This window comes from Acinetobacter seohaensis (assembly GCF_056431365.1).
Genome location: NZ_JBWKMK010000022.1, coordinates 1 through 57671, shown reverse-complemented (window position 1 = coordinate 57671; position 57671 = coordinate 1). Strand labels below are relative to the sequence as shown.

The 57671-nt window shown below is 42.3% G+C and carries 55 protein-coding genes, 2 pseudogenes and 1 other annotated feature (1 of these 58 running past the window's edge); of the genes and pseudogenes, 21 read left to right on the top strand and 36 right to left on the bottom strand.

From position 1 onward, the window contains the following. A protein-coding gene (locus AC07E5_RS03735; protein ID WP_180112444.1) for a sigma-54-dependent transcriptional regulator family protein crosses the window boundary here: on the bottom strand, positions 1–174 show its beginning. It extends 1008 nt beyond the left edge of the window; 174 of the gene's 1182 nt are visible here — the first part of the coding sequence; its start codon is at positions 172–174; its stop codon lies off the left edge, out of view. A 245-nt stretch (positions 175–419) separates the two neighbouring features. On the opposite strand from AC07E5_RS03735, the gene exaC reads away from it, so the two are divergent. Then, a complete protein-coding gene (exaC, locus tag AC07E5_RS03730) occupies positions 420–1931 on the top strand; it encodes an acetaldehyde dehydrogenase ExaC (RefSeq protein ID WP_498624622.1) in 1512 nt (503 codons plus the stop codon). 227 nt (positions 1932–2158) lie between these two features. On the opposite strand, the gene AC07E5_RS03725 is transcribed toward exaC, so the two are convergent. From AC07E5_RS03725 to tkt, 4 genes are all read right to left on the bottom strand, one after another. Further along, on the bottom strand, positions 2159–2743 hold the full coding sequence (locus AC07E5_RS03725) for a YceI family protein (RefSeq protein ID WP_004976875.1): 585 nt from the start codon (positions 2741–2743) through the stop codon (positions 2159–2161). Between the two features lie 136 nt (positions 2744–2879). Then, positions 2880–3365 carry a GNAT family N-acetyltransferase gene (locus AC07E5_RS03720; protein WP_218947074.1) on the bottom strand — a complete coding sequence of 162 codons (486 nt, stop codon included), beginning with the start codon at positions 3363–3365 and terminating at the stop codon, positions 2880–2882. Between the two features lie 179 nt (positions 3366–3544). Beyond that, entirely contained in the window at positions 3545–3760 is a 216-nt protein-coding gene (locus tag AC07E5_RS03715; RefSeq protein WP_004976879.1) for a hypothetical protein, read from the bottom strand. Positions 3761–3912: 152 nt separating this feature from the next. Further along, complete coding sequence (tkt, locus tag AC07E5_RS03710; protein WP_004976881.1) at positions 3913–5901, bottom strand: transketolase; 1989 nt, start codon at positions 5899–5901, stop codon at positions 3913–3915. Between the two features lie 749 nt (positions 5902–6650). Between tkt and metK the strand changes: the two genes are divergently transcribed. Both metK and AC07E5_RS03700 read left to right on the top strand, forming a co-directional pair. Then, a complete protein-coding gene (gene metK, locus AC07E5_RS03705; protein ID WP_004976883.1) occupies positions 6651–7817 on the top strand; it encodes a methionine adenosyltransferase in 1167 nt (388 codons plus the stop codon). A gap of 158 nt (positions 7818–7975) precedes the next feature. Beyond that, complete coding sequence (locus tag AC07E5_RS03700; RefSeq protein WP_290443092.1) at positions 7976–8287, top strand: monooxygenase; 312 nt, start codon at positions 7976–7978, stop codon at positions 8285–8287. Positions 8288–8439: 152 nt separating this feature from the next. On the opposite strand, the gene AC07E5_RS03695 is transcribed toward AC07E5_RS03700, so the two are convergent. Next, complete coding sequence (locus AC07E5_RS03695) at positions 8440–8670, bottom strand: hypothetical protein (RefSeq protein ID WP_372238839.1); 231 nt, start codon at positions 8668–8670, stop codon at positions 8440–8442. A gap of 315 nt (positions 8671–8985) precedes the next feature. Here AC07E5_RS03695 and AC07E5_RS03690 point away from each other — a divergent pair, with 315 nt between their 5' ends. Then, a complete protein-coding gene (locus AC07E5_RS03690) occupies positions 8986–9195 on the top strand; it encodes a hypothetical protein (protein WP_154320816.1) in 210 nt (69 codons plus the stop codon). 20 nt (positions 9196–9215) lie between these two features. Here the strand turns inward: AC07E5_RS03690 and AC07E5_RS03685 are convergent, their stop codons facing one another. The 3 genes from AC07E5_RS03685 to AC07E5_RS03675 all read right to left on the bottom strand — a co-directional run bounded on the left by AC07E5_RS03685 (position 9216) and on the right by AC07E5_RS03675 (position 11151). Beyond that, positions 9216–9851 (bottom strand): LysE family transporter, encoded by a 636-nt coding sequence (locus tag AC07E5_RS03685; protein ID WP_096901197.1) that lies wholly within the window; start codon positions 9849–9851, stop codon positions 9216–9218. A gap of 169 nt (positions 9852–10020) precedes the next feature. Next, positions 10021–10596, bottom strand: a complete 576-nt coding sequence (locus AC07E5_RS03680; RefSeq protein ID WP_004976892.1) for an FxsA family protein — start codon at positions 10594–10596, stop codon at positions 10021–10023. A gap of 168 nt (positions 10597–10764) precedes the next feature. After that, on the bottom strand, positions 10765–11151 hold the full coding sequence (locus AC07E5_RS03675) for a YkvA family protein (RefSeq protein WP_498624618.1): 387 nt from the start codon (positions 11149–11151) through the stop codon (positions 10765–10767). Between the two features lie 200 nt (positions 11152–11351). Between AC07E5_RS03675 and ruvC the strand changes: the two genes are divergently transcribed. Then, positions 11352–11897: a crossover junction endodeoxyribonuclease RuvC gene (gene ruvC / locus AC07E5_RS03670; protein ID WP_004976895.1), complete on the top strand. Its 546-nt coding sequence runs from the start codon at positions 11352–11354 to the stop codon at positions 11895–11897. Positions 11898–11921: 24 nt separating this feature from the next. Here the strand turns inward: ruvC and AC07E5_RS03665 are convergent, their stop codons facing one another. Continuing rightward, complete coding sequence (locus tag AC07E5_RS03665; protein WP_104851865.1) at positions 11922–13442, bottom strand: NAD(P)H-hydrate dehydratase; 1521 nt, start codon at positions 13440–13442, stop codon at positions 11922–11924. Positions 13443–13463: 21 nt separating this feature from the next. Here AC07E5_RS03665 and queG point away from each other — a divergent pair, with 21 nt between their 5' ends. Both queG and bioB read left to right on the top strand, forming a co-directional pair. Next, positions 13464–14573, top strand: a complete 1110-nt coding sequence (gene queG, locus AC07E5_RS03660) for a tRNA epoxyqueuosine(34) reductase QueG (RefSeq protein WP_498624617.1) — start codon at positions 13464–13466, stop codon at positions 14571–14573. 279 nt (positions 14574–14852) lie between these two features. After that, entirely contained in the window at positions 14853–15845 is a 993-nt protein-coding gene (gene bioB, locus AC07E5_RS03655) for a biotin synthase BioB (RefSeq protein ID WP_104851863.1), read from the top strand. A gap of 85 nt (positions 15846–15930) precedes the next feature. On the opposite strand, the gene AC07E5_RS03650 is transcribed toward bioB, so the two are convergent. From AC07E5_RS03650 to AC07E5_RS03625, 6 genes are all read right to left on the bottom strand, one after another. Further along, complete coding sequence (locus AC07E5_RS03650; protein ID WP_004976903.1) at positions 15931–16140, bottom strand: hypothetical protein; 210 nt, start codon at positions 16138–16140, stop codon at positions 15931–15933. A 665-nt stretch (positions 16141–16805) separates the two neighbouring features. Then, the gene (locus AC07E5_RS03645) at positions 16806–17549 is read right to left on the bottom strand and encodes an adenosylcobinamide-GDP ribazoletransferase (RefSeq protein ID WP_004976907.1); all 744 of its coding nucleotides are present in this window, start codon (positions 17547–17549) and stop codon (positions 16806–16808) included. Then, positions 17546–18151 carry a histidine phosphatase family protein gene (locus AC07E5_RS03640; RefSeq protein WP_498624615.1) on the bottom strand — a complete coding sequence of 202 codons (606 nt, stop codon included), beginning with the start codon at positions 18149–18151 and terminating at the stop codon, positions 17546–17548. Before AC07E5_RS03640 ends, AC07E5_RS03645 begins: the two co-directional genes overlap by 4 nt. Next, positions 18148–19206 (bottom strand): nicotinate-nucleotide--dimethylbenzimidazole phosphoribosyltransferase, encoded by a 1059-nt coding sequence (cobT, locus tag AC07E5_RS03635; RefSeq protein ID WP_498624614.1) that lies wholly within the window; start codon positions 19204–19206, stop codon positions 18148–18150. Before cobT ends, AC07E5_RS03640 begins: the two co-directional genes overlap by 4 nt. Further along, complete coding sequence (gene cobU, locus AC07E5_RS03630; RefSeq protein ID WP_096901203.1) at positions 19203–19724, bottom strand: bifunctional adenosylcobinamide kinase/adenosylcobinamide-phosphate guanylyltransferase; 522 nt, start codon at positions 19722–19724, stop codon at positions 19203–19205. The genes cobT and cobU overlap by 4 nt, the downstream gene beginning before the upstream one ends. Then, positions 19721–20347 carry a 2'-5' RNA ligase family protein gene (locus AC07E5_RS03625; protein ID WP_179995338.1) on the bottom strand — a complete coding sequence of 209 codons (627 nt, stop codon included), beginning with the start codon at positions 20345–20347 and terminating at the stop codon, positions 19721–19723. Before AC07E5_RS03625 ends, cobU begins: the two co-directional genes overlap by 4 nt. A gap of 279 nt (positions 20348–20626) precedes the next feature. On the opposite strand from AC07E5_RS03625, the gene tehB reads away from it, so the two are divergent. Together tehB and AC07E5_RS03615 are read left to right on the top strand one after the other, a co-directional pair. Next, positions 20627–21493, top strand: a complete 867-nt coding sequence (gene tehB, locus AC07E5_RS03620) for an SAM-dependent methyltransferase TehB (protein WP_179995339.1) — start codon at positions 20627–20629, stop codon at positions 21491–21493. Between the two features lie 135 nt (positions 21494–21628). Next, on the top strand, positions 21629–22060 hold the full coding sequence (locus AC07E5_RS03615) for a PPC domain-containing protein (protein WP_004976922.1): 432 nt from the start codon (positions 21629–21631) through the stop codon (positions 22058–22060). 238 nt (positions 22061–22298) lie between these two features. Here the strand turns inward: AC07E5_RS03615 and AC07E5_RS03610 are convergent, their stop codons facing one another. Further along, complete coding sequence (locus AC07E5_RS03610; RefSeq protein WP_498624611.1) at positions 22299–22913, bottom strand: MarC family protein; 615 nt, start codon at positions 22911–22913, stop codon at positions 22299–22301. 12 nt (positions 22914–22925) lie between these two features. Next, the gene (locus tag AC07E5_RS03605; protein ID WP_498624609.1) at positions 22926–24986 is read right to left on the bottom strand and encodes a choline transporter; all 2061 of its coding nucleotides are present in this window, start codon (positions 24984–24986) and stop codon (positions 22926–22928) included. 554 nt (positions 24987–25540) lie between these two features. Here AC07E5_RS03605 and betI point away from each other — a divergent pair. From betI to betA, 3 genes are all read left to right on the top strand, one after another. Then, positions 25541–26167, top strand: a complete 627-nt coding sequence (gene betI / locus AC07E5_RS03600) for a transcriptional regulator BetI (RefSeq protein WP_004976938.1) — start codon at positions 25541–25543, stop codon at positions 26165–26167. Continuing rightward, positions 26160–27632: a betaine-aldehyde dehydrogenase gene (betB, locus tag AC07E5_RS03595; RefSeq protein WP_253116601.1), complete on the top strand. Its 1473-nt coding sequence runs from the start codon at positions 26160–26162 to the stop codon at positions 27630–27632. The genes betI and betB overlap by 8 nt, the downstream gene beginning before the upstream one ends. Before the next feature lie 107 nt (positions 27633–27739). Continuing rightward, positions 27740–29407 carry a choline dehydrogenase gene (betA, locus tag AC07E5_RS03590; protein ID WP_498624608.1) on the top strand — a complete coding sequence of 556 codons (1668 nt, stop codon included), beginning with the start codon at positions 27740–27742 and terminating at the stop codon, positions 29405–29407. Positions 29408–29469: 62 nt separating this feature from the next. Here betA and AC07E5_RS03585 read toward each other — a convergent pair whose 3' ends face one another. From AC07E5_RS03585 to AC07E5_RS03565, 5 genes are all read right to left on the bottom strand, one after another. Then, positions 29470–32616, bottom strand: coding sequence for an efflux RND transporter permease subunit (locus tag AC07E5_RS03585; RefSeq protein ID WP_498624607.1), 3147 nt, complete (start codon positions 32614–32616; stop codon positions 29470–29472). Then, positions 32606–33841: an efflux RND transporter periplasmic adaptor subunit gene (locus AC07E5_RS03580; RefSeq protein ID WP_498624606.1), complete on the bottom strand. Its 1236-nt coding sequence runs from the start codon at positions 33839–33841 to the stop codon at positions 32606–32608. The genes AC07E5_RS03585 and AC07E5_RS03580 overlap by 11 nt, the downstream gene beginning before the upstream one ends. Position 33842: 1 nt before the next feature. Next, positions 33843–35165: a TolC family protein gene (locus AC07E5_RS03575; protein WP_498624605.1), complete on the bottom strand. Its 1323-nt coding sequence runs from the start codon at positions 35163–35165 to the stop codon at positions 33843–33845. Between the two features lie 47 nt (positions 35166–35212). Beyond that, positions 35213–35632, bottom strand: coding sequence for a cation efflux protein, CzcI-like (locus tag AC07E5_RS03570; RefSeq protein ID WP_498624604.1), 420 nt, complete (start codon positions 35630–35632; stop codon positions 35213–35215). Between the two features lie 64 nt (positions 35633–35696). Continuing rightward, on the bottom strand, positions 35697–36605 hold the full coding sequence (locus AC07E5_RS03565; protein WP_498624603.1) for a cation diffusion facilitator family transporter: 909 nt from the start codon (positions 36603–36605) through the stop codon (positions 35697–35699). A 535-nt stretch (positions 36606–37140) separates the two neighbouring features. On the opposite strand from AC07E5_RS03565, the gene ribA reads away from it, so the two are divergent. Then, positions 37141–37743, top strand: a complete 603-nt coding sequence (gene ribA, locus AC07E5_RS03560; protein ID WP_019837879.1) for a GTP cyclohydrolase II — start codon at positions 37141–37143, stop codon at positions 37741–37743. A 125-nt stretch (positions 37744–37868) separates the two neighbouring features. Here ribA and trpA read toward each other — a convergent pair whose 3' ends face one another. Together trpA and trpB are read right to left on the bottom strand one after the other, a co-directional pair. Beyond that, positions 37869–38657 (bottom strand): tryptophan synthase subunit alpha, encoded by a 789-nt coding sequence (trpA, locus tag AC07E5_RS03555; protein ID WP_498624602.1) that lies wholly within the window; start codon positions 38655–38657, stop codon positions 37869–37871. Then, entirely contained in the window at positions 38654–39865 is a 1212-nt protein-coding gene (gene trpB / locus AC07E5_RS03550; RefSeq protein ID WP_498624601.1) for a tryptophan synthase subunit beta, read from the bottom strand. Before trpB ends, trpA begins: the two co-directional genes overlap by 4 nt. A 102-nt stretch (positions 39866–39967) precedes the next feature. On the opposite strand from trpB, the gene AC07E5_RS03545 reads away from it, so the two are divergent. The 4 genes from AC07E5_RS03545 (at position 39968) to AC07E5_RS03530 (ending at position 42842) form a co-directional block, all read left to right on the top strand. Further along, entirely contained in the window at positions 39968–40849 is an 882-nt protein-coding gene (locus AC07E5_RS03545) for a LysR family transcriptional regulator (RefSeq protein WP_498624600.1), read from the top strand. Between the two features lie 240 nt (positions 40850–41089). Next, positions 41090–41662 (top strand): nuclear transport factor 2 family protein, encoded by a 573-nt coding sequence (locus tag AC07E5_RS03540; protein ID WP_498624599.1) that lies wholly within the window; start codon positions 41090–41092, stop codon positions 41660–41662. Next, the gene (locus AC07E5_RS03535; protein ID WP_498624598.1) at positions 41638–42138 is read left to right on the top strand and encodes a chalcone isomerase family protein; all 501 of its coding nucleotides are present in this window, start codon (positions 41638–41640) and stop codon (positions 42136–42138) included. The genes AC07E5_RS03540 and AC07E5_RS03535 overlap by 25 nt, the downstream gene beginning before the upstream one ends. Before the next feature lie 11 nt (positions 42139–42149). Beyond that, positions 42150–42842, top strand: a complete 693-nt coding sequence (locus AC07E5_RS03530) for a response regulator transcription factor (protein WP_179995326.1) — start codon at positions 42150–42152, stop codon at positions 42840–42842. Here the strand turns inward: AC07E5_RS03530 and AC07E5_RS03525 are convergent. The 9 genes from AC07E5_RS03525 to nudC form a co-directional block, all read right to left on the bottom strand. Beyond that, positions 42839–44161: a sensor histidine kinase gene (locus AC07E5_RS03525; RefSeq protein ID WP_498624597.1), complete on the bottom strand. Its 1323-nt coding sequence runs from the start codon at positions 44159–44161 to the stop codon at positions 42839–42841. The two genes, AC07E5_RS03530 and AC07E5_RS03525, sit on opposite strands and share 4 nt — an antisense overlap. Positions 44162–44200: 39 nt before the next feature. Beyond that, a complete protein-coding gene (locus AC07E5_RS03520) occupies positions 44201–45250 on the bottom strand; it encodes an SAM-dependent methyltransferase (protein ID WP_498624596.1) in 1050 nt (349 codons plus the stop codon). Between the two features lie 8 nt (positions 45251–45258). Beyond that, positions 45259–46038, bottom strand: a complete 780-nt coding sequence (locus AC07E5_RS03515) for a DUF1295 domain-containing protein (protein WP_498624595.1) — start codon at positions 46036–46038, stop codon at positions 45259–45261. Between the two features lie 25 nt (positions 46039–46063). Further along, positions 46064–47260 carry a class I SAM-dependent methyltransferase gene (locus AC07E5_RS03510; RefSeq protein WP_498624594.1) on the bottom strand — a complete coding sequence of 399 codons (1197 nt, stop codon included), beginning with the start codon at positions 47258–47260 and terminating at the stop codon, positions 46064–46066. Next, positions 47257–48051, bottom strand: a complete 795-nt coding sequence (locus AC07E5_RS03505) for a DUF1365 domain-containing protein (protein ID WP_498624656.1) — start codon at positions 48049–48051, stop codon at positions 47257–47259. Before AC07E5_RS03505 ends, AC07E5_RS03510 begins: the two co-directional genes overlap by 4 nt. Before the next feature lie 9 nt (positions 48052–48060). Next, positions 48061–49344 (bottom strand): NAD(P)/FAD-dependent oxidoreductase, encoded by a 1284-nt coding sequence (locus tag AC07E5_RS03500; RefSeq protein WP_498624593.1) that lies wholly within the window; start codon positions 49342–49344, stop codon positions 48061–48063. Then, entirely contained in the window at positions 49341–50327 is a 987-nt protein-coding gene (locus AC07E5_RS03495; RefSeq protein ID WP_179995332.1) for an acyl-CoA desaturase, read from the bottom strand. Before AC07E5_RS03495 ends, AC07E5_RS03500 begins: the two co-directional genes overlap by 4 nt. 137 nt (positions 50328–50464) lie before the next feature. Further along, the gene (locus AC07E5_RS03490; protein ID WP_179995333.1) at positions 50465–51013 is read right to left on the bottom strand and encodes a lipocalin family protein; all 549 of its coding nucleotides are present in this window, start codon (positions 51011–51013) and stop codon (positions 50465–50467) included. A gap of 227 nt (positions 51014–51240) precedes the next feature. Continuing rightward, positions 51241–52014 (bottom strand): NAD(+) diphosphatase, encoded by a 774-nt coding sequence (nudC, locus tag AC07E5_RS03485; RefSeq protein WP_498624592.1) that lies wholly within the window; start codon positions 52012–52014, stop codon positions 51241–51243. Between the two features lie 379 nt (positions 52015–52393). Here nudC and AC07E5_RS03480 point away from each other — a divergent pair, with 379 nt between their 5' ends. Both AC07E5_RS03480 and AC07E5_RS03475 read left to right on the top strand, forming a co-directional pair. After that, on the top strand, positions 52394–53917 hold the full coding sequence (locus AC07E5_RS03480; protein ID WP_498624591.1) for a cryptochrome/photolyase family protein: 1524 nt from the start codon (positions 52394–52396) through the stop codon (positions 53915–53917). A 3-nt stretch (positions 53918–53920) separates the two neighbouring features. After that, positions 53921–54073: a DUF2256 domain-containing protein gene (locus AC07E5_RS03475; RefSeq protein ID WP_136143616.1), complete on the top strand. Its 153-nt coding sequence runs from the start codon at positions 53921–53923 to the stop codon at positions 54071–54073. Here the strand turns inward: AC07E5_RS03475 and AC07E5_RS03470 are convergent. Continuing rightward, positions 54070–54324 (bottom strand): TIGR03643 family protein, encoded by a 255-nt coding sequence (locus AC07E5_RS03470; RefSeq protein ID WP_120367959.1) that lies wholly within the window; start codon positions 54322–54324, stop codon positions 54070–54072. The genes AC07E5_RS03475 and AC07E5_RS03470 overlap by 4 nt on opposite strands. Positions 54325–54859: 535 nt before the next feature. Between AC07E5_RS03470 and AC07E5_RS03465 the strand changes: the two genes are divergently transcribed. Beyond that, the gene (locus tag AC07E5_RS03465) at positions 54860–56827 is read left to right on the top strand and encodes a glycine betaine transporter (RefSeq protein ID WP_180073164.1); all 1968 of its coding nucleotides are present in this window, start codon (positions 54860–54862) and stop codon (positions 56825–56827) included. 268 nt (positions 56828–57095) lie between these two features. Here AC07E5_RS03465 and AC07E5_RS03460 read toward each other — a convergent pair. After that, a pseudogene (locus tag AC07E5_RS03460) lies at positions 57096–57236 on the bottom strand (transposase domain-containing protein); the annotation flags it as partial. Positions 57237–57239: 3 nt separating this feature from the next. Between AC07E5_RS03460 and AC07E5_RS03455 the strand changes: the two are divergent. Next, positions 57240–57671: pseudogene (locus AC07E5_RS03455) on the top strand (IS3 family transposase); the annotation flags it as partial. Beyond that, positions 57392–57508 (top strand) — a sequence feature (AL1L pseudoknot). (Overlaps the previous pseudogene by 117 nt.)

The following is a 57671-nucleotide window of genomic DNA, read 5'->3' as shown; positions in this document are numbered from 1 at the left end:
GGAATTTAACGGAGCAGCCTGCCGATCTACAGGAATTTCTGCAATTTCAGAGCGTTGCCAAGAATTTAAAATACTCTGCTGAATTTGCTGCGCATGCAGCGGCGATAAACTACTGCTTTGTCTAAACCGTTCAATATGCAGTTTTTTTTCCAATAGATCTTGTTTTTTCATCATGACTGATTCTCACAATCCTGTGGGCATTACATCCATTGTACTGCTTACTTTTGTAAGGATTTGTTCGCTGCTTGTAAACCTGCAACTTTCCAACCTTTTTCCAACCTTATATTGGTATGCTAATCAAATAACGTACTAAAGTACCTTATACCTTAGCCGTAAATTTAACCTGATTTTAGACACAGGATTGTGATAAAAGGTAAAGATGACGGCAGATTATAAAAAACCATCAAAGGAAGAGAATTATGCGTTACGTAGATCCCAATCAACCTGGTTCAAAAGTTCAATTTAAAGCACAATACGAAAACTTTATTGGTGGCGAGTGGGTCGCCCCTGTAAAAGGCGAATACTTTGAAAATATCTCTCCTGTAGATGGCAAAGTATTTACCAAAGTCCCACGCTCATCGGCAGAAGACATTGAACTGGCTTTAGATGCAGCCCATAAAGCCAAAGCACAATGGAACAGCTCATCTCCAACCACACGCTCCAACATTCTGCTTAAAATTGCAGATCGTTTAGAACAAAATCTAGAATTATTGGCAGTGGCAGAAACATGGGATAATGGTAAGCCTGTTCGGGAAACATTGGCTGCCGACATTCCATTGGCGATTGACCATTTCCGTTATTTTGCGGGCTGTATTCGTGCCCAAGAAGGCGGAATTTCTGAAATTGATGAAGATACCATTGCCTATCATTTCCATGAGCCATTGGGCGTTGTAGGGCAAATTATTCCATGGAACTTCCCTATTTTAATGGCAATATGGAAACTTGCACCTGCTTTGGCTGCGGGTAACTGTATTGTACTTAAACCTGCAGAACAAACCCCTGCTAGTATTTTAGTTTTGGTCGAACTGATTCAAGATTTATTGCCAGCAGGCGTATTAAACGTAGTCAATGGTTACGGTGTAGAAGTGGGTCGCCCATTGGCAACCAATCCACGTATTGCCAAAATTGCATTCACAGGTTCAACCCAGGTCGGTCAATTGATCATGCAATACGCCACTGAAAACATCATTCCAGTGACTTTAGAGCTTGGTGGTAAATCTCCAAATATTTTCTTTGAAGATATTATGGCGCAAGATGACGACTACTTAGACAAAGCACTCGAAGGCTTTGCCATGTTCGCGCTGAATCAGGGTGAAATTTGTACTTGTCCATCACGTGCGCTCGTACAGGAAAGTATTGCTGACCGTTTCCTTGAAAAAGCCATCGAACGTGTTAAACGTATTAAAACAGGTCACCCGCTTGATACTGAAACTATGATTGGTGCGCAGGCATCGCAAGAACAACAAAACAAAATCTTGGGTTGTATTGCGACAGGTCGTGCCGAAGGTGCGCAAGTTTTAACAGGTGGCGGTGAACGTCATGAAGTTGGCAGTGGTTTCTATATTGAGCCGACAATTTTCAAAGGCACCAATGACATGAAAATTTTCCAAGAAGAAATTTTCGGCCCAGTGCTTTCTGTGACTACATTTAAAGACTTTGATGAAGCCATTAAAATTGCCAATGACACCATTTACGGTTTAGGTGCAGGTGTTTGGTCACGTTCTGCGCACACTTCTTACCGTGCAGGTCGTGCTATTCAGGCGGGTCGCGTTTGGACGAACTGTTACCACATCTACCCTGCGCATGCCGCTTTCGGTGGTTATAAAAAATCAGGTATTGGCCGTGAAAACCACAAGATGATGTTAGAACATTATCAACAAACCAAGAACTTGTTGGTGAGCTACTCAACTAAACCTGCTGGCTTCTTCTAAGTTGGTTAATTCAACCTTAACATGATGAATGAAAATGCGAACTTCGGTTCGCATTTTTTATGTTTTGGATATACGAATGGACAAAAAGTAAAATAAAAAAGCCATTCATCCAAACAGATTTTAAAGCCATAGACCTCAAGTTGCTGACATTAAAATCATGGATAAAAATCACAGACATAAAAAAGCACCATTTTTAAAATGATGCTTTTTGATCAAATCATTACTACTTATTTTTTAGCAGCTACAGACGCTTCTGTAGTGATGTTGACAGTAATTTTATCACCTACGTTTGGTACATAGCTTGCGATACCAAATGCAGAACGGTTGAATGATGTTGTTGCATTAAAACCAACAGTCGCTGCCTGAGTCATTGGGTGTGGACCTTGTTTGTTCAATACTGCGTCAAGAACAACTGGCTTAGTTACACCTTTAACCGTTAAATCACCTGTGATTTTAAAGTTTTTCTTGTCTTGAGTTTCAACTTTGGTACTTTTAAAAGTAATGGTTGGATATTTTGCTGCATCAAACCAATCTGCTGCCATTAAGTGTTCATCTAAAGCTTTTACGTTGGTGTTGATGCTGCTTAATGGAATCGTGACATTCACAGATGAGTTAGCAGGTTTTTTCTCATCAATGTTGATAGTACCTTGAATGTCTGAGAAGTTACCTGATGGCGTAGAAAAACCGAAGTGATCCCAAGTAAATACAGTAGCAGTATGCGTTGGGTCAATTTGATAAGCCACTGGTTTAGCCATTGTCATTGTTGCTGCAGACGCGATAGCCAAACCTAAAGCAATTGATTTCATGTTCATATTGTTCATCTCTAAAAGTGTTGATACGTTTCAATGAGGTTTAGTTTATAGATTTTTGCTGCAAATACAGGATTAAAGATAAAACAGTATGTTGCATGACTGAAACGATAAATTTGTAAAAATATGCATGCGCGTTTTACATCGCTGTTGCAGGGCTGCGATATTGAATAAAACCTGTTCTTTTTGCGACACGATCATACAACTGCCGTGCCTGTAAATTATCTTCATGAGTCAGCCAATATACCCGATCACATTCACGCTGTTGCGCTGTTTGATTCACCTGCTGAATAAGCTGCTGAGCAATTCCCATCCCTCTGTACTCAGGCAAGGTATATAAATCTTGCAAATAGGCATAAGGTTTAAGCGTCCAACAACTGTCATGTTCAATTACATGCACAATTGCCACAACTTGAGTTTGATATACGGCAGCAAAACCATAAATATGCGTACTGTGTGGATTAATTAGTTTTGACCACGTATTTTGCGTAACCTCATCACTTAATTGCACCTGATAAAATTGCTGATAACCCTGCCAAAGTGGTTGCCATTGCTCAAATTGGATTTCACTTAACGCTACAATGTCGATGTGCTTAAATTGACGATCTAATATAGTTGTCTGCAAGCTTTGATGTTGCCTGATTATTTTTGCATCGAATCATTTTACTAATTATGCACAATTCATATTATGCTTAGGCTATTTTATAAACTATTTTTCAGCAATAAAAAAAGCTTTACCCTACGCATAGAATAAAGCTATTTTTGACGATACACCATTTAATGCACCGCATTCATCGCAATAGATTAAAGCTTCTCAATCAAAATACGATCAACTTGCTTTAAGCCTGATTGCTTTTCATGGTTCTTACGGCGAATTTTGATTTGCTGATCTTCAGCCAAATCCTGTAACAACAACTCTACCGCCACCATAGCTTCAAGTGGTAAATCTTGTCCAATCCACTTTTGCTCACCCGCATCCATTAAAGTGACTTCATCATTAATTTGCTCGTACAAACTCATTTCTCATCTCACTCAATTACACAGAGGTTTATTCACAAACCTGACTTACACTGACAAAATTTGTTGGATCATCACATCGAATACCAAACAAATATGCAAAAATAAAAGACGTCCCTTTGCAGGAACGCCTTTAAAAACACTGGATTAAAAAATTAAGCTGTTAATTCTTTTACTGCAGCAACAACCGCTTCAGTGGTAATGCCAAAGTACTGATACAAGTCTTTTGCAGGTGCAGATTCACCATAAGTTGTCATACCAATAACTTTACCGTCTAAGCCGACAAACTTCCACCAGTAGTCTACATGCGCTGCTTCAACCGCAACACGTGCGCGAATATGTGATGGCAATACCGCTTCACGATATGCTGCATCTTGCTTCACAAATTCTTCTGCACACGGCATAGACACAACACGTACACCTTCAAGCTGCGCGTATGCTTCCATTGCCAAGCCCACTTCTGAACCTGTTGCAATAATAATGGCTTTCAATTCACCTTTTTCTTCAGCCAAGACATAACCACCTTTTGCCACGTTCTCAATTTGCGCTTGAGTACGAGTTTGGAATGGCAAGTTTTGACGTGAGAAAATTAAAGCAGTTGGACCTTCGCTGCGTACTAATGCAGATTTCCAAGAAATAGCCGCTTCAACGGTATCTGCAGGACGCCATGTATTTAAGTTTGGCGTACCACGTAAAGATGCAATTTGTTCAATCGGTTGGTGTGTTGGACCATCTTCACCCAAACCAATCGAGTCGTGGGTATACACATGAATCACACGTTGCTTCATTAATGCAGACATACGCACGGCATTACGCGCATATTCCATAAACATTAAGAATGTTGCAACGTAAGGAATGAAACCACCGTGAAGTGCTACACCATTTGCAATAGCAGTCATACCAAACTCACGTACGCCATAATGCACGTAGTTCCCTGCTGCATTGTCCTGAACGCCTTGGCAACCCTTCCAAAGGGTTAAGTTTGAACCTGCCAAGTCTGCAGAACCACCCAATAATTCAGGCAATAATGGGCCAAATGCTTGCAAAGTATTTTGGCTGGCTTTACGCGTTGCAATAGTTTCAGCTTTAGCATTGGTTTCAGCAATAAACGCATCTGCCTGCGCGATGAATTCTGCAGGTAGTTCACCGCTTAAACGGCGTTTAAGTTCAGCAGCTTCCGTTGGATATTTTGCTGCATAGGCATCAAAAGTTGTATTCCATGCTGCTTCTGCTTCTGCACCTTTCGCTTTAGCATCCCAAGCGGCATATACATCTTCAGGAATAACAAATGCTTCATCTGTCCAGCCTAATGCTTGACGCGTCAAAGCGATTTCATCATGGCCTAATGGCGCACCGTGACAGTCTTCTTTACCTTGTTTGTTTGGCGAACCTAAACCAATAACAGTTTTACAAATAATAATAGTCGGTTTTTGCGTTTCAGCTTTTGCTTCAACTGTTGCCGCACGAATTGCATCTGCATCGTGACCATCAACTTTTAGTACTTGCCAGCCATAAGATAAGAAACGTTGTTCTGTATCATCAGAGAACCAGCCTTCTACCTCACCATCAATAGAAATGCCGTTGTCATCATAATAAACAACCAGTTTGCCTAAACCTAAAGTACCTGCCAATGAACATGCTTCGTGTGAAACACCTTCCATTAAGCAACCATCACCCAAGAAACAGTAAGTGAAATGGTCTACAACCTGAATATCTTCTTTATTAAATTGTGCAGCCAATGTTTTTTCTGCTAAAGCAAAACCAACGGCATTGGCAATCCCCTGACCGAGTGGACCAGTGGTGGTTTCAATCCCTGGTGCATAACCTAATTCTGGGTGGCCAGGTGTTTTAGAGTGTAACTGACGGAACGCTTTTAAATCTTCGATTGAAAGATCATAACCTGTTAAATGTAACAACGCATATTGCAACATTGAACCATGACCATTAGACAGTACAAAACGGTCGCGGTTTGCCCATTGTGGATTGGTTGGGTTGTGATTCAAAAATTCACGCCACACCACATCGGCAATATCTGCCATCCCCATCGGTGCACCTGGATGTCCTGAATTTGCTTTTTGCACAGCATCCATTGCCAATACACGAATTGCGTTTGCAATACGACGTTCGTTAAGCGGGGTCGTCATAGGTCAGAGTCCACAAAAAATCGTTAAATAGAAGAAGATGAATAGAATTCAAAACAGCCGCTATTCTCTCAAAAAAACGCCTGAGGGGTAAAGCCTATGCAACAATATTTCCGCATTAATTCCCATTCAGGGTATTTTTCGTGCAAATTCAAAGACGTTTTCACGTTTATAACAACAAGAAAATAGCTAATTGCCGTGTTAAGCTCTATTCTTGGCAAAATTCTAAAGTATAGATATTTCAATTTATAGACGCAGGATGGAATTGTGATGTCGCTCTTGCAGCAACTCCAATCAAATGCCTAGCAACAAGTTAAAACACAACAGTATTCTGTAGAAATAATAGACAGATTTTAACACATCTTGAATTTTATTCACTTTTCACACAATAAATTGAATCACAGCCATCGTCCAAAATTTTAAAACAGCTTTTGAAAATGCAGCTTGATGCAGATAAAGTCAATTCAAAGTCTTTAAATTACCCATCTACAATATTGTTTTTAAAAATGATTCACCACTTAAAAACAAGGTGCTCCTTAGTTTAAAATTATGACAGCATACTTTAGCCAACATGAATATTTTTGAGTCACAATATAGTCATACCGATACTTTATCTATTTTTTAGCTAAAGATATGCGATAAAAAGTCATTGAATTGAAATAAATTCAGCCAATTTAGTCGTAATGCGCTAGTCCTAAAGTCTAACTCGATGTAACATATTGCGTCTTTTGAATTTAACTGTGATAGGACTTATGCGCGAGTACGCTGTATTTACCTCGGAATCTGTAAGCGAAGGCCATCCAGATAAAATGGCTGACCAAATCAGTGATGCCATTTTGGATGCAATCTTAAAAGAAGACCCTTATGCGCGGGTTGCTTGTGAAACGCTTGTAAAAACGGGTGCGGTTGTACTGGCAGGTGAAATCACAACAACTGCAAATGTCGATTTTGAAGCCGTTGTTCGTCAAACCGTAAATGGCATTGGTTACCATCATTCTGACTTAGGTTTTGATGGTTCAACCTGTGCGGTCATTAACATGATTGGTAAACAATCACCTGAAATTGCACAAGGTGTAGACCGTCAAAAGCCTGAAGATCAAGGCGCAGGTGACCAAGGTTTGATGTTTGGTTACGCCAGCCGTGAAACTGATGTATTAATGCCTGCCCCAATTTCTTACGCACACCGCTTAATGGAAAAGCAAGCTGAATTACGTCGCAGTGGTGCTTTGCCGTGGTTACGCCCAGATGCAAAAAGTCAGGTGACTTTTGCTTATGAAAATGGTGTGCCTGTACGTTTGGACGCGGTGGTGTTATCTACTCAGCACGATCCTGAAATTTCGCAAATTCAGCTTAAAGAAGCGGTAATTGAAGAAATTGTGAAAAAAGTGATTCCTGCAGAAATGTTCCATGCAGACACCAAATTCCACATCAACCCAACAGGTATGTTTGTGATTGGCGGCCCTGTCGGTGACTGCGGTTTAACTGGTCGCAAAATCATTGTCGATACTTACGGCGGCATGGCACGTCATGGTGGCGGTGCATTCTCTGGTAAAGACCCATCTAAAGTTGACCGTTCTGCTGCTTACGCAGGTCGTTATGTTGCAAAGAATATTGTGGCAGCTGGCTTGGCAGACAAATGTGAAATTCAGGTGTCTTATGCTATTGGTGTTGCAGAGCCAACGTCAATTTCAATCAACACCTTCAACACTGCAAAAGTGGCAGATGAGTTGATTATTGCTTTAGTACGTGAACACTTCGATTTACGTCCATACGGCATTACCAACATGTTGAACCTGTTACAACCAATGTATAAACAGACTGCAGCTTATGGCCACTTTGGTCGTCAAGGTTCTGACACTGCATTTACATGGGAAAAAACCGACAAAGTTGAGGCGTTAAAAGCTTCTGCAGGTCTGTAATGTAAAACTTTTCAGTTTTATCAAGCTCACTTCGGTGGGCTTTTTTATGCCTAAAATTTAGCTGTCAAACCACAATATACAAAATACGAATATGTTATAGTGAATCATTCCTGAGATTTTTTAAATACTCATCTAAGATAATGATGTAGGAGTTTATTATGGCGGTTATTCTTCAAGTCGATTTCCCTTCTGAAGGCCCATTTGGCGAAAGCATGAGCCAAGCGTACCGTGAACTTGCAGAAAGCATTAACCTAGAAACTGGCATGCTTTGGAAAATTTGGACTGAGAACAGTCAAACACAGGAAGCAGGTGGAATCTATCTGTTTGATCATGCGGCCAATGCTGAACGCTATTTAAAAATGCACACTGCACGTTTAGAAAGTTTTGGCGTGAAGGATATTCGTGGCAAGATTTTTGAGGTGAATGCTGCACTGTCTGCAATCAACCAAGCTGACTTCTTAAGTCGCTAATCTTTTTAAATTGCTCATCCATATTGAAGAATAAAATGGTGAGTCTCTTCAATATTGAAAAAACAGTTGAATAAAATCCTGAGCCATTTAATGATTCAGGATTTTTTGAAATCTTGTATAGACGAAATAAGCGTTAAGCTTGGATGCAGCACTTATTGCGTACGAATCACCTCAAGCACCGATTGTTGCACGGGCACTTCTTGATGATCTTGCAAATAAACATGCACGACTTTAAACACAACGGCTGCTGCCAAGCATGCCAAAATACAGAATAACCAGAAACCATAAGGACTACGAATATTGTGTGAACCACAAGTACCACATTCTTTTTCTGATGATTCCACCACCCGATTGCAACATGCGCAACGATACTGATGATACAGCATAGGTATTCTCCTACTTCACTGTAATTCTTGTTTTTATTGTTACACCATCTACCCTGATGCAGTGTAATTTTGTTTAAGCAACTGTGACACTTTGTAGCCTGCATCCTTTGGATGATTTAACTGACACAATCGCTTGTGAATTAGAATGTCAAAGTTCTGCTATTCGCGCAAATCGTATTTTTGAATAAACAGTCACTTTATCCATCTAAAATAGGTATGTCGTGGTAAAATTCTACATGTTCGATCATCTAAAACTTAGGTTCAAACTTAGCTTTCAGTACATATTTTTTTATTACACGGAGTAAAGTTAAAGTGGTGCAACTCATTAAAAAAGGTGGCTTGCGAGAACGTGCCAACCGTAGTCGTAAATACCAAGGTTCGGAAAATACCGAAGCAACTTTGCAATCAAACCGTACTTATCAACCCAATCATTTAGATAAAACTGAAAACACGACTGCAACCGAAATACTGAATGAAAAATCGTCAAACTTGGCTTTGGACAACATCAAATCATCTAACTAATTGGCATCAAAACCTATGTTTTAAAACATACGCAGTGCATCTAACCACAACCACACAGCAAATAATAAAAATAATCCGCCCGAGACCATATCAATATAACTGCCTGAACGCTGATATAACTTTTTCATTTTTGGTGTCGAAAGTAGCAACATAAATAGTGTAAATGTCACAAAAGTTTGGATTGGAATAATCACTGCCAATTGGGCTTTTAAAGATGCACTTGCCGATGAACTCAACGCCAAAGCAAATACACTACTAAAATAAATTAAGGTTTTCGGATTAGATAAATTGGTGAATAGCCCCAATAAAAAGTAGTTTTTTGCGGCTGGAATTTGCACTTGAGTATCATCAAACTGTTTGCGCTGCTGCCAACTATGCCAACCGCCCGACAACATGCCCCATCCCATTTTGGCAAGAAATAAACCGCCAATCAGCATTAAGACTTGCTGAATCCAAGGAAATTGCTGCACCAAAACCGTAAAACCTAATAAGGTCAGCACCACCCACACCACAATCCCTGATGAAATACCCGCAATAATCTGCAAGGTATTACGGCGGGTATTGCTGGCTGCACTTTTGGCAATTAATAAAACATCTGGTCCTGGACTAAGCTGTGCCACAAAATGCAGCGCACAAATGGTGAATAACAAAGACATAAATACATCAGGAGAATTGAAAATCCGATTATACCTTGTGCGGTAGGAGAATAAATAAGGCTTTAAATGCACACCTCAATGTTTAAACACTCACGTGCATATTCACCAAAAAATACCCATAAAAAAACCGAATCAGCACGATTCGGTTTGATCTCAAGCATCACCCATATTATTTAGGTGGATTGACATCTTTCATTTCAATTTTTTTCGCATCGGGGGTAATTTCACGTGCTTCACCATCAATAATACTGGAATCACGACCACCGCCCTGCTGATTTTGCATGTCTTGCATTTGGCGCATTAAATCTGCAAACGGGTTTTGACCTGCTCCGCCCATGCCATTCATATCGCCCATCATGCCACCCATCATTTGATCCATCATGGCTTGCTGACGTTTCATCATGGCTTTCATCATTGCCGCTTTAAAGGCATTTTGTACGGCAGGAATCATCACCAGCAATGCCAAAACATCGCTGATTAATCCTGGAATCATCAATAAAAAACCCGCAAAAATTTTAGGTAAATTATTACTCAGCGCAGGATCGGCACTCATCTGCCCCATTTGCATTTGCTGCATTTGTGGCATCACGCCTGCAGAATATTTACGAATCAGGTTCAAACCAATGAAGAAAGCAGCGACAAACCAAAAGAACACGTACCACATGCTCCCCACTAGGTCGCCCACACCAATCCAGACGAAGACTTCAAGAACTAAGCCAATTAGAACAATAAGAAATAATTTCATGAAAATTAATCTAATCTCAACAAAATAAATAAAATGCAGTAACCAAGTGCTTCATCGGGATCAAGCTTTTTTGATTCGCTGTTGTTTCAATATGGGCATTATTGTATTTTTAAAGGTTAAGTCTGTCATTAATATTTTCATCATCACCCAATAACAGACTTAATACGTCTATATATTTAAACGATAAAGATAAAAATATGCGGCATAAGCCAATAATAACCACAACGCAATAAAAACTGATGCTGCAATATAACTGCTCGGTTTTTGACTGATTGCATCGGCTTGCAGACGACAGCGCTGCATCACCTCTGTGGGCACTAAGCGCAATACCAACATGATGCCCAAGGGCACTAGAATCAAATCATCCAAATAGCCCAAAACAGGAATAAAGTCTGGAATTAAGTCGATGGGTGAAATGGCATAAGCGACAACCAATAAGGCTACCAATTTAGCAAGAAATGGTGTTTCAGGATCACGTGCTGCAAACCACACTGCATAGACATCTCGTTTAATTTGCTTAGCCCACTGTTTTAGCTGATCAATCCATCTGGCCATAGCTTGCCTCTTTTTAACATCATATTTTGAGTATAGAGCTCAATACTTAAAATAAAATGAAGTCTAACTTCGAAAATATGACAGAGATATACTCCAATTGTTTAAACAGCAGCTTACTGACCGAATGTTTTGAAATTACTCCACACAAAAGAGATTTAAACTCCTATAATTCAACTTGATGTAATTTTTTAAGGCTTTGCATGTCACTTATTATTGGAATCGACCCTGGTTCTCGGCTTACTGGCTACGGCATTATTGAACGTGATGGCGCTAAATTACGTTTTGTAGATGCAGGAACCATTCGCACCGAAACTAGTGAAATGCCTGAACGCTTAAAACGGATTTTTGCAGGGATTGAACGGATTGTGAAATTTCACGGCCCGACTGAAGCTGCAGTTGAACAAGTGTTTATGGCGCAAAACCCAGACTCTGCCTTGAAATTGGGACAGGCTCGTGGTGCAGCGATTGCCGCTTTGGTGAATTTAGATTTACAGGTGGCGGAATATACCGCTCGTCAAATTAAACAATCTGTCGTGGGTTATGGCGCTGCCGATAAAGAACAAGTACAAATGATGGTCATGAAATTATTAAATCTATCCATCAAACCACAACAAGATGCTGCCGATGCTTTGGCTGCTGCAATTTGCCATGCTCATGCATCGGGCAGTATGACCAAATTGGCTGTGCTCAATGCCTTGGGTGGTATGGCTCGCGGGCGCAGTCGCTCAAGCTCCAGACGTCGCTAAATCAGCATCGCCATCGCTTATATTTTACCGATTCACAACCTGATAAATCGCTTGGCTCATGTGCTGTGCCTGTAAACCGCGCATGCCCTGCTGTGCCAATACATCCCCCGCCAAGGCATGTAACATGACAATTTCATGCAATTGAATTTTATGATGAAACTGGGCTTTTAAACTGGCAATCATGCCTGCCAACACATCGCCCATACCACCTGTACCCATACCAGGATTGCCTGCGGTACAAATCCACAATGAACTTGCTTGCGGTTCTGTAGATGCAGCTTGCAAAGTCAAACTACCTGAACCTTTTAACACCCAATCGCCTGCATAGCGTTGCTGCAATTGCTGAATCGCGGCAATACGGTCTGCTTCAATGGCTGCAACCGTAGTATTGAGCAAGGTCGCAGCCTCACCTGAATGTGGTGTGGCATAACTGTTCGGTTTTAATTGGGCTGGATGATGCGATGAATGCGCTTGTTTCGCCAAAAACCACAAGGCATCGGCATCGTAAACTACTTCTACCTCGGACTGATTTAGTGCGGCAAACCAGTCTGCATAATGCTGTTCTGCCCAAGCATCTCGTCCTAGTCCCATCCCTAAACTCACGGCATCGACCTGTGAAATTAAGTGCTGAATTTCTGCGCCTGTCAGTGCGTCTATATCCCGCAACATTAAATTCGGCGCACGGCTTAATATCGCCACATGATGTTTGGCATGACAGACCACAGTCACTTTCCCTGCACCTGCGCTTGATGCGGCTTCTGCAGCCATCATCACCGCACCACCCATTTGCGCATGTCCGCCCACAATCAACACATGCCCATAACTGCCTTTGTGTCCAAAAGCCTGCCGTGCGGGTAATTGAATCAAATGTGGTGTGAGTTGGGCCAACGCTTTGAGTTCTGCATCGGCTGGAATCAAATCCAGCACATCGACCAGTCCAGTATATTCCTGTGCCTGCCCTGTAAATAACCCTGCTTTCAAACCCAAAGCTGTAAAGGTGTAATCGGCTTTAATTGCACATGGCAATGGCTGCCCCGTGTTGGCATTTAAACCGCTTGGAATATCAACCGCAATTTTTAAACCCGCTTGTTGATTCATTGCGTGAATAAGCGACTGCCACTCATCATTTAAAGGACGATCTAAACCAATACCAAATAATGCATCAATATAGCAGTCATAACTTTGTTGAAATGCAAAACCTTGAATTATATTGACTTGTTCTGTCTGAGCTTCTAAAAAAGCCTGATGTAAATCTGCCGATGAACCGCGTGTTGCGGCATAAATATCGACTTGAAAACCTGCTTGTTTTAAATATTTTGCAGTTAAATAGCCATCGCCTGCGTTATTGCCTTGTCCACAACACACAGCAATTTTTTGTATTGTAGATGGCTGTTTTGCAAAAATTTTGCGAATTTGTAAATGCAGTGTCCACGCCACTTGCTGCATTAAACCGTAAGAACTATTTTGACGGGCAAACCAGCGCTGCTCCCACGCTTGAATACTTTGACTATGATAAACAGGGCTATGGTACACTTGCTGCGGCATTTTCTTCCCTTCTATTTTGTTATGGCAACATCCACCACTTCAGCACATATTTCTCTGCATCAAGACGATCCAGCCGCCTTGAAAGCGTGGATTAAAGCTCAAGCTTTGGCGCTTGGTTTTGCTGATTGTGTCATTGCCAAACCAGATGCTCAAGCAGAATTAGCACGTTTTCAGGAATATTTAAAACGTGGCTATCATGGCGATATGAAGTTTCTGGAAGAAAATTTAGACAAGCGCGCTAATCCCACACTGTTAGTCCCGAATACAAAAAGTATTATTTGTGTGCGGATGAATTATTTGGTGGAAACACCACGTCCACGACACATTCCCGATGCACCTAACTCTGCAATTATTGCCCGTTATGCACGTGGGCGCGATTATCACAAAGTCATGCGCGGACGCCTAAAAACCCTTGCGACACGTATTCGTGAAAAAGTGGGCGAGTTTGAATCACGCCCCTTTGCCGACTCAGCCCCAATTTTTGAAAAGTCTCTTGCAGAAAGTGCAGGCATGGGTTGGACAGGCAAACACACATTACTAATTCATAAAAAATCTGGGTCTTTTTTTGTATTGGGTGAGCTGTTTACTTCACTAGATTTACCTTTTGATGCACCTGCAACTTCGCATTGCGGTTCTTGCACAGCCTGCATCGACATTTGCCCAACACAGGCCATTGTTGAACCTTATATGTTGGATGCGCGCAAATGTATCGCTTATTTAACCATTGAATATCAAGGTGTGATTCCTGAAGAATTACGCCGTGGCATTGGTAATCGTGTGTTTGGTTGTGATGATTGCCAACTGATTTGCCCGTGGAATAGCTTTGCCCAAGTCACCATGGTGGATGATTTTCATCCTCGACATGCCTTAGATCAGATCAGCTTGCTAGATTTATGGCAATGGGATGAAAGCACGTTTTTAGCCAAAACTGAAGGTAGTCCATTGCGACGTACAGGCTATCAAAGTTTTATGCGTAATATTGCCATCGGGCTTGGTAATGCTCCTTTTTCAGCACAAATTTTACAAATTTTGCAGCAAACGCGAACACAGCATGATGAGATTGTGCAAATCCATATGGATTGGGCGATTCAGGAACAATTGCTTAAACAGCCTAAAATTAAACAAAAATGACCACCAAAATAGTGCGATATTTTAAGTGCAGTTTTCTTGCCAATTTATGCAAATAACTAAATTTTAGCAACAAATTCATCGCAAAAATAATAATCCATAAAATTTAATTTTGCAGCGAAATATCAGAAAAATTGCTTAAGTTTGCAACTAAATAGACTGCATGATTTTAATTCTATTCTGTCGAATATTAGCCATGAAATTGGGAGATTATGCCTTTCTGATTCCAACTATTTGTGTATGATACAGACTATGAATAATAGGGATGATGGACTTTTACTTATGTCAGTACGCAATGATTGGACTCGGGAAGAAATTCAGCAGTTATATGAACAGCCTTTTCTGGATTTAGTCTTTGAAGCACAACGTGTGCATCGCCAACATTTTGCTGCCAATACCGTACAAGTCAGTACCTTATTGTCTATTAAAACAGGCAAATGCCCTGAAGATTGCAAATATTGCTCGCAGTCTGCGCATTATGATTCACAGCTTGAAGCTGAAAAACGTATTGCAGTGGATAAAGTCATTCAAGAAGCTAAAGAAGCCTTAGCATCAGGTTCTTCACGCTTTTGTATGGGTGCTGCATGGCGTAATCCGCATGAACGCGATATGCCGTATGTTCTAGAAATGGTACGTGAAGTCAAAGCATTGGGCTTAGAAACTTGCATGACTTTAGGGATGTTAAACCAATCGCAGGCAGAACGCTTAAAAGATGCAGGTTTGGATTATTACAACCACAACCTAGACACATCGCGTGAGTATTATCCCAATGTGATTAGTACTCGCAGCTTTGATGACCGCTTAAATACTTTAGATATTGTGCGTCAAACAGGTATGAAAGTGTGTAGTGGCGGTATTGTCGGTTTAGGTGAAGATACCCAAGACCGTATTGGTTTGTTACATGAATTGGCGACTTTACCGTTACACCCTGAATCTGTGCCAATCAATATGTTAGTTCCGATTGAAGGTACACCACTGGCTGAAGTCGAAAAGCTAGATGTGATTGAATGGATTCGTACTATTGCAGTTGCACGTATTATCATGCCAAACAGCTATATTCGTTTGTCTGCAGGGCGTGAATCGTTGTCTGATTCAGATCAGGCATTGGCATTTATGGCAGGTGCGAACTCGTTATTCTCAGGTGAAAAACTTTTAACTACACCAAACGCAGGCGAAGGCAAAGACAAACAATTGTTCCAAAAGTTAGGCTTAGTGCCTGAACGTGCTAAACCAACGGTTTCTGAATTGTCGGTAGATGCGATGGCAATGGCTTAAAGTTTTAGCATCCATCCAAATGTACAAAGTCCCGCAAAGGGACTTTGTTTTTTATGCAGCAAAATAAGTTTATGCGGCAATGCTTTTAAGAGGTGATTAAAATTCCGTAACTGGCATTTAAATACTGCCCTGTTTTAATAATATCTACCCCGTTGGCATGTTCTACCGTCAGTTGTTGCTGAATCGCATCATAATAAAACCGATCATAACAGTCCTGATGATGCAGCAACCACGTCAAAGTATCTGCTAGATTGTCATCTACAATATACGTTTTTTCTTGAAAGTTTTTAGCCATAAATACGGTCAGTTCAATATTTCTAGGTACTGGATTTTAAGCGGAATACCTTGTGGGATAAAGTGTGCGGAGGATAGAAAATTTAATTGTGCACTTGTATAAATCAAACTTCGTACAGCATGAGAAGTCTCCCCACCAAAAGAGGTGGGAATGATATATGTAGTTTTGAAGATGGATAAGTGCAGTCTAATCTATACATGCAGGCAAGACTAAGCAAAATATTCAGGCTATTAGCCTAAAATAAAAAAGTGAGTCATAAAGACTCACTTGGTTTTAATACAGATTCAATACTTAACATTATTGTGTCTTAGAATCCCCACACTTACGACACTCTAAATGCGCCCCGATTTCTTCCATTGCGTCATATTCATAAATATGGATACAGAAAATTTGCTTTAACAGTTTGATCATAAATGACATTCCTTTTGATTTTTATACATCACGTTTGTGATCTCATCCTGAGATACAAATGTCATCAAGGCTGATTGACATAAACTACTATTATCATATTTAAAAAAAATAGCAAATCTAATTTAGGAACTTTCCGACAAATGACAAATTCATCTGCATACTTGCTGAAATTGAGTGCATAAATAGCTGTAAATTCATTCGCTTATATTATTTCAATTTTCAGCGCACTTGAAACAAGAAAATCTGCTCAAAAGCTAATTTATTAAAAACCAAAGAATCGCAATAGCCAATAACATCATGCTTTCTGTTATTTCAATACTCGCACCAACGGTATCGCCCGTAATTCCACCTAAACGCTGCATAAATTTATATCGCAAATACAAGGTGCTAAGGATAAAAGTCAGAACGGTCACCAAACCCACCCATCCCCAAAGCACTCCTGCAAGCAAGGTCAATGCGATCACAATTTTTGTGCCTGTTTTAGGCAAATGTGCCTGAATAGCAGTGCCTAAACCATTGGCACGTAAATAAGGCGTGCTTAAAAATAAAACCAAAGCGCTTAATCGTCCCAATACGGGTACAAACAGCAAAAATGCCAAATACTGTTGTTCGAGCAATACATACAACGCAGACCATTTTAATAAACAGCAGATCAGTAAGCTCAATACTCCAATCGGGCCGCTGCTTGGGTCTTTCATGATGTTTAAGCTACGTTCAGGATCACCAAAACCGCCGACCCATGCATCGGCAGTATCAGCCAGTCCATCTAAATGTAAACCACCTGTCAGCCAAATCCAGAGCACTAAAATTAAGCTGCTACTCAGAACCAAAGGCAAGAATTGCAATAAATGCGCCATCCCCCACAGCGCAGCTCCAATTAGTAAGCCAACGAGCGGATAAAACAGCAGTGATTGTGCATTTTGCGCTGCAGTTGGCATCTGTTTTAAAGAAACAGGAAAAGTGCTCAGGAATTGCAAGGCAATCCAAAAAGGTGTCATGTTTGCCCCTGCATGCAAATGTTGCCATTGGGATGTAACTGGAATGAACTCAATTGCCCCAACGCTGCAGACATTTTTAAAATATCGTCTAAAGATTTTTTCTGCGCCAATACTTTGAGCAATTTAATTACCCCGCCATGCGTGACCAATAACACACGTTTAGGTTGTTGCTCGAGTTGTTGTAAATATTGGTTGAGATCGGACAGACCTTGCAAAATGCGCTGCTGAAAATTTAGCAAAGATTCTGCTTGTGGCGGACTAAATTGGGTCGGTGTCATCCAAAATTTAGCTAAATCTTCAGGGTATTGTTCATATAAGGTTTGAGTGGAAATAGCTTCCCATGCACCAAAATGCATTTCCTGAAATTGTGCATCAATATACAGTGGCAATTGCTGTGCTTGCGCAAAGGTCTGAGCAACCTGCAGACAACGCTGTAAAGGTGAACTTGCCACAACATCCCATCGCTGTCCTGTAGCTATTGCCGTGTTTAAAGTCTGCTGCATGTCTTGCCAACCTTTTAAAGTCAAAGCATCATCGGTTGAGCCACGCAAAGTATGACCCAATTCTGTTTCGCCATGTCTTAATAGGTCTAGCATGATCATAAAGATACTTTCTCACCAATAACCGCAGCTTCGGCAAAAGTCGCCATTTGATTATGCAAGGCACAGGCCAGTTGGATAATGCCCAATGCCGCGCCCGCACCGCTGCCCTCACCTAAGCGTAAATTTAGATGCAGCAAGGCTTGTGCACCTAATGCTTCTAATAAGCGACGATGTCCATATTCAGCCGATTGATGCCCAAACAACATCCATTCTCGGACTTGAGGATTTAAACGCACTGCAACTAATGCAGCAGCACTGCTGATAAAACCATCCACCACCATCGGCAAGCCCAACTGCGCACAGCGAATATACGCGCCCACCATTGCAGCGACCTCCAATCCACCGACTGCACACAAGGCTTTAAAAGCATCATCTTGTACATAATCTTGATGCAGAGCTAGAGCGGCATCAATCACCTGTTTTTTATGTTGCAATTGTGCAGTGTCAATTCCTGTGCCTATGCCAGTCAAAGCTTCAGCAGGTTCTTGTAATAAAAAGCAAGACAAGGCTGATGCCGAACAGGTATTTCCAATACCCATTTCACCTGCGACATAAATCGAGGCCTGCTGTGCGATGGCATCTTCCACACTTTGACGTCCAAGTGCCATCGCATCTGCACACGCTTGTTCAGTCATGGCGCGGGTTTTGGCAAAATTCGCTGTGCCTGCACGAATACAATGCCGCTCTACTCCTGCATATTCATACGCTTCCCCGACCGAGCCGCAATCCACCACTTGTAAATGCGCCTGATATTGTCGGGCGATGACGCTGATACATGCCCCACCTGTGGCAAAATTTTGTAGCATTTGCCGAGTCACGGCTTGGGGATAGGCGGAAATATTTTCTTCCATCACGCCATGATCGCCTGCGAAAATACATATCCACGGACGTTCAATATTCGGCTGCGTTGTTCCTTGCAAAGCCGCCAGTTGAATCGCAATATTTTCCAATGCTGCCAATGAACCTGTTGGTTTGGTCAATTGAAGTTGTCGTGCAATTGCCTGTTGTTTCATCTGTTCATTTGGCTTTTGACACGCTGCAAACCACCAAGTCATTTCTTCTCTCCTTTTAAAAGCATTGGAAAACCTGCGACACAGAACTGCACTTTGTCTGCAATTTGTCCCAATTGCTGATGTAATCGCCCTGTTTCATCGACAAATTTTCGGGTTATTTCGCCCATCGGTACAACGCCCAAACCTGTTTCATTGCTCACTAAAATAATATCGGCTTGCAACTGAGGTAAAACTTCGAGCAATGCTGAAATTTGTTGTTCGGCAAAGCTTTCTGCAGATTGCATCAACAAATTACTCATCCACAAGGTCAGACAATCTACTAAAATCACAGCATTCGGATGATCCAGCATCTTTAACTGCTCCGCCAAATACAAAGGCTCTTCGCACAATTGCCAAGTCTGCGGACGCTGTTGTTGATGATGCTGAATCCGCGCCTGCATTTCTGCATCGCCCGCTTGTGCAGTTGCTACATAAATGACGGATTTGCCAAGTTGCTGCGCGGTTTGCTCAGCCATACGGCTTTTACCCGAACGCGCACCGCCCAAAATAAGTTGAATCACATGTGCTCCAAAGGAAATTGATGCGTGCTAAATAGCTGACCTTGTAAAGTGTGTGCCTGATAATAACCAAAATTTAAATGATGGATATCTAAATCGAAATATTGCACGGGGAGATTTTGAATACGCTGCAAAATCAAATTGGTTGAACACGCTGTTTGATATAAACCCAAAGTAATATGTGGATGATACTGTAAAGCTGCGATTTCAGCCCCGCCTACGCTAAGTGCCTGACGTATACGCGCCAGTTGCTGTGATTGATCTTGCACTTCTACAAATAAAGCACTATCAAAACTATTGATGCCGCCCACTTTCAGTTGAAAAGGCTCTAGTTGCAACTGCTGTAAGGCTTGAACTTGTTGTTGTAATTGTGACTCGAGAAAGTCATCTTCCCAATGCTTTTTTGCTGCATAAAACCCACAAATATATAAGGTGATATGAAACTGGCGAGTGTTTGGGCGAAATAATACATCTGAAAATTGCTGTTTTAATTGTTGTAAATAACATTCTAAAGCTGGATGTTGAACAGCTAAATACCAAAGCACATAACGCTCACGCCCACGATGCCATTCAGGATAATCATGCTGCTGTGTTGGAATAACGTACTGATTGGCTTGAATAAACACGGGATAATTCAATGAATTAAAACAGCTTATGGTAAAACATTCACAACTGAATAGACATGAAAATCATGCAATTTGAGGTGAATATTTTTCAGTTTGGTATTTTAACCATCTACATCATTTAAATAATTTTGATTTTAATGAGATGGATAAAATTCAGAAGATGGCTGAAACAGGTCTGCAATGTTATGCTGAAATGAAGATGATATTTTCTAATCTACACAAGACACTACATTACTGTGAAGCTTTACCCCATCAGAATCGGTATAACTGGAGTTTATGATGCAACAAGAATTGATCTGTTATAAACAACTTCCTATTTGGAATCATGACTCAATTCCACAAGGGTTTAAAAAACAACACAATACCCAAGTCGGCACATGGGCGAAGTTGACTATTTTAAAAGGCGAATTGCATTTTTCGATGCTGCATGAATCTGGTGAAGTACAATCTGAGCATATTTTTTCCGTGGAAAATCAACCACCATTTATTGAACCGCAAGCGTGGCATAAAATTGTATCTGCCAGTGATGATATTGAGTGCCAGCTTAGTTTTTATTGTTTGCCTCAAGATTATTTTGTTAAAAAATATAAATTAAGCCCAACACATTCTGAAATTTTAATGGCACTTCCACAGTTAACCGTGGGTAAAGCTTTGGATGTTGGCTGTGGTACAGGCCGAAATGCGCTGTATTTGAGCCAAAACGGTTTTCAGGTGGATGCTTGGGATGTGAACCTAGTGAGTATCCAAAAATTAAATGAAATTATTGCTGCAGAACAGATTTCATCTATTCAAACTGCTGTTCGGGATTTCAATCAGGATGCCACTATTACTGGTGAATATGACTTCATCAACTGTATCGTAGTAATGATGTTTTTGGCGCCTGAAACTATCCCTCCTCTTATTCAGCATATGCAGCAAGCGACCAAACCTCAAGGCTTTAACTTAATTGTTTGCGCGATGAATACTGAAGATTACCCTGTGCAACAGGACTTCCCTTTTAGTTTTAAAGCGGGTGAGTTAAGTGCTTATTATGCTGATTGGGATATTGTGAAATACAATGAAAATGTCGGTGAATTGCACCGTAAAGATGCAGATGGTAATCGAATTAAACAGCGTTTTGCGACATTGTTGGCGAGGAAAAAGTAGAATCACAAAAGAAATTTGAAACAGATGATCTTTTTTAGCTGCTCGCAAACGAGGAGTTGTTTGTCCTAGATACTGCCTAGGATCAAGGGTTCATATGTTATTCTGTAGTGAGGTATACAATTATTAAGGTAACTTATGAAAATAGCGAATACGAAATTACTAGCTGGTGCTTGTATGGCCCTAACTTTAACTATGCTTAGCCCTGCCGTACTTGCAAATGATAACAATGATATACGAAAGATTGTAGTAGTTAACTTTGCAAAAAAAGCTTACTCTGCAAATTATTACGGAAGGATAGATGGATACAAGTATGATTCCTACAAATTTTATGCTAAAAAAGGGCAAAAGTTAAAAGTGAAGTTGACTGGAGGAAATGTTGAAACTTACTTATGGGGTAATCAATTAAAAGACTCCATCAGTCTTGGAGAATATTCTCCAGAGCTTGATGATAATGGTATTTATATTTTACCTGCGTCAGGTGAGTATGAAATTAGAGTATTTCAACCTAGATCACAAGCAAGAAAAGATAAAAAACCTCAATACTGGATGAGTATTAACATCAAATAAAGAATTGCTAGATTCGTTTAAGTTTTAATACAAGGGTTCAAAACTAAGGGTTCAAAACTATTGCCAGTTAAACTGGGGCGTGATTTTTACGTGTATGGAGACTGTAAATAAAACTGTATTTACACAGAATTATTTACACCCTCATCAAATTCTTAAGAAATTTGCATCCTAATCAGAATCATATTTCTGACAATAAAAAAACTGTATGAATTGCATTCGGTTTTTTTCTGTGATGAACTTACATCTCTGCAATCACACCTAAAATCCCCGTAATAATCATTTCAATCGCAATAGTACCAATCAGTAACGCAGATAATCGACCTACAATATCCACATAACGGTCTATATATTTGGCATGCTTATACCTGAGATGATCATGCGCAAACTTCATCAAAATCATTAAACTACAGGTTAGCGCCAAGGTGAGGAAAATTACCAGCGCAGCCCCACTAATGGGCAAAGTCATGCCTGTTACCACGGCGGCACTAATCGTCCCCGGTCCAATCATAAAAGGCATAGCAATGGTACCTGCCAAATGTTCAGGTGCTCCCCGCATCTCACCGATGGTTTCTGCACCTTGAAACACATAGCGATAACCAATCACCAAGAAAATAAGCCCACCAAAGATTTGAAATGCCTCAAACCGCACATTCAAATATTTGCTGAAAATAGCTTCACCACCCCATGCAAACAGCATAAATACCGCATAAGCAATTAAACAGCCTTGAATCAGGGCTTTATTAAACACTTTTGCTTCTGAATTACGAATCATGCCAATCATGTAAATGCTCATCAAAAATGGATTAAGCAATGAAAAGAACAACGCAAAAGCATGTAAATATGAGATATACATGGTGTCCCCTGATTAACTTTGTGGGTCTGGAAATAACGGACGATTTCCAGGACTGATTCGGTTTATATGTAAGAAGGTCATATGTCGTTCGTATCTGTCTAGAATGTCATTAATAACTTGCTCTTTGGTGTAACCAACCAAATCATTACCTTGTGAACCTTCATAAAGATAGGTTTCCAAACGAAAATAAAACCGTTTACCCAACTTACCACGTTCACTAAATGTGGGTGCGATATAACGTACTGGCCAGATTTGATAAACAAAGTTCTGTTCTTCTTCCAGATGAATAATCAAATCTAAATGATATAAAGTTGGATCTTGCTCTAATGCACTTTCCTGCACGTCAATATTCACGCCTCTTTTTTGCATTTCTTCTGCGACGGCCAGCACGGCGGGGCGGCATATTTCATCCAGCATGCGTTTGGTATCGCTGGTTCCAGGATGATGCATAACCCGTGACAAGCGTTTTTTCCAGTTCAGAATATCTACATTACCCACCACAGGTGCTGCATTCAAACTGCTACTGGCTTGTCGATAATCTTCAAGTCTTAAAGATTTATATAAACCTGCCATCACCAAGAACATAACAAAACTAAAAGGCAACCCCATGATAATAGTTGCATTTTGCAAAGCAGTAATCCCATTGGTCATCAACATGGCCAAGGTCAGCAAGCCAATGGCAATAGCCCAAAATACACTGAGCCAGCGTGGTGCATCATGGTCGACATTGGTAAATTGTGTGGTGAAATTCCCTAAGACCAATGCACCTGAGTCGGCTGAAGTCACATAAAATAACAACCCTGTAATGGTTGCGATGCCTGCAATAAAAGGAAAATACGGATATTGAGCCAACAAGTCGTAGAAACCGTGTGCTGGATTGGCAATGACGGTTTGAGCCAATGCCAGATTTCCATCAAAAATCACATTGTATAATGCACTATTTCCGAAAATTGACAGCCACGTTAGGGTAAAAATTAACGGAATGATTAAGGTACCACTGACAAACTCACGAATGGTACGCCCACGAGAAATACGTGCAAGAAAGAGTCCCACAAAAGGTGACCAAGCCACCCACCAAGCCCAGAAGAATAGCGTCCAACTGTTCATCCATTCTTTGGGTTGCTGAAAGGCAAAACTTTCCAAGGTCATACTTGGGAAACGGCTAATGTAATCGCCAATATTTTGCACAAAAGTATTGAGTAAAAATTCTGTATTGCCGAGGAATAAAATAAACAGCATCAAACCCACGGATACATAAATATTCACTTCCGAGAGTATGCGCAGACCTTTATTTACACCTGAAGTCACCGAAATAATGGTCATCACTACAGCAACACCAATTAGGGATGCCTGCATCCACAGATTTTCAGGTAAATCGAACAGTACATGTAAACCGTAATTCAGTTGCACGACACCAATACCGCAGGTGGTCGCAATACCGAAAATCGTCCCGATCACCGCGGCAGTATCCACACTATGTCCAATCGGACCATGAATTTTTTGACCAAAAATCGGATAAAGCGCGGAACGGATGGTGAGTGGCAAATTGTAGCGATAGCTGAAATATCCCAATGCCATGCCTATCAAGGCGTACATGCACCATCCTGTCAGGCCATAATGGAATAAAGTCCAGACCATACTCTGGCGTGCAGCTTCAAAGGTCTGTCCTTCACCTACTGGTGGATGCATATAATGGGATAAAGGTTCAGCGACCGAGAAGAACATCAAATCGATACCAATCCCTGCTGAAAACAGCATGGCAGACCAACTGAGTAAACTAAATTCGGGTTTAGAATGTTTGGGGCCAAGCTTAATATCACCATAGCGTGAACAGGCAATAAAAATCACAAACACCATATACAGTGTGGCAGCCAGTAAATAGTACCAACTGAAGGTGGAACTGACCCATGCCAAAACTGCATTCAGCGTTTGATTGGCGAAGTCATTGAACAAAATGGTGGTAATTGAAAAAATTAAAATAATGAGAGCTGAAATATAAAAGACCACACCATTTAAACGGTCTTTTGGTACTAATGTTTGATCATCAACTGCTCTTGGATTATCTGTTGCCATACAATCCTCAAGGAAGTAAATATAAGTTGAAAATCAATTTTTAAACTTCTCGCTGTCGAGAGCTTAAAAATCGATAAGTGCTATACGACAGTACTTTTGTCTCCGACAAAAATGCTATCTTCGTGTAACCGAATGTTTAGCCAGAATATAAAGATATGTGGCAGTGTAACAAATTCCCTAAATTTGCCCTGCTTACACAACCAATTCCAACATGAGAACGACATAAATAAACTGTTCTTCTCCTTAAACTCAATTTTTGTAGAAGCTTTTAGGTGTTGTATCCGATGTTTCAAGCAAGAACATAAAAAAATGCGCGTACTCTGCCACAGGTTCACCAAAACCAACTACAAATCTATCCATATGATAAATAAGCATTAATACTTAAAAAATTGAGAACAAACTTTGCAAAGCTGCATTCAATTTAAACAACATGATACTTTTAATTGATTGAACGTTCAATCAATTAAAAGTATCATAAAAAAATGCTATGATGTTTTCCATGTCAATAATTGAATCTAACACCTTTAAATCTAAGGTAAATTTTCTGGATTATCATGAATAAACGTAGAGTTAAACCTGAGCATGAACGTCGTGAAGAAATCATTCGCGCAGCCTATGAGGTCATTTACGAGGTGGGTTTATCCAATACCACTATTGCTCAGATTGCAAAAAAAGCCCAACTTTCTACAGGCATTGTGAGTCATTATTTTGGTGATAAGCAGGGTTTGATTGAAAGCTGTATGCGACAAATGCTCTTTGTCTTACGTGAAACTGCGGCAACCTATAAAGCCAAAGTTAGTCAGCCCACACCAGAAAATTTACTTAAGGCAATTATTGATGCCAACTTTGACATCAGTCAGGTGAATCAAACAGCGATGCGTGTCTGGTTAGATTTTTGGTCCGCCAGCATGCACATGCCCGATTTAGGTCGCTTGCAGCGAATAAATGACCAACGTCTTTATTCAAATTTAAAATTTCATTTACTGCAGATGATGCCTAAAGACAAAGCCAGCCATATCGCCAAAGGGCTTGCTGCTTTGATTGATGGTCTTTGGTTACGCGGCAGTTTAAGTGGTCATCAAGCATTTGATCGTGACTTGGCACGTTCTATTGCATACGACTATGTCGATATGCAACTTCGCTTAATACAACAGATACGGCAGGAACAGCAAAATGAATGATGCACAATTACATCAATTGTATATCCATGGACAGTATGTCAATGCCACTAGTGGTAAAACCTTCGATACGATTAACCCTGCTACAGGTCAAATCCTTGCGAGCGTGCAGCAAGCAAGTCAAGCCGATGTAGATGCGGCGGTTAAAAGTGCCCAACAAGGGCAACAAGTTTGGGCCGCCATGACGGCTGTTGAACGGGCACGTATTCTGCTGCGTGCCGTGGATATTTTACGTAAACGTAATGATGAGCTTGCCCGTCTAGAAACGCTCGATACGGGTAAAGCATACAGCGAAACCTCTAGTGTCGATATTGTAACTGGCGCGGATGTTCTCGAATATTATGCAGGTCTTGCAACTGCGATTCAGGGCGAACAAGTACCCCTGCGTGAAAGTAGTTTTTTCTATACCCGTCGCGAACCCTTAGGCGTTGTCGCGGGTATAGGCGCATGGAACTACCCCATTCAAATTGCGCTGTGGAAATCTGCACCTGCCTTAGCTGCGGGGAATGCCATGATTTTCAAACCCAGTGAAATTACGCCACTGACGGCCTTTAAGTTGGCTGAAATTTATACCGAAGCGGGTTTGCCTGCTGGGGTCTTTAACGTGGTTCAAGGGCTTGGACAAGAAGTCGGTCAATGGCTGACTGAACATCCAGAAATTGCCAAAATTTCCTTTACAGGTGGCGTGGAAACAGGCAAAAAAGTCATGTCCAGTGCAGCTGCATCCAGTTTAAAAGAAATTACCATGGAACTCGGCGGCAAGTCTCCGTTGATCATTTGCTCTGATGCCCCTCTTGACCGCGCTGCGGACATTGCAGTGATGGCAAATTTCTTTAGTTCGGGTCAGGTGTGCACCAACGGTACGCGTGTCTTTATTCCGCGCCACCTAAAAGTCGAGTTTGAACAGGCTGTACTCGAACGTGTTAAACGTATTCGTGTAGGTGACCCAATGTTGGCAGAAACCAATTTTGGTCCGCTCACCAGTTTCCCGCATATGGAAAAAGTCTTGTCTTATATTGAATTGGGCAAACAGCAAGGTGCGACACTTTTAATTGGGGGTGAACGAGCGACCTCTGCGGAACTGGCTCAGGGCGCTTATGTCATGCCAACTGTTTTTTCAGACTGTCATGACGACATGCGAATTGTACAAGATGAAATATTTGGACCTGTGATGAGTATTTTGACTTATGACAGCATCGAAGAAGTCATTCAACGTGCTAACCAGACCCCTTATGGTCTAGCGGCGGGGGTTGTAACACAAGATATCTCGCAAGCACATCGCATTATTCACCAACTTGAAGCGGGCATTTGCTGGGTTAACACTTGGGGCGAATCCCCTGCTGAAATGCCTGTCGGGGGCTATAAGCAATCGGGTGTGGGACGTGAAAATGGTTTATCTACTTTGCAACATTATACCCGCATTAAATCCATTCAAGTCCAATTGGGCGATTATCACAGTATTTTCTAAATGCTAAATACTGACCGTTGTTCTTTATTTTTCTGTTTTTACATCCTCAACTCAACATGTCGCCACGCTCTAATCGGGCGTGGTACTGCCATAGAAAAAGGATCATTATGCATTCTACACACTACGATTATATTATTATTGGCGCTGGCTCTGCAGGTAATGTTCTTGCCGCACGTTTAACTGAAGATGCCGATGTCTCTGTTTTATTATTAGAAGCTGGCGGACCTGACTACCGACTCGATTTTCGTACCCAAATGCCTGCTGCGTTGGCTTATCCACTGCAAGGGCGACGCTATAACTGGGCTTATTTAACTGACCCCGAACCGCATATGAATAACCGCCGCATGGAATGTGGACGCGGCAAAGGTTTGGGTGGATCTTCACTGATTAATGGCATGTGCTATATCCGTGGCAATGCCATGGACTTAGAACAGTGGTCAACTTTAAAAGGTTTGGAAAACTGGAGCTATGCCGATTGTTTGCCGTACTACCGCAAAGCAGAAAGTCGTGATATTGGCGCCAACGACTATCATGGTGATCATGGACCTGTAAGTGTTGCTACACCGAAAGCCAATAATAATGAGCTGTTTCATGCGATGGTAGAAGCTGGCGTACAAGCAGGTTATCCACGTACAGATGACTTAAACGGCTATCAACAAGAAGGTTTTGGTCCTATGGATCGAACCGTCACGCCCAAGGGTCGACGCGCCAGTACAGCCCGCGGATATCTGGATATGGCAAAGCAGCGCCCCAACTTGACCATCATGACGCATGCCACCACCCATAAAATTCTGTTTAGTGGCAAACAAGCAATTGGGGTGGAATACCTGCAAGGTGCAAATCGGCAACAGTTACATCAGGTCTATGCGAATAAAGAAGTTTTGCTCTGTGCAGGCGCAATTGCATCTCCACAAATTTTACAACGTTCAGGTGTAGGCTCTAGCGAGTTATTGCGTGATCTAGATATTGAACTTATCCATGATTTACCTGGTGTCGGGGAAAATTTACAAGACCATCTGGAAATGTATCTGCAATATAAATGCATAAAACCTGTTTCGCTCTACCCCGCCTTGAAATGGTATAACCAGCCTGCCATTGGTGCCGAATGGTTATTCAATGGAACTGGGATTGGCGCCAGCAACCAATTTGAAGCAGGGGGGTTTATTCGCTCTTCCGATGAATTTTCTTGGCCCAATATTCAGTTTCATTTCCTACCTGTTGCGATTAACTACAATGGTAGCAACGCAGTCAAAGAACATGGCTTTCAAGCCCACGTCGGTTCTATGCGCTCACCCTCGCGTGGACGCATCAAACTAAAATCTAAAGATCCATTTGAACATCCAAGTATTCTGTTCAACTATATGTCTACAGAGCAAGATTGGCGCGAATTCCGCGATGCTATTCGGATTACACGTGAAATCATGCAACAACCTGCATTAGATCCTTATCGCGGTGAAGAAATTAGTCCGGGTAAACATTTAAGCAGTGATGCAGAATTGGATGACTTCGTACGCAATCATGCTGAAACGGCCTACCACCCTTCTTGTAGTTGCAAAATGGGCGAAGATGAAATGGCCGTGGTCGATGGTCAAGGGCGTGTGCATGGTCTGCACAATTTACGTGTGGTTGATGCCTCTATTATGCCGTTAATTATCACAGGGAATTTGAATGCTACAACGATTATGATGGCTGAGAAAATTGCCGATCAAATTCGTGGACTACCAGCACTAGCTCGTTCCGATGCAGGTTTTTATCAAGCCCGTTCTTCTGCATAATTTTCTCACACTCAAGCATGAGGAGACTATTTTACCTCCTCATACTTCAACTGATTAAGGGATTAAACTTTCGTTTCTTTTTTTGCATTCATCCAACGATACAATACTGGTAATAGCACCAAGGTCAATAACGTCGAAGAAATAATTCCACCAATCACCACGGTCGCCAGTGGACGTTGGACCTCTGCCCCTGTGCCCGTAGCAAGCGACATGGGAACAAAACCTAAAGACGCCACACAAGCAGTCATTAAAACAGGCCTTAATCGCAAAATCGCTCCCTGCCAAACGGCTTCATGCAGCTGATATTGCTCTCTTAACTCTTTAATAAAGGTCAGCATGACCAAACCATTTAAGACGGCGACGCCAGATAAGGCAATGAAACCAATGCCCGCCGACATTGACAAGGGAATGTCTCTTAACCACAAGAAAAACACTCCGCCAGTTAGAGCAAATGGAACACCCGTGAACACCAACAAGCTTTCTTTGACGTTATGGAAAACGGCCATCAGCAAAATAAAGATCGTCAGTAACGCCAGTGGAATCACAATCTGCATTCGAGCCTGCGCCGAGGCCAGATTTTCAAATTGACCACCATATTCAATCCAGTAACCACTTGGTAGAGGATACTGCTTAAGCTGACTTTGTACTTCTGTGACAAAAGAGCCCAAATCACGCCCTTCCACATTCGCCGTGACAATCACACGACGTTTGCCATTTTCGCGGCTGACTTGGTTAATGCCATCCATCATTTTTACAGTGGCAATATCGGTGAGTAAAATACTGCCACCATTTGGAAGCTGTATTGGCAGTTGCGCAATCCCATTGATACTACGATCTTGCTCACTGAGCCGAATGACAAAGTCAAAACGGCGGTCGCCCTGTAAAATTTCACCAACATTTTGTCCGCCAATGCTTGCTGACAAATAGTCTTGTATGGTTTTGACACTTAGGCCATATTGCGCTGCCAAGCTTTTATCAATTTCCACATTGAGCAAAGGTAAACCCGACGTTTGTTCAACTTTAACGGCGGTACTGCCTGAAATCTGCTGAATCAATTTACTTATTTTTTCAGCTTCCGCATTTAATACTTGCATGTCATCGCCAAAAATTTTGACACCGACATCACTACGTACACCCGATATTAACTCATTGAAACGCAGTTCAATTGGCTGAGAAAACTCACTGTTGTTCCCGGGCAATGTCGCTAAATACGCCTGCATACGGCTACGAAGCTCATCCAATGTTTCTTTTGGATTTGGCCATGCATCACGGGGTTTTAACATGACATAACCATCTGAAATATTTGGAGGCATTACATCGGTCGCTACTTCAGCCGTACCCGTACGCGCAAAAATAGCGTGTATTTCAGGGAATTTTTTCAGAAGTAGCTTTTCAGTATTTTCCTGAATACGAAGTGATTCTTCTAAACCAGTGCTTGGAGAGCGCAGTTGCTGTACAGCAAAGTCACCTTCACTCAGTTGCGGTGCAAACTCACTGCCGATACGCGTTGCAAGTAATCCTGTCAACATCAACAAGCACAGTGCAAAGGTTAAAACCACCGCTTTATACTGATAGGCACAGTCCAATACCCGCTGATAACGATTTTTTAGCCACAGCATCCAACGGCTTTCAGTTTCTTTGATGTCACCTTTAACAAAAAGTGCGACAGCCGCAGGTACAAAGCTGATCGACAAAATAATGGCTGCAACGAGCGCAAGTACAACAGTCAAAGCCATTGGGTGGAACATTTTTGCTTCTACACCGGTCAGTGCAAAAATCGGTAAATACACCACTAAAATAATCAGTTGACCAAAAATGAGTGGACGGCGGGCTTGACGCGCTGCCAAAAACACTTCTTTAAAACGTTCCGACTGAGTTAACGGACGTTTGAGTGACTGCTGTGCATGGGCTAAACGGCGAATACAGTTTTCAACAATTACCACTGCACCGTCGACAATAATCCCGAAATCCAATGCCCCTAAACTCATCAGGTTAGCACTGATGTTCTGCTGTGCCATACCCGTTAAAGTAAACAGCATAGACAGTGGAATCACACAGGCTGTAATTAACGCAGCACGAATATTACCTAAGAATAAAAACAGGATCACAATCACCAAGATTGCGCCTTCAACCAAGTTCTTTTGCACCGTTTTAATGGCTTTTTCCACCAAGGTCGTGCGGTTATAAACCGTTTCTATTGTGACACCTTGCGGTAAACTACTTTTCACCTCTTGAATTTTGGCATCTACAGCTTTAGACACCGTTCGGCTGTTTTCACCCATCATCATCATAGCGATGCCGAGTACAGTTTCTTCGCCGTTATAGGTTGCGCCTCCTGTTCGGAGGTCATGATCAATTGAAACCTGTGCAATATCTGCAACACGAATGGGGTTCCCATTTGGGCTGGCAACCGTTGTATTTTCAATGTCTGCAAGACTGTTGAGTGTCCCCGGAACACGCACTGTGAGTTGCTGACCATTTTCCTCAATATAACCCGCTCCACGGTTTTCATTATTTTCCTGTAAAGCGGTTTGCAGTTGGCTTAAGGAAATATTTAACTGTTGCATACGGTTTAAGTCGGGAGCAACCACATAGGTTTTGTTAAACCCACCAATACTGTTGACCTCGGCCACCCCCGCAACACGTTGCAATTGTGGACGAACGATCCAATCTTGGATCTCCCGCAAGTCCATCGCGCTATAAGTTGTACCATCGGCTTTTTTTGCACTCGGTTCGGCTTTAATGACCCATTGATAAATTTCACCTAAACCCGTCGAAACTGGTGACATGGTTGGGGAAACATCGCTAGGTAAATCTGCTTTGACCTCTTGTACCCGCTGATTAATCTGCTGACGTGCCCAATAGATGTCTGTGCCATCCTCAAAAACAATAGTGACTTGGGACAAACCATAACGTGAAATAGAACGAGTCAGCTGTAAATCGGGAATACCCGCCATTGCAGTTTCAATCGGATAGGTAATCCGCTGCTCAACCTCCAGTGCGGTAAAACCATTGGCTTGGGTATTAATTTGTACTTGCGTATTGGTAATATCGGGCACTGCATCGATCGGCAGTTTTTGATAGCTGTAAACCCCGACCGCGATCCATGTACAGACAAAGAGCATGACCCAAATTGCATTTTGAATAGAGAACTGAATAATTCGTTCAAACAAACCCTCAGGCTTGGGTAAATCATGATTAGTGCGCATGATCAGCCTCGCCTTTTTCGAGTTCAGACTTAAGCACAAAGCTGCCTTGACTGACATAGCGCTGACCTTCGGTTAAGCCTGAAATCACTTCTACCCATTGAGCGTCATTTGAAGCTTGCCCAAGTTGAACGGACTGCGCTTTCAAATGCACTTGTCCTTTTTGTTCAGCGTCGACCACAAATACTGAAGCTTGACCTTCAATGTTTTGAATAGCACTTTTATGGACGCGAAGCGCTGTTTTTGAACTGGTATTGTCTAAAAAGATATTCACTAAAACATTTGGACGTAGTTCCGCCGCTTGGCTTTTTAATTTAGCACGTACCACCAAGCGTCCTGTTTGTGCATCGGCTTGAGAGGTTAAGCTTTGGATGACGGCTTCATATTTTTGCTCAGAAGCATTCGGCTTAAATGTCAGACTCTGATTGGCTTGTAACTGACCTGAGTACTGAGCAGGCAGATTAAACTCAAGCCATAACTCTTTAAATTGTTCAATCACAAAAAGCTGATCGGCCAATTGTACGTTTTCACCCACCACGATATCTTTTTGGCTAATCACACCTGAAATGGGGGCTTTGATGGCAAAACGACCATTTACTCCACCTGTTGCCCCTAGGGCGTTTAAGCGACTTTGCACCGATTGCACAGTAATCTGCGCTTGTCGGTAAGCATTTTCTGCCCGTTGGTAATCTTGCTTGGCAGAAATGCCCTGTGACCATAACTGCTGTTCACGTTGATAATCTTGACGTGCCAAATCCAAACTGGCTTGAGCCATCCGCAAATTGGCCTGTTGATCGATCAGCTCGGGTACAGACAGCACAGCTAAGGTTTGTCCTTTTTGTACGTTTTGACCAAGTTCAACATTCACCTGTTCCACATGCCCACCAAAGTTTGGCGAAATATGAGCTTGCTGATCGGTATTAACCACAAGCTTTCCAGGCAGAACGGTGACTTGAGACACCACACCTTGTTGAGCTGAAGCGATTTGAATGCCTTGCTCTGTCAGTTGCTGCGCCGTCAGTTGAATTTCACCTTCCTCGGCATGTCCTTTTTCTGCCTCGGGTTCATCCGCATGTTCAGATTCTTCATGTTCGGCATGCGCATGTTCATCGGTGGTTTTATCTTTTGAGCTAAACCAAATTCCTATAGCAATAAGGAGTGTTACTAGAAGCAAAAGCCCAATCATCAATGGCTGTGATATTTTTCCAAATTGGTTTTTTAGTTGCATATTATTGTGCTCCGCCAAGGATGAGGTCTTGTATTTGTGCGATTGAATTTTTACTGATTTGGCTATAAGCATCTGAACTACTGATCTGTTCATAGCTAGTGCCGAGGCTAAGCGCTTCTGCGCTCAATGCGGTCTGCCAAGCTTGACGTAATAACTGCAACTGCCCAAGGCGTATGCTTTGCAGTTGTAAGTTGGCTTGTTTAATGTCGGTAATAGACAGTTTTCCCGCTTTAAAACCTTGCAACGTACGTACTTGAACTTGTTCTGCCAAAGTGGTTTGTTGGCTCATCGAACTGAACTGCTGTTTTAGTCCTTTGAGTTCATGCATGGCATTGGCGATATCTAAAATCTGCTGTTTTAACTCACGCTGTTGCTGCTGATTCAACAAGCTTTGCTGGCGCTGGGCCATCGGAATGCTGTATTGCTGACGGTTAAAAATATTCAGTGGAATATCCACGCCGACAGCTAATGTGGTATCGCTACTTTCATTCGGTGCTTGACTCCGTTTCATGCCGACATTTAAGGTCGGATTGGGACGCGTCTGCACTTTTAAACTTTCAATGTTTAAATTGGATTGTTGAATGTTCAGTGCATACAGCTTTTCCAACCAACCTTCAGCAATATAGCGCTGTACTGTGGCATCGCTTTGATCTGGCCATGGCATTGAGGTCGCATTGAGTTGAATATCGGCTTTGGTTTCGCCCCAAAGGTTTGAGAGTTGACGCTGTGCTACTTGTTCTGACAGTACCGCTTGTTGGTATAAGCGCTGCATATCCAAACTTTCGATTTGCGCACGTTCATAGTCAACCAAAGCAATACTACCCGCCTGATAGCGCTTTTTGGCACTGTCTAAATTATGTTGACTCACTTTGAGCTGTGCGGCATATAGCGATTTTTCAACTTGTGCCAAAGCCAACTGCGACCATGCAAACTTCACCACCAATTGGCTTTGTGCTGTCCACAGTTGTTGCTGTAATTGGCCTTGTTGGTGTGCTGTTTTTGCGAGTTTTTGATTGAGCTTCCGCTGTCCAAAAACATCTAAAGGTTGGCTAATGGCAATACTGAGTTCACGATCAGTATCTGAACCAAAACCATCTTGATTAATATTTAAGCTTGGGTTTTGCCATAGACTACTGTTTTTGATGTTCAGCTCTGAAATGCTTTGACGCTGTTGCCCAATGTCGCTTTGGTTTTGATAGCGCTCTACTTTTGCTAAAGCTTCATCCAAAGTTTTGATCGGTTCGGCAAAACTCCATTGCATCGCGGCTGTTGTTATGCCCACAGCAAGGGCTTGGCGTATAAACGCCTTAAATTGATTCGACATGCTTTTTCCCACTAATTTTTAGAAGAAGTGGTGGGAAATTTTTTAGGCTACCCCACCATTAGCGGGGAAAGTTCAGGAGGAGGATGTTGTCCCAATAAATCAGGGGCTTGATAGGCATTGTGCCAAAAAAACTGTGGACGTTCGCGAACTTCAAACGCGAGCGGCAGTTGATAGTTTTTTTCTTTCGGAATAATCAAATGAGCCATTGAGGGCAAATGATCTTGATGGTCTTCACCCAATTCAAACTGATCATTTGCCGTTTGAGTATGGTCATCAACACTGATTTGCTGGTGTGCCTTATCATCAGACACACACAAGGTGGTTTGATGGTGGCCAAAATGAAAACTTTGTTGTGTCACGACTTGAGCTTTTTGTTCTTCATGGACGCAAAAAGCTGCCGCCACGTTCCAAAGACTTTGGAACATGAATAAAGCAACTAAGACGCTAATCCACGTGGTAGAACGCATAATGTCGTACTAAAATAAAGTGACGCTATTGTAAAGCCTAGACTAAGTCTAAGGTCAAGTCTTTTTAATGACTATGTTCATGTTGGTGTGGATGGCATTCATCTTCTTCAATCTGCAAAGTCACTTGCGTAATCCCATGCTCATGCCCCAATAACTCCACAGCTTGGTGGTATAAAGCTCTCTGATCTACATCGGGTGCAATCAAATGCGCTGTTAAATGCACATTTTTAGAGGTAATGGCCCAAACTTTAAGCTGGTGAATGCCTTGCACTCCATCTAAAGCCAGCAAGTCATTGCGTAAAGATTCGATATCAATTTCACTTGGCACACCTTCGAGCAAAATATTGATACTTTGTTTCAGTAGCACCCAAGTTCGAGGTAAGACCCAAAAGCCAATCAACACAGCAATAACGGTATCTACCCACATCCAACCTGTGAAATAAATCACAAGTGCGCCAATGATCACACCCACTGAGCCTAATGCATCACTGAGCACCTCAAGATAAGCCCCTTTCACATTTAAACTGTCTTGGCTGCTCGACACCAAAATTTTCATTGAAATCAGATTGATGATTAAACCCAAAGCCGCAACAATCAGCATGCCGAAGCTTTGAATTTCAGGTGGTTGACTAAAACGCTGATAGGCTTCATATAAAATGTAAATCGCCACCACAAATAACATCATGGCATTAAACAAAGCTGCCAAAATTTCAAACCGCTGATAGCCAAAAGTACGTTTATCATCGGCAGGCTTTTGCCCAATTTTGATGGCTGCTAAAGCAATGGCTAAAGCAGCGGCATCGGTAAACATATGCGCTGCATCGGACAGTAAGGCCAAACTTTGTGTGATAAATCCTGCAACCACTTCCACAATTAAGAAGGTGAACGTCAAGGTAAGTGCAATGGTTAATTTCTTGGCATTTTTTGCAGTCACTTCAACATGACTGTGATCATGGTTATGAGAACCACTCATGTAGGGCTCCTTATCATTTTATTTAACGAAATGCTTCAGCATTGAAATCGAAGCTATTATTAATTTAAAAATTACTCGATTCAACATACTCGGTTAAAACGATAAAATCATCTTTCATGTGAATTCGTCTTTATTTGCGGCGTTTTTTTCCTGCCAAAAAGTTCATGGCCTGCGTATAGCCTGTTGGTGTAATACGCTGTACCAGATCAATTATTTTGGCATCTGTTCGGCTTTGTTGTGGAAAGATTTCATAACTATATGATTTTAAAAGTTTTGATTATTTTTTGATCCAAAATTAAATTTATTTAAATCAGATGCTTACATATTTATGCAACAAAGCCTGGGCTAACTAAATTTTTTTAGCTTGGTTAGTTATTTTGTCAACTTAATATTTCACAAAAAATTCACTATTAAATACATACTCTTTACTTGGAAGTTAAATGCTGAAATTTATGACTGAAAAAAATTAGCCAATGCTTTCAAGTTTGATTAAGTAAATTGTACCAAATATAAATTTATATAGGTGTATTCTTCAATGGCTATAGAGTTTGTTTCAAAATCAAAACTACCGACTGCATTTGGTGATTTTGAAATTATAGCGTTTCAAGACCAAAGTACTGGTGAAGAACATATCGCTCTTGCTAAAGGCATGGGTACTATTTCTAATCAACCTGTACTCGTTAGAATTCATTCAGAGTGCTTAACAGGTGACGCTTTTGGATCACTCAAATGTGATTGTGGCCCCCAATTACATTCAACCATGAAAATGATTAATGATGCAGGTCAAGGTGTGATCTTATACTTGCGCCAAGAAGGTCGCGGCATAGGACTAACCAATAAAATCCGAGCTTACGCCCTTCAAGACCAAGGACATGATACTCTTGACGCCAATTTATTATTAAATTTACCAGCAGATGCTCGTAAATATGATATGTGTACCATTATGTTAGATTATTTAAAAATAAATAATGTAAAACTCATTACAAATAACCCCCTTAAAATTAAATCTTTAACTGATTTAGGAATTAATGTTGTTGAACGTATTCCTTTAAAAGTTGGTTTAAATATCTTTAACAAAGCTTATCTTGAAACAAAGCAAAAACGCATGTCACATCTATATGATAATAGTGATTTTTAAAAAGCGATCACTTTAAGAAAAAAATTCACGTATAAAGTTCCATCTCCCTTTCGGGAGAAGGTAAAGATAAAATATTGTTTTATATTAAATTATGGTTTTAAAGAAGATTTATGAAAGGTGCCTGACTATTCTTTATTTTGTCTCAATATCTGTGCAAAAACCGTCACTTTTTCTAAAGTTGCATTCATTCCCTTATTAAAAAAAGTATCGATAAGCGCTGAGCCAATGATAATAAGATCTACTTTATTGGCTAGTGCTTTAACATGGCTTTCATTTTTGATCCCAAAACCAATTGCAACTGGAATATTAAAAATTGGCTTAATTTCAGTTATCTTTTTCTCAAGATTAGACAGATTGAAGTCTCCTCCTGTTAAGCCATTTTCTGCAACATGATATAAAAACCCTGTCGCGCGCGCTGAAATTTGCTCTAACCTTTCAACTGTAGTCGTCGGCGCGGTCATTGCAATTAAATGCATATTTTTTTCATTTAATTGCACCTCAAATTTTTCTCGATATCCATATGGAGCATCTAAAATCAATATTCCATCTATAAGATTTTCTGTTTCGGCGATAAGTGTCTCAAAACCATATTGCATAATCGGATTTAAATAAGTCATGAAAATTATTGGTGTCTGGTCATCATGCAGCCTGATTACTTTTACCAACTCAATGGTCTGTTTTACCGTTTGACCTGCATCTAAAGCCCGAAGATGCGCTGCCTGAATGATCTCTCCATCTGCTACTGGATCAGAAAATGGAATACCCACTTCAATAATGTCAGCCCCTGCTTGACCCAATTGGCTTAACAGACGACAACTTTCTGTAAAATTAGGATCTCCAGCAGTAAAATAACAGACCAGACCGCTTCGATTTTCCAGTTTCAATTGCTCTAATTTTTGATCTAGACGGTTCATGCTGTAGCTCCTGAAAGATATTTTTTGACCGTGTTTAAGTCTTTGTCGCCTCTGCCACTTAAATTGATAATAATGATCTGTTCTGGTTGCATTTCTTGAGCAAGTTGAATCGCATATGCAATCGCATGGGAACTCTCAAGAGCAGGAATAATGCCCTCCTGTTGGCTTAAAAGCTGAAATGCATTTACGGCTTCTTGATCGGTTATAGCCGTGTATGTCACACGTCCTGTTTCAAACAGAAGACCATGCTCTGGACCAACACCAGGATAATCTAAACCAGCTGATATAGAGTGCCCTTCTAAAATCTGCCCATCTAAGTCTTGTAATAAATAGGTTAAATTGCCATGCAGCACACCGACCTGACCTTTGCAAATAGAGGCGGCATGTTCATCGCTATTTATTCCTTTACCACCTGCCTCAACGCCAAACATTTTGACATTCAGGTCTTCTAGAAAAGGATGCATCAACCCTAGTGCATTTGATCCCCCACCAACGCAAGCAACTAGAGCATCAGGCAGTTTATTTTCTTTCAGGAGTATTTGATTTTTGGCTTCTAAACCAATAATTTTCTGAAATTCTCTCACCATGGTGGGATATGGATGAGGGCCTGCACCCGTACCCAATAGGTAATAGGTGGTATCCACATTACGAATCCAGTCACGTAATGCTTCGTTCATCGCATCTTTTAAAGTCCCACGCCCTTTTTGAACACTTCTGACTTCAGCACCGAGTAATTTTATACGTTCAACATTCATTTGTTGGCGCTGAATATCTGTTTCTCCCATAAAAATGGTACATTTCATCTTAAACAGCGCGCAAACCGTTGCTGTTGCAACACCATGTTGCCCAGCACCCGTTTCTGCAATGATTCTGGTTTTACCCATAAATTTGGCTAATAAGATTTGCCCTACACAATTATTGATCTTATGCGCACCCGTATGGTTCAAATCTTCTCGCTTGAAATATATTCGAGCGCCACCTGCATAAGCTGTTAGGTTTTTTGCATAAAAAAGAGGACTAGGACGACCAACAAAGTCCGTTAAAATCTGCTGATATTCAGCCCAAAATTCAGCTTTGTGCCGAACAGTATTAAAGGCTTGCTCTAATTCTTGGAGTGCTGGCATTACGCTCTCTGGCATGTAACATCCGCCAAATTTACCAAAAAATCCCAAGTCATCAGGACCATTACCTGTATAAGGGGTTGTCATCTCATATCTCTTTTACTATCAAAACTTGTTTGATCTTAAAATATTTTCATTTTGATGATAATTGATATATTTTGAGCTTAAGGTGTTAGAAAATTTTACAACATGAAACGCAGAACATTACCTCCTCTTAATGCTTTAAAAGCATTCGAGGCTGTCGCTAGAAATAAAAGTTTCAGCTTAGCTGCGGAAGAATTATGTGTAACCCATAGCGCGATTAGCCATCAAATAAAGCAGTTAGAAGAATGGTTGGATAAAAAATTGTTTATTCGACATTCCTCGACCATCTCTCTGACGGCGGATGCCGAAGAATTATCGCTCGTTTGTATGGAGCTTTTTAATCGTTTAGAACAATGCGTCTTTGAGTTAACAAATAAAACTTTAGAAGTAGAAGTTGTCATAGGCGCTTCTCATAGTTTTATGGCAAATTGGCTGATTCCTCGATTAGAAAAGCTCGAAGTCATTTATCCCAATATCCATATCAAATTAATGACATGTAATGACTTAAAATTGTTAGAAAAAGAGAAGGTTGATATATTTATCAATAGCGTCAGTGAGCATCATTTACTTCCCAATTTTTTGAATAAATTTCTGTTATTTCCCGATAACATGGGTCCTATTTGTAATCGTGAAATAAATCTTCTTCATTCCGTAAATGATCTTTTAAACTATCCATTACTTCATACCCACTCAAATAAAAGTGCATGGCATACATGGTTTAATCAGTTTCAAATAGGCTTTTCCCCAAAATCCAATGACCGTTATTTTGATAGTCTGAATTTAATGATAGAAGCTGCCGTGTCTGGGTTAGGAATTGCCATAGCACCTCAAATTCTAGTAGAAAGAGATATGTTAAATGGAAAGATCATTGCCCCTTTTGGTTTTATCTATTGTGACTATAATTTTTATGCAATGGTCAGAAAAAATAACGAAAATCGTGATGCCATGAATATCATTGATTGGTTAATGGCCGAGGAAAAAAGTTAAACATTTAATATTTGATTGGCTTTGTTGCACAAAGATTTCATAACTATATGATTTTAAAAGTTTTGATTATTTTTTGATCCAAAATTAAATCTATTTAAATCAGATGCTTACATATTTATGCAACAAAGCCTCTTTGATTTGAAAAATTCTATTCAATTGCTCATCTATAACGTCTATTTCACATTCTGTTCACGCTGTGCTGCCTAAGGTATAAACATACACTTCATACGGACACTGATGATGAGACTTGTAAAAACACTAATTGCTACAGCCTTATCCTTGCCGCTTCTGTTGTTAGCCGGATGTAAAAGTATCCCCAGTTATTCAACCGATTACGCCCAATCCAGAAATGGTATTCAGGGGATAGCGCTGGATCAGGCTAAAGCTCAGGATATCGGCCTCCGCTTTACCTCAGCCTTTAATACCTTGGGCACACCAGAATTTGTGGAAAGAGCCGGATCGCTGTATGCCGACCAGCTGTTTATTAACGATACCCTATCGCAATTTTCATCCCGTCAAAATCTGCTGGAGCACTTTCAAGGCATGAACAAACGGGTCAGCAAGGTCAGCGTCAAGCTGTTAAACGCTTCTTATCATCAGGACTCTGCCTATGTGCACTGGCATATGGCCTATGATTTTAAAATGTTCGGCACGACCCGCAGTATGGACTCTTACGGTATCAGTGAAATCAAGATCAACGAAAACAACAAGATTATTTTCCAGCAGGATTTCTGGGACCCTGCTAATGGCCTGTATCGTTCCCTGCCTTATGTTGGAGGGGTCTACTCGTGGCTACTGCCTTTCAAAAAATAGCGATCAGCACGGCGTTAGTGATGGGATGTAGCTTCAGTCCATGGGCCCAGGCACAAAGCCTGAATCAATGCGGCAATGGTCCGCTGTTGGTGGGTCAAAAGAAGGTCGGTATGGCCAGTTATTTTGCCCAAAACTGTAGCCAGTCCTGGGAAAAACAAAATATACAGATGGATTTTTCCTATACCCAGAATATTCCGGAATGGGCATTTAAACGTGCGGCCACACATTTACTGAAACGTAATGTTAAAGACGCAAAAATACATGCTCTATTCAACCCAATCACCGATTTGTATCGTCCGGTCAGATCAGGCGACCTGTACCGTTTAAAATACAACCATGCTACACAGACCCTGAGCTTATCCTTGAACCAGCAAGGTTTAGGGCAGCTTAAACATCCTCTGGCACAACAATATTTTAATATATGGCTGGGTCCCCAGCCATTTAGTGCTAAATTAAAACAGCAATTATTAAATTAGTATCTGCCGCTATGTCGAAACATTTTATCCTGATGGTTGAAGACCATTATGAACTGGCCTCTACCCTATGTGAGTTTCTGGAAGAACATGGCTTTGTGGTCGATCATGCCCGCAATCTGAGTGCTGCTAGACAATTACTGAAACAGCAACGCTACCATATCTTACTACTAGACATTAATTTGCCTGATGGTTCTGGTTATGAATTGTGCGAGTGGTTACGCAATGAAGAGGGGTTGGACTTACCTGTCTTGATGCTTACCGCTCGGGATACCTTGGATGATAAACTCAAAGGCTTCAATTCAGGCACGGATGATTATCTGGTCAAGCCCTTTGACTTTAACGAGCTGGTGGTTCGGGTCAAGGCCCTGATCAAACGTTCCCTGGGTGAAGTATCTAGCAGTCGTCTGCAAATTCATGACCTAATTTTGGACCCGGCAACACAGCAGCTAACTCGAGCTGGGCAGAACATTGAATTGCCTCCGATTCAGTTTAAACTTTTGAAGCTACTGATGCGTCATTCTCCTAAAGTACTGACCAAACAGGAAATTATGATGGAGCTTTGGGGTGATGAAGAGCCAGAAAGTGATGCTCTGCGCAGTCATATCTATAATTTACGCAAAATGGTCGATAAACCCTTTGAACATAAGCTGATTCACACCATATCTGGGATTGGTTTAAAGATTGCTTTCGAAGATGAAGCCTAATTTAGGTACACAACGACAATCAGTCCAGTGGTGATTGCTAATTCAACATTCTGATGAGTGTCAAGATAATATTGCCTGTCAAACAGCTCCACACGCCAACCTAGCTGTTTGCATAGCTTTTGCACCAATTGTAATCCAATGCCATGCCCTTTGATTTCCAGTTTTAGCTGCTGACCAGACAGTTCCTGAACTTTAGAATTGTTAGGTAAAGGCATGCCGACCCCATTGTCAGCAATCAGCACTTTATTTTTTTCCAGAATCACATCAATTTCTGTGCCCTGTGAATAGTTCAGCGCATTGCGCAGAATATTGCCAAACACCATTTTGGTCATGGATGGATAAAGTTTACGCGGCTGTTCATCGAGGTCTTTTTGCAGGTCTATCTGCATGCCTTTGTTATGACTGACACTCTCCAGATCCTGCACCAGATTGTCCAGACATTCTGAAAGCATGGTCGGTTCAGCAGTTAAAGTGTTGGTGGTATTGCGGGCAATGGCCAGCAAGGTATCGACCAGCAGCTGCATGTCTTCAATGGTGTTATGCAGGCGGGTAAAGGACTTGTTGTCGCCATAGCGTGCCTGACACAGCTGCACATTGCCTTTTAAAATGGTCAGTGGCGTGCGCAGCTCATGGCTGACATCTCCGGTAAATTCACGCTCACGCTGAATAAATTCGCTTAATACCTGATGATATTTTTCCAGCGCCTGCTTGAGGTATTCAGCTTCCAGATTAGAGTCGGTGCGGATGTCCTGAAAAGGCGAAGCCTGATTTTTCTGATGTTCCCAGTCGATATATTCCAGCGCATTGGCCAGACGGGTAATCGGGGAAAAATAGCGCCGGGCCCGACGGTTCCACCACCACAGCACACTATATAGCACAAACAGGCTGACCATCAGCGGTGCCAGACCAAACAGCCACACCAGCTTGTTGACGTTGCTTTCGCCAAACACCAACAGCACATGCTGCCCGTCTTTTTCACCATAAACGGTCATGCGCTCCTTGCCATCGACAAAATGCCGATTCACCCCTTGCTCAAGCTGTATGTGGCGAAATTGGACTGGCGGTACATCACTCCAGCGATAACCATACAAGTTTTTGGTGTCGGGCAGTTCAGCAGCCGGATTACGTTCCAGCCGCTGCCAGTAGTGTGACATTTCCTGTTCTAGCGCAGTTCTGAGCAGGGAACCTTTAATCACCCAGGCACTGAAGCCAATCCCAATCACCACAGACAAGGCAATGAATCCGATTTGCAGCCAGTAATAGCGGTTAAACACCTCACCCAGAGGATGATCGTGTTTGTCCCTGAACAGCTTTAACATTGGTGCATTCCCCGCTACCCCATCCGATTCGCCATTCAATTATACGGTTTTCTTTTTAAACAGAAAGTGACCGATCACCCACTCGCGTCCATGCTCATAACCGAACAGCTCGGCACAGGCCATAAAGAAAATTCGCCAGCGTTGCCACCAGATTGCGGCATCCGCGCCATAAGTTATTTCAAACAAGGGCTTTAGCTCGGCCTGTTTAGCATCCATATTTTCTAGCCAAGCATTTGCGGTACGTTCATACTGCGTACCCGCCCATTGCCAGTGCTGCTCTAATTGCAAATGCTGCTGGAAATGTAGAAAGGTCGACGCTGCCGGCATCAGTCCGCCACTAAAGAAATATTTCGACATCCAGTCGAATTCATTTTTCACTTCAAACGGATAATGCAGGAAACGGTGACAGAAAATATGGCACCAGAGCAGACCATCCGCTTTCAGCCAGCTGCTGATATTTTCAAACAGTTTCTGGTAATTACGTACGTGTTCAAACATTTCCACCGAAACCACGCGGTCAAAGGACGCGGGTTCCAGTTGCAGCACATTGACGTCGCAGGTGATCACCGTCAGGTTCTGCAGTTTTTTCAGACGCGCCTGTTCCTGAATATACTGGCGCTGGGTCGAAGAATTAGATACCACCATAATGCGGGATTTCGGATAATGTTCGGCCATATACAGACTTAAAGAGCCCCAGCCACAGCCAATTTCCAGAATATCCTGTCCATCTTTTAACTGTGCACGCTGGCAATAGTTGGCAAGTGCCGCTTCTTCGGCCTGATCCAGCGTGGTATGAGTATGTTCAAACAGGCTAGCGCTGTATTTCAGACGCTTGCCCAGCACCGCCTGGAAAAATGCGGTGGGCAGTTCATAGTGCTGTTCATTCGCCTTGTCGGTCTCAATGGCAATCTCGCTATTTTTCAGCATATGCAGCACATCCATATAGCGCCGAGCTGCCAGTGCCGGGTCAAAGCGTCCTTCTTGTGCCAGACGTTTTTTGCTTAGGCTGCGAATGCCCGCGCGAATCACCGAATCGGGCAGCTTGCCGCTTTCGACCAGTTTTAAAGATTGTTGAATCATAAAGTCCATGTATTTACCTACTGTTTGGGTGGCCACGGAATAAACATTGAAGTTCGTCGTTGATAGTCTTTATAGTTGTCGCCGCGATGTGCCAGCGCCTGTTGTTCACTAAAGGGAATCCCGGTGATGTAGTACAGAAACAGCCACATCAGCAGCGGATAAATCCATAATTCATAGGCACCTGCTGCCAGACCAAGGACCGGATAGGCAAACCAGTGCAGCCATTCAAAGAAATAATTCGGATGGCGCGAATATTTCCACAAACCCTGATCCATGGTTTTACCTTGATTCTGTGGATCTAGCTTAAAACGGTAAAGTTGCTGGTCAGCGGTACTCTCACCGATCAGCGCCAGCAACATGATCATGCCCGCCACAATCACAGTGACCAAAGTCCAGTCATTCCATTGCTCGGTCGAGATACTTAACAACTTCAGCATTGGGTAAGAAAACAGTAGAGCCAAACCTGCCTGAAATATAAAAAACATTAGAAAACCAAGATGCTGATAATCCCCCATCGCTCGGCGCATGTTGGCATAACGCGTGTCTTCTTGGGTTTCACTGGCATAGCGCCGTAACAGATGCCAAGTCAGCCGTGAAAACCAGATCCCACTCGCCAGTCCTAGAAATAAGCGAACCAACATCGGTGCACTGTCAATCGCCCAAGCGGCAATAATCACATTGAGGGTAATACTGAAACTCCAAGCGACATCGACCAGCCCTGCTCTGTGGTTATAGGTCACCAACACCCAGCTACAGAGCATGATAAAGACATTCAGCATCAGTAAATTCAGCAGCATTTCGGCACTCCTGTTTTATCTTGGCTTAGTAGGCACTGGCTTCGAACAGCAGATGTACATCACTGATCACGCCTTCGCGGAAGCCACCTTCGCAATAACACAGATAAAAATCCCACATGCGGATAAAACGCTCATCAAAACCAAGCCCAAGTACCTGATCATGCTGCTGCAAGAAACGCTGACGCCAACAGTACAAGGTCTGAGCATAGCTCTGGCCGATATCTTCCAAATGTTTGAGTCGCAGTTTTTGTTCGGAAGCGGTCTGGGTCATGACACTGATACAGGGAATAAAACTGCCCGGGAAAATATAGCGCTTGATAAAGTCCACGGTATTCAGGGCTTTGGCATAGCGTGCATCTTCAATGGTGATGGCCTGAATCAGGGCCAGACCATTCGGCTTGAGGAGCTCGCGGCATTTTCGGAAATAAGTTGGTAAATACTGCTCACCTACGGCCTCGATCATTTCAATCGACACCAGCTTGTCGTATTTGCCTTCCAGTAAGCGGTAATCTTTCAGCTGCACAGTCACACGATGTGACAGTCCGGCTGCAGCGACCCGGGCCACGGCTTCATCATACTGTGCTCTGGAAATGGTAATGGTGGTGACCTTGCAGCCATACTGCTGCGCGGCATAAATGGCAAAACCGCCCCAGCCGCTGCCAATTTCGACCAAATGATCCATCGGTTTGAGTTGCAGTTTCTGGCAGATCAGCTCTTTTTTATAATCCGAAGCCTGTTCCAGGGTCACGCCCGGCTCTTTAAACACAGCACTTGAATACATCATGCTGTAATCCAGGAACAGCTTGAAAAAGTCATTGCTCAGGTCATAATGCTCGGCAATATTTTTGCGGCTGCCATCAATCGAATTCTTGCGCGATTTATACCAGACCTTTAACAGTAACTGGCTGGCTTTGGCCACAGCATTCTGATTCATCTGGTCCAGCACATCGCGGTTACGTGCCAAAATGCGGATCACATCGACCAGATCTTCACTGCTCCAGTAGCCACGGATAAAACCTTCGGCAGCACCCAGTACACCATTACGGAACAGCAGATCCATCAGACGAACATCATGCACCTGTATCACCGCCTGTAAATCGCTATTTTCCCCGACAGCCCCGTTCCAGACGCCTTTAAAAATCAGCTGACCATGGCGTAATTTCAGCAGGTGGCGCAGTACCACAGGCAGTGTGCTTTGCTCTCCCATGAATAGTGTCTTCATCGCAATGTGTTTCCTTTTTCTTTTTTAGGATGTCGGTAAAATGGAACTTTCTTTTTCCATAAACGAAAGGCGTGCAGATAAATTCCGCTGACCATCCTGAAGGGTTCAAGAACTTTCAGTACAGCATAGCGATGCTGCTGTGAAAGAACCGTGATGGCCTGCAAGGAAAATTTCAGGGTGGCATCGAATTGCAAGATTCCCTGCTCAAACAGCTGCATATAAATCACGTTCTGCCGATCCGAAAAGCTGAAGCGCCAGCGATAATCCAACCCCATTGGCATGAACGGCGACACATGAAAGGCCTTTTTAAAGTCAAACTGGTGACTCTGGTACGGCGCATGTTCGTCTGCATTGTTTCGGCAGTCGTGAATGTAGACCTGTCGTTCATTCCACGGTGTGTTGGTGATTTCACTCAGCACAAAGAGCAACTGGTCGGTCGCACTGAAGACCATATAAAACACTACGGAATTGAAACGAAAGCCGAGTGTGCGCGGTAAAGCCAGCACCCGGATGGAAGCGGCATGCGGTAACAGATAGTTTTCCCGCTTGATCAGCAGGCGTGCAATCTTCTGCCGAATCGAGCCACATTCCATAGTCAGAAAATCGAGCTCATCTAGGGTCAGGAAATTCCAGCGGTTAGATGACCACAGCCAGGATTTTCGGGTAAACGTCGCGAGTTGATCTGGATCAAACCATAGATAGCTCAGCTGGGTTTTAAAAGCATGGGCTTGGGGCAAATAACGTCGATGCCGGATTTCAGCAGTGGCGATCGCAAGTGGATACATCTGCATCATGCGCTCCTAGTCTGCCTGTTCGGCCTGTTTTAATAGCTGATCGATTACCCATGATGCGCTACGTGCCCCATCCTCATGAAAGCCCCAGCCCCAGTAAGCGCCGCAATATGAGGTGCGGTTTTGGCCGTTGACCTCGGCCCAGCGTTGCTGTGCTTCAATCGCTGGGGCATCAAACACTGGATGACGGTAATGTCGTTCTATCCAGACTTTTTTCGGATTCAGGGCAAAATTAGGATTCAGGGTGGCAAAGACCTGGGTTTTGCAGTTCAGGTTCTGCAACTGGTTCATCCAGTAGCTAAAGCCATAATGTGTGCCACTGTGTTGGAATGGCGTCTGTTCAGTGACCTGAGTCGGCGTGACGTGTACATGCCAGCTGGCCCACTGGCGACGGGATTTGGGCATGATAGAGGTATCGGAATGTACCACCATGCGGTTATCCTGATAGCGGAACTTGCCTAGCACGTCCAGCTCCTGCGCGGTCGGGTCTTTCAGCAGTTTCAGGCTGTCATCGGCGTGGCTGGCGAAAATCACCCAGTCAAAACGCTCGCTGCCCTGTTGGGTTTCAATCAGTACATCATTGGCACTGCGAGACACCTGATGCACAGCAGTTTTACGAAGCGTGATATTGCACTGGGCCTGAATGGCATGGACGTAGCGAGCTGACCCACCCTTGACCGTCAGCCATAAAGGACGGTCTTTGAGCTGCAACATGCGATGATGCTGGAAAAAGCTCACCACAAACTTATACGGAATCTGTCCGGCCTGTTCCACCGGGCAGGACCACAGCGCTCCACACATCGGATAGAGATGTTCATGACGGAAGGCATCGCTATAACCATGTTGATTTAAATACTCATCAATACTGAGCTGTGCATCGACATGCTCCACATCCAGATCTTTATTGGCGGCATAGAAGCGGAACAGATCCGACAACATCGCGCGAAAATCTGCATTAAAAAAGTTTTGAGGTCGGAACAATAACGAGAATTTTTTTGAAGGATTGTACTGTAAGCCAGTGACCTGATTATTCACCGAAAAGCCCATGTCACTGCTTTGCGATTGAATCCCAAGTTCTTTTAGCATGGCGCAGAACAGCGGATAGTTACGCTCATTAAAGACAATAAAGCCACTGTCTACCGCAACCTGTTCACCATCGATATTCAGCTGATGGGTATCGGTATGACCACCAAAGTAGTTATTCTTTTCAAAGACTGTGACTTCATGCGCTTTGCTGAGTTTCCAGGCAGCGTACAGACCAGAAATACCTGAACCAATAATTGCAATTTTCATGGTGATTCCTTTGAATGAATAGTCGGAGTGCCCTTCTTGGCAGCTTTTTTCTGTTTTCGAGCTTGGGCAATTTTACTGACGTCGTAGACCCGTGCCGGAATCGGCTTGAGTCCCCAGACCAGCCCGAACAAAGACATGAGTTTCAGCAGGTAATAGGTCACATCAATCTGCCACCAGTAAAAACCCTGCCGGGTACTGCCGGCATAATAATGGTGATTGTTGTGCCAGCCCTCGCCTAAGGTAATGATCGACAGGAATAAGTTGTTGCGGCTGTGATCTTCAGTGTCAAAATCACGGCTGCCGTAATGATGCGCCAGTGAGTTAATACACAAAGTGGCATGGATCAGTAACACGGTGGAGACCACAAAGCCCCAGACTAGCAATTGCAGGCCTGATGTACCAAATTGCGGCCAGGTGATGGCCACCCACTCCCCGAGTGCATAAATTCCTCCCGCGGTCAGCAGCACCACAATTAAACTGAAGCGGTCCAGCCAGATCAGTTCCGGATATTTCAGCCAGTCCTTGATCACTTCTTTACGCGTGGCAAAATTATATTCATTTAAAAACCAGCCGACATGGCTGTACCAAAAACCATGTGTTGAGGAGTGTGGATCTTGTAGTGTATCGGTATAGCGGTGGTGATAACGGTGATGGGCCGCCCACCATAGCGGACCACGCTGTGCACTCATAGTTCCAATTAACACAAACAGGAATTGCACCGGACGCGAAGTCTGAAAAGTTTTATGTGACAGATAGCGATGAAAAAAGGCCGTAATGGAAAACATGCGGATTAGGTAGAATGCGAGCATGAAACCCAGTGCAAACCACGATACCCCCACCCAGAATACTGCCAGACAGGCCAGATGCAGTAGAATAAAGGGTAAAATTCTGAACCACTGAATTTTACTATTTTCAGCGGTCAGCGTTTCAGGCGATGTGTGTATGGACCAGCTGTCTATCCATCGCATCAGGCTTTTCAACATGGACTCATCCTACTTTTAAGCGGTTGTCTTTATTCTATTTGATGAGTCTAATCAGTCAGATATGAATTTTATGTGAAGTGAAATAAAAAAAAGCCGAACTGTAGAGAGACTAATGAGTTCGGCAAAAGGGTAACAGATTAATGCGGCAATTTGATCAGTTTTGTGATGTCATAACCATAATATTTTGCTGTATCCAGATAGGACTCATAGGTGGCTTCATCCAGTTGCGGTTCGCGCGATAAAATCCACAGGTATTTGGTACTCGGTCCACCGACCAGCGCCACTTTATATTCTGGATCCACGCGTAATACCCAGTAATGCCCTTTGGTAAACGGAATCCATCTTAAACCTGGCGGCAAAAAGCTGACCTTCAGTTTGCTGTTGCCCTGATTTTGCGGATAGGCTACCCCTTCAGAGCTGATCATTTCACCATTTTCAATCCGGCAGCTATTTAAGACGCCCATGGTCTGATCGGCATTGACAGTGTATTGTGCCGAGATATCCGAGACACATTTACGCTGAAAATACATCGGTAAATGCGCAATTTCATACCATTTACCCGCATACTGCCAGATATCCACCTGATAGACTGCCTGAGGGGCAACCGTTTCAGCTCGGGCAGTAAAGCTTAAGCTGATGATGGCCAGCGCTGTAACTGCGAAAACCGACTTGAATAGCATCTTCATTTTTAAGCCTTGTTTAATTTCAGGATTAGCATAACCCAGCTGGATGTGAACAAAGCGTGAAGATTAGATGCTGCGATTCAGTTTTTGTTGAGATGCCATTCGTTTATCCGCTAAAAAATAATTAAGTCTTCAACATTAGAAAATTCAGGTTCTCGGGAATTACACCGATCGAAAATAAACCTCCTGATTCTTTTCTTAATTTAAGCAGTCAAACCAGACTAGTTAATTCAAAGCCATTCTTTGCTGTCATCGGCAACAGGTGTGCCATGCACCACATGCTGAATCATGGCATAGGCGATACTGCCCTTGAACGGAATCTCGGGTAACTGATCAAACTTAAAAAACTGCGCATCGCTGAGTTCATTTTCCTGAATCTGAATCTCGCCTGCATGATATTCTGCCCTGAAGGCCATCATCAAATTGCTGGGAAACGGCCACGGCTGACTGGCTAGATATTGAATATTTTTGATTTGTAGTCCCACTTCTTCCATCGTCTCACGGCGTACCGCCTCCTCCAGGGTTTCGCCCACTTCGACAAATCCGGCAATCAGGCTGTACATCTGGGTTTTGTTACGAGCATTTTTTGCCAGCAGAATTTCATCTGTACCTCGGGTAATGATAGTGATCACACAAGGATTCACACGCGGATACTGGTTATAACCACAGGATGGGCAGACCATAGCATAGTGACTGACGTGCTGCTGGGTCGGGTGGCCACATTTACTGCAAAAGCGGTGATTACGGCGCCACTCTAGCAACTGCACAGCGCGACTGGCTTGTTCAAACTGTGGCCTGCTCCAGACCTGCACCAATTGCCGGATCGGGACTAGTTGATAGCCTTCAGGTACTAATTCATTTTCTTTTAGATCCCGTGCAATAACCTGGCCATTTTCCGACAAATCCAGATCGTGCTGCAGTCTTGCTACCAGCGGCAACTGAAAATGCTCATCCACCATTAATTGCTGCTGTCTAAAAATATACGCTTTTGAATGCATGCTCATGACATCCACTGATTAAAAAAATCCCATACATTGGGGTGTATGGGACAAAACTAAGGAAGCTTACATAGAGTAACTTCTCTTTAGATACTAAGCGCACGCTGCCTGAATTACAACCATAATAATTTGTATCTTTTTGATTAAAATCACATAATTTTCACAACATTTATGTCTTCAGGAATAATGCGAAGCGAGTTTCATTAACTGGCTGTAGCATTATAGAGATGGACACTCTGTTATTGTAGCAATCATGATTCCTGTGCAATGTCAGCAAATCAGGTCGGGCTGAATTGACTGAACATGCGGACTGATCTGTATTTTCACAAAAAATTGAACTGTCTGGCTTTACACTAGACTATCTTTGATCGGGTCTGGAAAGGCTATGCGTTTCGGTTTAATTTTAGGTGACCAGCTTCATCATCAGCTCGCTACGCTTAAAGCGCTGGACCGTACCCGGGATGTGATCCTGATGGCCGAAGTGGTTGAGGAAGCGACTTATGTCGCCCATCACCCGCAGAAAATTGCTCTGATTTTTAGCGCGATGCGGCATTTTGCCAAAGAGCTCAAAGCGGAAGGCTGGCGTGTACGTTACCATGCTTTTCAGTTCGGCAGTCCGATTCGTAGCCTGCTGGATTTCGTACAGGCACAGCAACTGCTCTTCCCCGTCACAGAATTGGTAATGACCCGATGCGGGGAATACCGCCTGCAGCAGCATATTGAACAGCACTGGAGCCAGCAACTGCAACTTCCGGTACAGTGTCTGGATGACGATCGTTTTTTCTGTAGCCCGGAGCAGTTCCAGCACTGGGCCAGCCGCTACCAGACGTTGCGCATGGAATATTTTTACCGAGAAATGCGTAAACAGACCGGTTATTTGATGCAGAGACAGCAGCCGCTTGGACAACAGTGGAACTATGACAGCGCCAATCGCAAGACATGGTCAGGCACTCCACCATTGCCTCCAACACTTCATTTTGAACGCGATCAGATTGATCTGGATGTACTTAAGCTGGTTGAGCGCGAGTTTCCACTTCACGCTGGCAGCCTTGACAACTTCCGCTGGGCCACCACACGTAGCAATGCTCTGCTTGCAATGGAGCATTTCATTACTCACAGTTTGCCGCATTTTGGAGACTATCAGGATGCCATGGCTCAGGGTGCAGACATGCTGTTTCACAGCCTGCTCTCGCCTTATCTAAATTGTGGTCTGTTACTGCCCAAAGAAGTTTGTGATGCGGCAGAAGCTGCCTACCATGAAGGTCGTGCACCACTGAATGCAGTGGAAGGTTTTATCAGGCAGATCCTCGGCTGGCGCGAATATGTCCGCGGAATTTACTGGCTGTACATGCCGGAGTATGCCAGCCGCAATGCGCTACAGTACTCAACACCGTTGCCACAATTTTACTGGACTGGCCGCACTCAGATGAACTGCATGGCTGAGTGTTTCCGTAATACTTTTCAGCATGCGTATGCACATCATATTCAGCGTTTGATGGTGACTGGAAATTTTGCCTTATTAACTGGTGTAGACCCGCAGCAGATCAGCGAGTGGTATCTGGCAGTCTATGCCGATGCCTATGCATGGGTAGAACTACCGAACACCTTGGGCATGGTAATGCATGCCGATGGCGGGTTGATGGCCAGCAAACCCTATGCCGCTTCAGGCAATTATATCCATAAGATGTCGGATTACTGCAAGCACTGTAGCTACAATGTCAAAACCCGTACCGAACCGGACAGCTGTCCTTTCAACAGCCTGTACTGGTATTTCATGATTAGGAATGAGGAGATATTCCGTACTCATCCACGTATGGGCATGATCTATCGACAGCTGGACAAGCTTAAAGATCGGCCGCAGATCATCAGCCATGCCCAGCAACTTCTTAGCCAGATTGATGAGTTATAAACCATGAAAAAACAGCATCTTCCTGAAAAAATCTGTATGTACTGTTTGCGTCCTTTTACTTGGCGCAAAAAATGGCAACGCTGCTGGGAGGAAGTCAGATACTGTTCTGAACGATGTAAACGTGAGTCCAGACAGCGGTCAAAATCAAACGCTTAGAAACGCTTGTATTGCCGTGAACAATAGGCCCGTATCACGTCGGGTGAACGCAGTTGCAGATGTTTGGTTTTTCGGCCGGTGACGCGTTCACGCCACATTTTAAAACTCGATGCTTTCATATTTTGCCGCATCAAGCGGATCACCGCTGCTTCATTTAAACCATACTCACATAAAATAGCTTCAAAAGGAGTTCGATCTTCCCAAGCCATTTCTATAATTCTGGATACGTCTTGTTCAGAAAATTGATTCATACTATTCTCGTTTTTAATCATCATGAAGCGTGAATAAGCTTTATCGACTTTAATTTAACTAAAAGAATAACAGTACAATCATGAATTTTTTGTGATTTTTTCTAGTTTACGAAGGCTTTGTTGCACAAAGATTTCATAATTATATGATTTTAAAGTTTTGATTGTTTTTTGATCCAAAATTAAATTTATTTAAATCAGATACTTACATATTTATGCAACAAATCCTCTGTGAGGCTAGTTGATTTTTCAGATTATGCTAGAGAATTATTAGCCTTATAAGCTATGAATAGCCATCGATTTACTAGCCACACTTTTCCTAACTAAAAATTTACCGTATATAAAATACTGAAATGCATTTTTACACCCTAGGTTTTACTAAAAGGTAAATCCAATGATATAATTATAAATCAGTTGTTCTGCCGATAATTCTGTACCAAGCACACTCATCAAGGAATTGATTTCCTATCTTTTCACTCAATGTGAAATTTTTGCTTTTATCTACACGCACCAAACTACGACAAAATACGGGGGAATTATGCCTTCCAAAAAAGCATCTTGGTTTGATAACGTCAATCCAAATGTATTTTTTAGCACCGTGATTATTATTTCTGTTTTTTTAGCATTAGTGATATTTACACCAGATGCTTTTAACTTGCTCACCAATCAGTTAAACCAATGGATCACAGCCTCATTTAGTTGGTTTTATGTACTTGCTGTCGCCATTTTTCTGATCGCGCTTACCTGTATCGCCTTGTCTAAAATGGGGCGTATTAAATTAGGTCCAGATCATAGCGAACCTGAATATAAAAATAGTTCTTGGTTTGCCATGTTATTTACCGCAGGAATGGGTATTGGCTTAATGTTCTTTGGTGTGGCCGAACCCGTTATGCACTATGTTAGCCCACCGACTGGAACACCCGAAACCATCCAATCTGCCCAACAGTCCATGCGTATTACTTTTTTCCACTGGGGATTGCATGCCTGGGCTATTTACGCTTTAGTGGGATTAAGTCTTGCTTATTTCTCTTTTAGACATAACTTACCTTTAAAGGTGCGTTCAGGCTTATATCCAATTATTGGCAAGCGAATTTATGGCCCTATTGGCGATGGAATTGATACTTTTGCAACTATAGGCACAATATTCGGTATCGCAACCACTTTAGGTTTTGGTGTAACTCAAATTAGCTCTGGGCTAAATTATCTATTTGATTTTGAAAATAGTATTCAAACCCAAGTTATCTTAATTATCTTAGTCAGTGCACTCGCATCATTTTCAGTTTTTCTTGGTCTTGATAAGGGCATTAAACGACTTTCTGAACTAAATATCATTTTGGCCGTAATACTGCTCGCATTTGTATTTTTCGCCAGTTCGAGTATTTATATTTTACAAACCACCATTCAGAACATTGGTCAATACGTTTCCAATTTATTTGCAATGACCTTTAATCTGTATGCTTATCAGCCTACAGGCTGGATTGGTGGATGGACCATCATGTATTGGGCTTGGTGGATTTCATGGTCGCCATTCGTTGGTATGTTTATCGCTCGTGTCTCCCGTGGACGCACCATCCGTGAATTTATTGTAGGGGTATTACTCATTCCCACAGGTTTCACTTTGGTATGGATGGGTTTTATGGGTAATGCCGCGCTATTTAGTATTCTTTTTGAAAATCAGGGAGGTTTAGTTGCTGCTGTAGAAAAAGACTCTTCTGTTGCCTTATTTGAGTTTTTAAAGCACTTGCCATTTTCTGGGGCTTCTAGCTTACTTGCAACGGTTTTAGTTTTTCTATTCTTTGTGACTTCTGCAGATTCTGGGTCTTTAATCACCGATTATTTAACAGCAAAAACAGAACATTCTCCTGCGTGGCAACGACTGTTTTGGACAGCAACTATTGCTGTGCTCTCTATTATTTTATTGATTGCAGGTGGCTTAGAAGCTTTGCAGTCTGCAGTTATTATGAGTGCCCTACCGTTCACTTTTATTATGCTGCTATTGTGCATCGGACTCATCAAAGCCTTACGTTTAGATGTGACTAAGATGCAAGCTTTACAAAGTGCTCGAATCACACCACGCGCTATACATAATCCAAGAAGCTGGCAACAGCGTTTAAGTTTAATTATGCATTCGCCTCACAGTGAATCCGAAGTCAAAGCCTATATTAAACAGGATGTACGTCAAGCATTTCAGAATTTAAAGCGTGAATTTCAACGTCGCCAACTGGATGTATCTATTGTCGAAAGTGATCAAGGCTTACTATTCAAAGTCAATCATCATGATGAAATTAATTTTATTTACCAAGTAGCTGTAAGTAAAACTCTCCCTCCAAGCTTTATGCTTCAAGATCAAAATGAAGATACTCAGCAGTCTTATATTGCTGAAGTGTTTTTACGGGAAGGTGGTAAAAACTACAATGTGATGGAATGGACACAAGAAGACTTACTTCAAGACATTTTGGAACAATATGAGCGGCATTTATATTTCTTAAATGTGGTTCGCAACTAAGTATTGGAGAATGTAAATTAAATTGTGTAATTGCCTGAATTTGCTATGCTCAAAACAATGAGTGTAACGAAATTGGTTTGATCCGAAGGACAACTAGCCCGATCTGTGAATGAATGCTCATATTTTTATTTTTTTGTGATTTAAGTTATATTTATTGCAGAAATTAGTGCGGTAGTTTCTTTTTTAGCTCGATCTCCCCTGGTCGGGTTTTCTATACTTAAAAATAGCTAAGAACTTTGTAAGCGTCCGCTGAATCCCATACCAATTTTTAATTCGATTTAGGTTTCCAGCAGTGCGGCAGCAATTCTTCAATTTGGGTCACTTTGTGTGTCGGTAACCTTTTCAGCACATCACTTAAATAGGCATACGGATCCAAGCCATTCAGCTTTGCTGACTGGATTAAAGTCATGNTACTCCTGAAACATTGCGTGTTTGGTATTTAAAGCATATGGATCAACTAAATCCTGCCAAAGTACAACAGATATCTGACCAAGAAAAAATGAAGCAAATGGAACGTGAAATTAAAGAATTAAAACGTGCCAATGAAATTCTACGTAAAGCAGCCGCTTTTTTCGCCCAGGCGGAGCTCGACCGCCCACACAAATAATGGTGGATTTTATCCAGAACAATAAAGATCGATATGGTGTTGAAGCGATTTGTAGAATTTTACCGATTGCAGCTTCGACCTATTATCGGGCTTTAGATCTCGTTGATAACCCAGAACATCGAGCGAAACGTGCTCTGCATGATTTACATCATGCAGAGCAAATCAAACGTATTTGGAAAGAAAGTTTAGGTCGATATGGTGTGCGTAAGGTCTGGCAACAATTGAAACGTGAAGGTT

What these genes read in the sequence shown, in the direction of transcription:
- AC07E5_RS03525 (WP_498624597.1), bottom strand. Translation starts at nt 44,161, where the DNA reads ATGTTAAAGCTGTTCAGGGACAAACACGATCATCCTCTGGGTGAGGTG.
- AC07E5_RS03520 (WP_498624596.1), bottom strand. Translation starts at nt 45,250, where the DNA reads ATGGACTTTATGATTCAACAATCTTTAAAACTGGTCGAAAGCGGCAAG.
- AC07E5_RS03615 (WP_004976922.1), top strand. Translation starts at nt 21,629, where the DNA reads ATGAAAATAGCGAATACGAAATTACTAGCTGGTGCTTGTATGGCCCTA.
- AC07E5_RS03580 (WP_498624606.1), bottom strand. Translation starts at nt 33,841, where the DNA reads ATGCAACTAAAAAACCAATTTGGAAAAATATCACAGCCATTGATGATT.
- AC07E5_RS03650 (WP_004976903.1), bottom strand. Translation starts at nt 16,140, where the DNA reads ATGGCTAAAAACTTTCAAGAAAAAACGTATATTGTAGATGACAATCTA.
- AC07E5_RS03480 (WP_498624591.1), top strand. Translation starts at nt 52,394, where the DNA reads ATGCGTTTCGGTTTAATTTTAGGTGACCAGCTTCATCATCAGCTCGCT.
- AC07E5_RS03540 (WP_498624599.1), top strand. Translation starts at nt 41,090, where the DNA reads ATGAGACTTGTAAAAACACTAATTGCTACAGCCTTATCCTTGCCGCTT.
- metK (WP_004976883.1), top strand. Translation starts at nt 6,651, where the DNA reads ATGCGCGAGTACGCTGTATTTACCTCGGAATCTGTAAGCGAAGGCCAT.
- tehB (WP_179995339.1), top strand. Translation starts at nt 20,627, where the DNA reads ATGCAACAAGAATTGATCTGTTATAAACAACTTCCTATTTGGAATCAT.
- AC07E5_RS03725 (WP_004976875.1), bottom strand. Translation starts at nt 2,743, where the DNA reads ATGAACATGAAATCAATTGCTTTAGGTTTGGCTATCGCGTCTGCAGCA.
- AC07E5_RS03530 (WP_179995326.1), top strand. Translation starts at nt 42,150, where the DNA reads ATGTCGAAACATTTTATCCTGATGGTTGAAGACCATTATGAACTGGCC.
- betI (WP_004976938.1), top strand. Translation starts at nt 25,541, where the DNA reads ATGAATAAACGTAGAGTTAAACCTGAGCATGAACGTCGTGAAGAAATC.
- AC07E5_RS03475 (WP_136143616.1), top strand. Translation starts at nt 53,921, where the DNA reads ATGAAAAAACAGCATCTTCCTGAAAAAATCTGTATGTACTGTTTGCGT.
- betB (WP_253116601.1), top strand. Translation starts at nt 26,160, where the DNA reads ATGAATGATGCACAATTACATCAATTGTATATCCATGGACAGTATGTC.
- AC07E5_RS03715 (WP_004976879.1), bottom strand. Translation starts at nt 3,760, where the DNA reads ATGAGTTTGTACGAGCAAATTAATGATGAAGTCACTTTAATGGATGCG.
- AC07E5_RS03465 (WP_180073164.1), top strand. Translation starts at nt 54,860, where the DNA reads ATGCCTTCCAAAAAAGCATCTTGGTTTGATAACGTCAATCCAAATGTA.
- AC07E5_RS03495 (WP_179995332.1), bottom strand. Translation starts at nt 50,327, where the DNA reads ATGTTGAAAAGCCTGATGCGATGGATAGACAGCTGGTCCATACACACA.
- AC07E5_RS03640 (WP_498624615.1), bottom strand. Translation starts at nt 18,151, where the DNA reads ATGATCATGCTAGACCTATTAAGACATGGCGAAACAGAATTGGGTCAT.
- AC07E5_RS03700 (WP_290443092.1), top strand. Translation starts at nt 7,976, where the DNA reads ATGGCGGTTATTCTTCAAGTCGATTTCCCTTCTGAAGGCCCATTTGGC.
- AC07E5_RS03665 (WP_104851865.1), bottom strand. Translation starts at nt 13,442, where the DNA reads ATGCCGCAGCAAGTGTACCATAGCCCTGTTTATCATAGTCAAAGTATT.
- AC07E5_RS03685 (WP_096901197.1), bottom strand. Translation starts at nt 9,851, where the DNA reads ATGTCTTTGTTATTCACCATTTGTGCGCTGCATTTTGTGGCACAGCTT.
- queG (WP_498624617.1), top strand. Translation starts at nt 13,464, where the DNA reads ATGGCAACATCCACCACTTCAGCACATATTTCTCTGCATCAAGACGAT.
- AC07E5_RS03500 (WP_498624593.1), bottom strand. Translation starts at nt 49,344, where the DNA reads ATGAAAATTGCAATTATTGGTTCAGGTATTTCTGGTCTGTACGCTGCC.
- cobT (WP_498624614.1), bottom strand. Translation starts at nt 19,206, where the DNA reads ATGACTTGGTGGTTTGCAGCGTGTCAAAAGCCAAATGAACAGATGAAA.
- AC07E5_RS03510 (WP_498624594.1), bottom strand. Translation starts at nt 47,260, where the DNA reads ATGAAGACACTATTCATGGGAGAGCAAAGCACACTGCCTGTGGTACTG.
- betA (WP_498624608.1), top strand. Translation starts at nt 27,740, where the DNA reads ATGCATTCTACACACTACGATTATATTATTATTGGCGCTGGCTCTGCA.
- AC07E5_RS03515 (WP_498624595.1), bottom strand. Translation starts at nt 46,038, where the DNA reads ATGCTGCTGAATTTACTGATGCTGAATGTCTTTATCATGCTCTGTAGC.
- AC07E5_RS03565 (WP_498624603.1), bottom strand. Translation starts at nt 36,605, where the DNA reads ATGAGTGGTTCTCATAACCATGATCACAGTCATGTTGAAGTGACTGCA.
- AC07E5_RS03585 (WP_498624607.1), bottom strand. Translation starts at nt 32,616, where the DNA reads ATGCGCACTAATCATGATTTACCCAAGCCTGAGGGTTTGTTTGAACGA.
- AC07E5_RS03470 (WP_120367959.1), bottom strand. Translation starts at nt 54,324, where the DNA reads ATGAATCAATTTTCTGAACAAGACGTATCCAGAATTATAGAAATGGCT.
- nudC (WP_498624592.1), bottom strand. Translation starts at nt 52,014, where the DNA reads ATGAGCATGCATTCAAAAGCGTATATTTTTAGACAGCAGCAATTAATG.
- AC07E5_RS03575 (WP_498624605.1), bottom strand. Translation starts at nt 35,165, where the DNA reads ATGTCGAATCAATTTAAGGCGTTTATACGCCAAGCCCTTGCTGTGGGC.
- AC07E5_RS03570 (WP_498624604.1), bottom strand. Translation starts at nt 35,632, where the DNA reads ATGCGTTCTACCACGTGGATTAGCGTCTTAGTTGCTTTATTCATGTTC.
- trpB (WP_498624601.1), bottom strand. Translation starts at nt 39,865, where the DNA reads ATGACAACCCCTTATACAGGTAATGGTCCTGATGACTTGGGATTTTTT.
- AC07E5_RS03675 (WP_498624618.1), bottom strand. Translation starts at nt 11,151, where the DNA reads ATGGCCAGATGGATTGATCAGCTAAAACAGTGGGCTAAGCAAATTAAA.
- ruvC (WP_004976895.1), top strand. Translation starts at nt 11,352, where the DNA reads ATGTCACTTATTATTGGAATCGACCCTGGTTCTCGGCTTACTGGCTAC.
- exaC (WP_498624622.1), top strand. Translation starts at nt 420, where the DNA reads ATGCGTTACGTAGATCCCAATCAACCTGGTTCAAAAGTTCAATTTAAA.
- AC07E5_RS03610 (WP_498624611.1), bottom strand. Translation starts at nt 22,913, where the DNA reads ATGTATATCTCATATTTACATGCTTTTGCGTTGTTCTTTTCATTGCTT.
- AC07E5_RS03605 (WP_498624609.1), bottom strand. Translation starts at nt 24,986, where the DNA reads ATGGCAACAGATAATCCAAGAGCAGTTGATGATCAAACATTAGTACCA.
- AC07E5_RS03545 (WP_498624600.1), top strand. Translation starts at nt 39,968, where the DNA reads ATGAAACGCAGAACATTACCTCCTCTTAATGCTTTAAAAGCATTCGAG.
- trpA (WP_498624602.1), bottom strand. Translation starts at nt 38,657, where the DNA reads ATGAACCGTCTAGATCAAAAATTAGAGCAATTGAAACTGGAAAATCGA.
- AC07E5_RS03645 (WP_004976907.1), bottom strand. Translation starts at nt 17,549, where the DNA reads ATGACACCTTTTTGGATTGCCTTGCAATTCCTGAGCACTTTTCCTGTT.
- tkt (WP_004976881.1), bottom strand. Translation starts at nt 5,901, where the DNA reads ATGACGACCCCGCTTAACGAACGTCGTATTGCAAACGCAATTCGTGTA.
- AC07E5_RS03505 (WP_498624656.1), bottom strand. Translation starts at nt 48,051, where the DNA reads ATGCAGATGTATCCACTTGCGATCGCCACTGCTGAAATCCGGCATCGA.
- AC07E5_RS03680 (WP_004976892.1), bottom strand. Translation starts at nt 10,596, where the DNA reads ATGAAATTATTTCTTATTGTTCTAATTGGCTTAGTTCTTGAAGTCTTC.
- AC07E5_RS03490 (WP_179995333.1), bottom strand. Translation starts at nt 51,013, where the DNA reads ATGAAGATGCTATTCAAGTCGGTTTTCGCAGTTACAGCGCTGGCCATC.
- bioB (WP_104851863.1), top strand. Translation starts at nt 14,853, where the DNA reads ATGTCAGTACGCAATGATTGGACTCGGGAAGAAATTCAGCAGTTATAT.
- ribA (WP_019837879.1), top strand. Translation starts at nt 37,141, where the DNA reads ATGGCTATAGAGTTTGTTTCAAAATCAAAACTACCGACTGCATTTGGT.